The organism is Rhodococcus sp. JS3073 (genome assembly GCF_026810085.1).
Classification (GTDB): domain Bacteria; phylum Actinomycetota; class Actinomycetes; order Mycobacteriales; family Mycobacteriaceae; genus Rhodococcus_F; species Rhodococcus_F wratislaviensis.
In genome coordinates this window covers 4,785,069-4,842,739 of record NZ_CP113951.1, presented here as the reverse complement: position 1 = coordinate 4,842,739, position 57,671 = coordinate 4,785,069, and the positions used below count along the sequence as shown (strand labels likewise).

Genomic DNA, 57,671 nt, shown 5'->3' with positions numbered 1-57,671 from the left:
GACCGTGGGAGCACGGCTGACCGAGCATCCCGACATCGACATGATCGCCCTGACCGGATCCGTCGGCAGCGGCAAAGCCGTCGCACGTGGGGCCGCAGACACGCTCAAGCGCGTCCATCTCGAACTGGGCGGCAAAGCACCCGTGGTGATCTTCGCCGACGCCGACCTCGACGACGCCGCGGTTTCGCTGCGTGCGGCGAGCTACTGGAACTCGGGCCAGGAATGCGGTGCAGCATGCCGGATCCTCGTGCACGAGTCGGTCGCCGAGGCGTTTACCCGGAAGCTGGTCGAACAGGTGAGCACGTTCGTGGTCGGCGAGCCAGGAGCAGGTGACACCGTGGAAATCGGCCCTCTGGTGTCGAAGGCGCACTTCGAGCGGGTCACCGCGTATCTGGAACGTGCGGCGCAGCAGGGAATCACCGCCGCAATCGGTGGAGCTGCACTGGACGGACCGGGGTACTTCGTCGCACCGACCGTGCTCGTCGGCGTACCCGACGGCGCCGAATGCGCTCGCGAGGAGATCTTCGGACCGGTGGTCACCGTCGAGACCTTCACCGACGAGGACGAGGCGATCCGCCGCGCGAACGACGTCCCGTTCGGCCTCTCGGCGTCGGTCTGGACCGAGAACGCCCGGCGCAGTCACGAAGTCGCCGCGCGGATCGACGCCGGAACGGTGTGGGTCAACTCCCATCTCGTGCTGGCCAACGAAGTTCCGTGGGGTGGGTTCAAAGGATCCGGTTACGGACGCGACCTGTCGATCTACGCCCTCGACGACTACTCCCGCACCAAACACGTCATGCACAACCACGGTCGATAAATTCACACTGCGGCTCGTCCGTGCCCCCGCAGAAGGACTCGACTCTGTTCTCTGCGGGGGCCGGTAGCTGCAATCGCGTGTCCGGCATCGTCCACCGGGAGAACGCCGACGGCATTGCCCGCTCAGACAATCCGGACAAGATCGGAGTCGTCATGAAGACAACCGCTCTGACCACATACCTCTACGCACCCTCGGCCGATCTGTGGGATTGGCAGTTGAGCGCCAACTGCCGGAGCATGGGAACCGATCTGTTCTTCTCCCCCGAGGGCGAGACGCGGGAGGCCCGCAGATACCGGGAAAACTTCGCCACCCGGATCTGCCAGACCTGCCCGGTCCTCGAGCAATGCCGCACTCACGCGCAAACGGTGCGCGAGCCGTTCGGGATATGGGGTGGCACCACGGAGTCCGAGCGCCGGTGCGGGAGCGACGCCAGGCCTGGATCGGTGGCGGCGGACGCCGCAACGGGTGGGCGCACAACCCGCCCCGCCGCACGGCGCCTGACGGTATCGGGCAGCCACCCGGGGCCGGGAAGACGTCCCCGGCAAGCGTCGTCACCGTCGACGGTCCGATGACGTCCCTGCGCGAACAGAACTGCACTCCCTGACTCGGGGGCATCACACCCATCCGCTCGATCGCCGCGCTCTGATACGCCGTGGTGACGGCACAGCGCTGGACGACGACGCTGCCGTCGCGCTCACCCAGGCGCATTCCCCCAGCCCACAAGGGTCCGGACGCCGGTCGGCAGTTACGCGGCCGGCGGCCTGAATTCGCCGACGCCGGGCCGTCGAGACTTGCGTCCTTGTAACTTGACAACCTCTTGCGTGATCTGTGATCACAAATTAGGCTGAGACGTGGCTCACAGCAGAGGGCCAGGTACATCAGCCGCGAGCCGCCACCTTCGGGTTCGCCGCACTGGTTCGGCTATACGAACATCCCGATTCGCTTCGCGACGCTGCGGGGAACGCCCCGGCTCCGAACGGTCGAGTTCGACACCCTCCTGCCGCACCGACCTCCGTATCACCGTCAACTAGGAGCGCGATATGACAACAAACCCGTTGGACGACGCACCGCTGTCCAGATTCCACAAAAAGCTCGCGGTGTTCTCATCGGGAGGGCCGTTCCTCGACGGTTTCGTCCTGTCCATCATCGGGGTTGCCATGGCGCAGTTCGCCGATCAGTGGGGTTTGTCATCGATCGAGCAGGGACTTGTCGGGGCATCGTCGCTGGTAGGAATCCTGCTTGGTGCCTACGCCGGAGGATGGCTCACCGACAAGTTCGGGCGTGAAATTCTGTTCACGATCGACTTGATCGCCATCATCGTGTTCTCGGTGGCGCAGTTCTTCGTTCAGGACGTGGTCTGGTTGATCATCCTGCGTCTGCTGATCGGGATGGCTGTCGGCGCGGACTACCCGATCGCAACTTCGCTCCTGACCGAGTTCACGCCACGCAAATACCGCGGCCCGTTCCTCGGCGCATTCGTTGCCATGTGGTTCGTCGGAGCGGCAGCTGCATACGTGGTCGGCGAGGTCCTCGCTCGAACCGGACATGAGGATGCTTGGCGCTGGATGCTCGCCAGCGCGGCGGTACCGGCAATTCTGATCGTCGTCGCTCGAGTCGGCACGCCCGAGTCCCCCCGCTGGCTCATCAGCAAGGGAAGGAACGACGAGGCGAACGAGGTGCTGCGCAAGGTCTTCGGACCAGGAGTCAGCATCGCCGACTTGCCCCAGGAAGAGGACTCGAACGTCAGCGTCAAGGATCTGCTGCGATCGGGCTACGGAAAGCGGATGGCCTTCATTACCCTGTTCTGGACATGCTCGATCGTCCCGTTGTTCGCCGTCTATGCATTCGCCCCGACCATTCTTGCTGCACTCGAACTCGAAGGCGATGCCGCGCATTTCGGGTCAGCGGTGATCACGATCCTGTTCCTGGTCGGCTGCGTCGTCGCACTGCTGCTGGTGAACCGAATGGGCAGGCGGCCGCTTCTCATCCACAGCTTCCTGTGGTCCGGTATCGCGCTGCTCATCCTCGGACTCTTCCCCGGGGCGCCGAGCATGATCATCATGGCCCTGTTCGCCGTGTACGCAGTGGTCATCGGCGGCAGCCAGATCTTGCAGTGGGTGTACCCGAACGAGCTGTTCCCCACCGAGATTCGCGGTTCCGCGGTCGGTATGGCATCGTCGCTCAGCCGTATCGGCGCAGCAATCGGCACCTTCCTGGTGCCCCTGTCGCTCACCGGTATCGGGATCGGACCCACCATGCTGATCGCTGCGGCCATCACCCTGATCGGCGCAGTCCTGTCGCAGTTCATGGCACCCGAGACCAGGGGAATGTCCCTCACCGAGTGCGCCGCCCTGACCACCACACGCTCAGCCCTGCCTACCCCTTCCGCGGTCTAGACCGCGGAACACCCTGAGCAGCACCGCAGTGGTGTGGACCGCACGACACATGTGCAGCCCACACCACTGCGGTGCTTCTCGTTCATCGAGGTGTCCCACGGAGATCACAGAGCGGTCGTCTGCGCTGCCAGGAGCGCTTTGATACGGTCCGTCGCGTCGACGAGGGAAGCGTCGTTCACCGCTGCGGCGGCCGCAACGTCGTTCTTGCTCGCGGCGGCGACGAGGTCCCGCTGATACCTCCACAGCGAGTCGTCCACGGCCGTGTCCAGAGTTCCATTTGCGCCGACAATCTTGTAAGCGCGGCAGTGGACCCATAGGGTGCGAATCGTCTGCAAAAGAACAGGATTCGCCGCGGCGGCATACAGAATCGTCAGCATGGCCTCGTCGTGGTCGAGGTAGGCGACGACACGTCCTTCGTCGATGGCCGCGCGCATCAAGTCGTATTCGGCCTGCATCTTCTCGCAGTCATCGGGAGTGATCCGCTGCGCGCCCAGCTGCGCTGCCTCGATTTCGAGGAGACGGCGGACGTCGTAGACGTGGATCAGCTCCGCGAGTGTCAGGCCCTTCACGACTGCCCCTTTGTGCGGGACGCGTTCCGCCAGCCCGGCCTCCTCGAGACGTCTGATCGCCTCTCGTACCGGCAGGACACTGGTTCCCACTTGCTCGGCGATGTCCCGCACACGCAGGCGGTACCCGGCCGGCAACTCGCCGTTGACGACCGCTTCGCGGAGCGTGAAGTAGACCTGATCGCTCAGCAGCGTCGGCTCGGCGAGTTTGGATGTGACCACAGATCACATCTTAGCTGGCGAGGTGACGACGACGGCCCCCAGAGGGGCGAGGCAGTCGTCTCGTCACGGCAGCGTCGATCCCGGGGTTCCCGCCACCGCGGAGGTCGCGATCGAGGCCCACGTGTCCACCACCCACATGCGCAAAACGGATAGCCCTCCGTGCGAACAGCGGGCTGACCAGGCCAGATAGCGACAGAATCCGCGGCTACTCCCGGCGCATAGCGGATTGCTCCTTCCAGTGACGCCCCTCACACTTGTAACCAAGGAACCCTGATATTCAGCGATCAGCTGTCGCAGGTCTTGCGTACTTCCCGGCCGCAGTGAGGTGGCCGCCTGAACGAGGAGCAATCAAGAATGACGCGAACCCTTCCCCCTGGCGTTTCCGACGAGCGATTCGACGCAGCGCTCCGGCGCTTCCGCGACGTCGTGGGTGACAAGTGGGTCCTGTCGACCGCCGACGAACTCGAAGCGTTCCGCGACCCGTACCCGGTCGGCGCTGCCGAGGCCAATATGCCGTCGGCCGTCGTCTCACCGGAGTCGACCGAGCAGGTACAGGACATCGTCCGGATCGCCAACGAGTACGGCATCCCCCTCTCCCCGGTCTCGACCGGAAAGAACAACGGTTACGGCGGCGCCGCCCCGAGGCTGTCGGGTTCGGTGATCGTCAAGACCGGCGAGCGGATGAACAGAATCCTCGAGGTGAACGAGAAGTACGGTTACGCACTGCTCGAACCCGGGGTCACCTACTTCGACCTGTACGAGTACCTCCAGAGCCACGATTCCGGCCTGATGCTCGACTGTCCCGACCTGGGATGGGGCAGCGTCGTCGGGAACGCCTTGGACCGCGGCGTCGGGTACACCCCGTACGGCGATCACTTCATGTGGCAGACGGGTCTGGAAGTGGTTCTGCCGCAGGGCGATGTAATGCGCACCGGCATGGGCGCACTCCCCGGCAGCGACGCGTGGCAACTGTTCCCCTACGGGTTCGGCCCCTTCCCGGACGGCATGTTCACCCAGTCCAATCTCGGGATCGTCACCAAGATGGGGATCGCCCTGATGCAGCGGCCGCCCGCGTCGCAGTCGTTCCTGATCACGTTCGACAAGGAGGAGGATCTGGAGCAGATCGTCGACATCATGCTTCCGCTACGCATCAATATGGCTCCGCTGCAGAATGTTCCGGTGCTGCGCAACATCTTCATGGACGCGGCCGCGGTGTCGAAGCGCACCGAGTGGTTCGACGGCGAGGGGCCGATGCCGGCCGAGGCGGTCGAGAGGATGAAGAAGGATCTCGATCTCGGATTCTGGAACTTCTACGGCACCCTGTACGGACCTCCGCCGCTGATCGAGATGTACTACGGGATGATCAAGGAGGCGTTCGGCAAGATTCCCGGCGCCCGTTTCTTCACACACGAGGAACGCGACGATCGCGGTGGGCATGTGTTGCAGGACAGGCACAAGATCAACAACGGCATCCCCAGCCTGGACGAACTGCGGCTGCTCGACTGGGTGCCCAACGGCGGGCACATCGGGTTTTCCCCGGTGTCGGCGCCGGACGGCCGTGAGGCGATGAAACAGTTCGAGATGGTCCGCGCTCGCGCCGACGAATACGCCAAGGACTACGCGGCGCAATTCATCATCGGACTCCGCGAGATGCACCACGTGTGCCTGTTCATCTACGACACGGCGATCCCCGACGCTCGTGAGGACATCCTGCAGATGACGAAGGTCCTCGTCCGGGAGGCCGCCGAGGCCGGTTACGGCGAATACCGCACCCACAACGCCCTGATGGACGACGTAATGGCGACGTTCGACTGGGGTGACGGTGCGCTGCTGAATTTCCACGAGAAGATCAAGGATGCCCTCGACCCCAACGGCATCATCGCGCCCGGCAAGTCCGGTGTGTGGCCGCAGCGGTTCCGTGGCCAGAACCTCTGACGCCCCATACGACTCAGTGCGCGGGCGTCTCGGCCAGGGCGATCCGGCAGCGGCTGAGGTAGCCGCGGAACGCTTCGCGCTGACGAACACTCATGTCGGCGAGCATCTGTTCCTCCAGCCCGCAGATGCTCGTGTCGTACTCGGCGAGAAGGTCCAGAGCCTCCGCGGTGAGGCTGGTGAGCATGCGGCGGCGATTGGCGGGGTCGACGCGCCGGGTCACCAGTCCGCGGCGCTCGAGCGCGGAGAGCATCTCGCCCATCGTCTGCGCGGTGACGAAGGAATTTCGTGCCAGCTCGGCGGACGACAACCCGTCACGCCGGCGCAGGACGGTCAGCGCCGTGTACTGCAGTGCGGTGATGCCCATCGGCCGCAGCAGGGCATCCATGTGGGATCGGATCGCCAGTTCGACCTGCTTGATCGCGTACAGCAGGGTCGGCGAGGCGTCGTGCGGGTACTCCCCGTCGAGCGGTGTCTCGTCGATCTCGTCCGGAAGGTCCGCCGTCATCGTCCACTTCTCCCCGCGCCTCGGGCTGGAGGCCCACGAGCTCGGACCTCAGGTTTCCTGACTATCTTAGGTCGCCCGAGCCGGGTTCGACCGCAACGACAAACACAAGGAACCCTGCCGAATACTGCCGGCAGGTCACACGAATCGAAGGCAGCGACATGACCGTCACCGACGACACCGTCCTCATTACCCGACCGCAGATCGGGCCACGTCAGCTGTTCATCGACGGGCAGTGGCGCGAGGCCGGCGCCGGGGAACGATTCGAGATCGTCGACCCCTCCACCGGGAAACCCGTCACCACCGTCGCCGAGGCGGACGCGGACGATGTCGACTCCGCCGTCCGCGCCGCACGTGCCGCGTTCGACGACGGCCGCTGGTCGGGACTGCCCGGCCGCGAACGTGCCCGGATCCTGCTCCGCGTCGCTGCGCTCGTCCGGGAACGGGCCGACGAGATCGTCGCCGTCGAGAGCGTCGACGTCGGCAAGCCCGTCTCGCTGTGCCGTCCGGTCGACGTGGTGACCACCGCCGAACAGTACGAGTACTGCGCCGCGCTCGCGCAGACCGCGGGCGGATCGAACCGGGAGACGCCACTCGCCGCCCACGCCTACACTCGCCGCGAACCACTCGGTGTCGTCGGCGCGATCACCCCGTTCAACTTCCCGCTCATTCTCAGTACGTCGAAGATCGCACCCGCCCTGGCAGCCGGGAACACCGTGGTCCACAAGCCCGCCGAGGACACCCCGCTCAGCGCCCTGCTGATGGCCGAGATCCTCACCGAGGCAGGGGTTCCCGCGGGTGTGGTCAACGTGGTCACCGGCAAGGGGTCGACCGTCGGCGATGCCCTTCTGCAGCACAAGGGGATCGACAAGATCGCGTTCACCGGATCGACGGCCGTCGGCAGGCACGCCGCGGCCGTCGCGGGCGAGAACCTCATACCCGTCACCATGGAACTCGGCGGCAACGCCGCGCACATCGTCTTCGAGGACGCCGACGTCGAGAAGGCGATCGGCGCGATCATCAAGGGCTTCGTGTTCAACACCGGACAGTTCTGCATGGGCGGGCCGCGGCTGCTCGTCGCCCGGCCGCTCTACGAGACGGTGCTCGGCATCCTCGGCCAGGCCGTTCCCGGTGTGCCCGTGGGCGACCCGTTCGACCCGGCCACCGTCGTCGGACCGATGGCCGGGGACAAGCACGTCCGGAAGGTCGAGGAGTACGTGCAGATCGCCCGCGCCGACGGTGGCCGCATCGTCGCCGGTGGCGAACGCCTGGACCTGAACGGCGGCTACTACTACACGCCGACCGTCATCGCAGACCTGCCCAACACCTCCCGCGTCGTGCAGGAGGAAATCTTCGGGCCGGTACTCACCGTCCAACCGTTCGACACCGAGGACGAGGCGATCGCGCTGGCCAACAGCACCGAATACGGGCTCGCATCGGGCCTGCAGACGGTCGATGTCGCACGGGCGCACCGCGTCGCGGCCCGCCTGCAGGCCGGCATCGTGTGGGTCAACGACTGGGCGATGCTCGACCCCGCCGTCCCGTTCGGCGGCGTCAAGAACTCCGGATTCGGCCGCGAATACGGCCCGGAAGCCCTCGACTCGTACTCCAAGGTCAAGTCCGTCGTCATCTCCCTCGCCTAGCGCGCACCCCCCTTTCAGGAGCATCCATGACCACCAGCACCACAGCCGCCGTCGTCGAAACCGGCGGAGCGAAGTTCACCGTGTCCACCGTCGACCTCGACGAACCACGCCCCGACGAGATCCTCGTTCGCCTCGTCGCTGCGGGCCTGTGCCACACCGACCTCGGAGTGGCCTCGGGCGCGTTGCCGTTTCCACTGCCCGGCGTGCTCGGGCACGAGGGAGCCGGCATCGTCGAAAAGGTCGGCGCCGGCGTGACGACGGTCGACGTCGGAGATCACGTCCTCCTGTCGTTCAGCTCGTGCGGCTCGTGCGGCAACTGCCGCGACGGGCACCCCGCGTACTGCGCAACGTGGTTGCCGCTCAACCTGATCGGGGGCGGGCGTGCCGACGGCACCAGCCCCATCTGTCGCGGCGGAGAGCCGATCGGCGGGCACTTCTTCGGGCAGTCGTCGTTCGCCCGGCACGCCGTCGTCGACGCACGCAGTGCGATCAAGGTCGACCCGGACGCCCCACTCGACGTGCTGGCGCCGCTCGGGTGCGGTGTGCAGACCGGAGTCGGGGCGGTGTGGAACGTGCTGAAGCCCCGCCCGGGGCAGACCGTACTCGTCACTGGAGCGGGCGCCGTCGGGTTGTCGGCGGTCATGGCCGCGGCTCTGACCCCGGCGTCGAAGGTGATCGTCGTCGACCGTGTTCCGGCGCGGCTCGATCTCGCTCGCGAACTCGGCGCGACACACGTGATCAACGCTGCCGAGGTCGACACCGCCGAGGAACTCGCGAAGATCATTCCCGGTGGCGTCGACGGTGCGGTCGAGACCACCGGCAACGTCGGGGTGCTGCGAACCGCGATCGACGCGCTCGCACCTCGCGGCACGGCCGTCATCGTCGGTGCACCGGCCTTCGGGACCGAGGTGCCGGTCGACGTGAACGCCATGATCCCGGGTCGCACCATCGTGGGTCTCACGCTCGGCGACAGCGAAACCCAGACCCTCATCCCCGTGCTCGTCGACCTCGTCAAGTCGGGCAGGCTGCCGATCGACCGCCTCGTCACGCACTACAGTTTCGACGACATCAACACCGCTGTCGCGGACATGACCAGCGGTGCGTCGATCAAACCGGTCCTCCGGTTCTGATCAGCGCGAAGTAATAGAACGCAGAGCCGCAGAGGGGCTTTCGCCGAACATCTCGCGGTACTGCCCCGCGAAGCGGCCCAGGTGGTTGAAACCCCACCGGTACGCGATTTCGGCGACGCCTGCCGTCTCGGGGTCGGCCGCCAGCAGGTCGCCCCGGACCTTCCGCAGGCGGAGGTCACGCAGATAGCGCATCGGGGTGGTGTGCAACGACGTCTGGAAGCCGTGCTGCAGCGCCCGCAGACTCACTCCGACCGCGCCGGCGATCTCGAGGGCGGTCAACGGCTCGTCCGCGTGCGCCTCGATGTACTGCTTGGCGTGCTCGACCACCGCCGGGCAGGCGGGGGCGACGGTCGCCGCCAACTGCTCGCTGTAGTCGTGCCGCGATGCCAGGAGCAGCGACACGATCACGCTCTGCGTCAGCGGCGCCAGCAGTAGCGGGTGACGGAAGAGGGCGTCGGTGTCGCGCAGTTGCACCGACAGGGCCTGCATCACGGACCACCACTGCTGCCCGTGCCCGGTGGTGATGTCCAGCGCAAGGTCGAAGGCGATCGGATTGCGGATCGGACGTCCGAGGAGCAGTGCGAGTTGCTCCTCGACGGCGCGGCGTTCGATCTTCATCCCCAGGATCCGCCGGGTCTCCTGTCCCCAGCCCTGGAGCACCGATCCGCGGTCCGCGCGGTACACGGCGGCGCACGATGGGGTCGCGATGATCCGGTCGGCGCCCGAACTCGTCTTCAACCGGCCGCTCACCGGCACATTGACCTGATACCAGTCCTGGAGTTCGCCGGTCTCGATCTCGACCTCGGTGTCGTAGGACAGCCAGCCCATCGTGACGGGGCCCAACTCGGCGGCGTCGAGGTGTATGCCGAAGCGCTGCTGATCACCGAGAACTTCCACGGAGTGCGGGTAGAACAGTCGCCCACCCACGTGGCGCGCCTCTTCGACGTCTCGGCTTACGAGAGAGACAGACGCTGGGCCGCCGACAGAGGTGGACATCCCACAATGAGACCAGAGTCACATCACGATTGCAAGGTTTCCTTATCTTGAAAGCTGTCAAGGACAGTTCTGAAACTGCCCGGTCGGGCAGTACCCGCAACAGCCGGTCCAGGGGCATACTTGGCCGGCTCGGGGGTTTCCGCAGACGATACGGAGAAACTGATGCTCGACCGGCTGTACGCCGCTGTCCTCGCCGTTGCCGGCCTCGGCTACGGGGGATACATCCTCCTCGACGAGCTGACCGGAGGCTCGGACACACCCGGCGAGGACGACCATCACCTCCGCCGAGAATCCTCCGAGCACGTGTCCACGACATAACGTCTCCGTGGAGCGTCGTCAGGGGAACAGTCCCCGCGCCTCGTGCGCCTCCGCTACCTGCCCCACATCGATGACGTGGGCAGCGCGCCGCAGCGTCAGGGATTTCGAGGTACGACACGACCACCCCGCCTGCGTACGCCAGGATGTCGGGCAAAACGGTGACGCCGTTGCTCTGCAGGATGGCGTCGGCCTCGGGTGACGTCGGCCCGTTGGCGCCTTCGACGATCATGCGGGCGCGGACATCGGCGGGATTGTCCGCGGTCAGGACGCCGCCCATCGCGGCGGGAACGAGAACGTCCACGTCGAGGCCGAGTAGTTCCCGGTTGCAGAGAGCGACCGGCTCACTGGTCGACGGTGAGGCCCTTCGCCTCGAGCACCTGAGCGAGATTGCTGACCTGGATCGGGGTCTCACCCTTCTTGTACCGCTCGATGTAGGTGGCCTCGGCGGCGTCGCGCTCGCGGGAAGCGTCGATGGCGAACTGGACCTCGTCACGTCGCACGACGACGACTCCGTCGCAGTCACCCTTGATCACGTCGCCGGGATAGATGATCTGACCGCCGAACACCAACGGCTGATTGACGGGGCCGAGGGATTCCTTCACCGTTCCCTCGATGCACACGTGCTTGGAGAAGACGGGAAAACCGAGTTCGCGGATCTCCCGGCTGTCCCGCACCCCGCCGTCCGTGACCAGTGCGCTGATGCCCCGGGCCACGCACGCATTGGCCAGCACGTCGCCGAACTGGCCCGCAGGCTGGTCGCCGGAGGACACGACGAGCACGTCACCGGGTTGCGCGTAGCTGATGGCAACCTGAAGCATGATGTTGTCGCGCGGATGACAGACGACCGTGAAGGCCGTTCCACAGAACGACATGTCGCGATCGATGGGCTTGATCCCCGAATCCAGTGCGCCCTTGCGGCCCTGGGCTTCGTGGATGGTGGCGGCCGAGTAGGCGCCGAGTCGGTCGATCGCGGCCTTGTCGGCGCGATCGATCTTGGTAGTGACGTGAACCATGGTGTCTCCGTGGGTCGTGTGATGGGCGGGTGGGTCAGCTGAGCGACGCGACGGCCTTCTCGACGGCGGCGGCCGCGTTCCGCAGAACGTCCTCGGACGTGGCGAACGAGACCCGAAAATACGACTGGGCGCCGTATGCGGAACCCTGGATGGTGGCCACCGAGGCGTGGTCGAGGAGGAAGAGCACCACGTCCTGGTCGTTCTCGAGCAGGGTGCCGTCGGGAGTCCGCTTGCCGACGAGACCCGAGCATCCGACGAACAGGTAGAACGCCCCCTGCGGCAGTACGGGCTCCAGTCCGTCTATACGGGAGAACAATTCGAAGATGACGTCCCGCCGTGCGCGATAGCTCGCGACGGACGTGGTGACGAAACTCTGATCGCCGGTGAGCGCCTCGGCCGCGGCGGCCTGACTGATCGATGACGGGCAGGAGGAACTCTGCGACTGCAGCTTGTTGATCGCGGCGATCAGGCCCTTGTTCCCGACGCCGTACCCCAGACGCCAGCCGGTCATCGCGTAGGCCTTCGACACACCGTTGGTCACCAGGATCCGATCGCGGAGATGCGGCGCGGTCGACAACAGGTTCGGCACGGGTGCGTCGGTGAAGACGATCTCGTCGTAGATCTCGTCGCACAGCACGTTCACGTGCGGGTTCCGGTCGAGGACCGTTGCCAGCTCCGCCAGTTCCCGCTCGCTGTACACCGCACCCGTCGGATTCGACGGCGCATTGAGGATCACCCATTTCGTCGCGGGAGTGATGGCGGCGGCGAGCTTCTCCGCCGTGAGCAGGAACCGGTCGGACTCCGGGCAGTCGACGACGACGGGTGTCCCGCCGTGGACGGTCACCATGTCGGGGTACGACACCCAGTACGGCGCGGGCACGATCACCTCCGTGCCCTCCTCCACCGTCGCCATCAGTGCCAGGAAGATGACCTGCTTGGCGCCTCCGCCGACGGTGATCTCGTTGTCCGCGAATTCGACACCGGTCCGGTCGAGCATCCGCTTCGAGATCGCCTCCCGCAGTGCAGGAATTCCGTTGACGGGCGTGTACTTGGTGAGACCGGAGTCCATCGCGACGACGGCCGCCGCCTTGATGTGATCCGGCGTGTCGAAATCGGGCTCTCCGACGGTCAGGTCGAGGATCTCACGCCCCGACGCCCGGAGCTCGCGAACCCGTTGCGCAGCTGCCACACTCGGTGACTCACGCATCTGGTCGACTCGTGCTGCTGGGACGAAGGTGGACATTGTTCCTCCTGGTAGAGGGCATGGGAACGAAAGGAAGCCGGGAAGTCGGGTGGTACCTTCCCACCCAGGCTAGCGGGGGTGCATCACGCCTGTACAAGACCGATTTCTTGTCGGGTGATAGCCGTTCGGCATGGCTGTATTCAGAACGCCAGCAACACCTTCGCGGACGTGGACGCGTCCTTCGCGACGGCGAACGCCTCGAGGCCGTCTGCGATGCCGAACTCGTGACTGATCACCGGTTCGACGTTCAGGCTGCCGTCCGCCAGAGCGGCAAGGACCGAGTCGATCTCGTCGTTGAATCGGAAGGAACCGACGAGTTCGAGCTCCCGCGTGATGACGAGGGAGAGCGGTGCGGGCTGAAGACCCGCGGGGAGCAATCCGAGCATGACGACTCGGCCGCCGCGCGTCGCGCCCCGAATGGCCGACTCGAGCCCGAAGCGGTTACCGGAGCACTCGACGACGATGTCGGCGTCGACGGCCGCGATGCTCTCGGAGTCGGCGGCGTCCAGGGTCCGGTCGGCGCCGAGCGCCCGTGCGACCGTCCGGGGATATTCGTGCACGTCGACAGCGGTGATCTCCCGCGCGCCGGCCCGGCGCAGGACGGCCACCACGAGGGCACCGATGGGTCCGCATCCCACGACGAGAGCGCTCTTCCCCGACACGTCACCGGCGCGGGCCACGGCATGCCACGCGACGGCGGCGGGCTCCGCGACGGCAGCGGTGCGCAGCGGCAGGTCCGGCGGCAGCGGCCGCAGCATTCGGGACGGCAGAACCGCATACTTCGCGAATGCCCCTTCGGTGTGCGGGAATTGCGCTGCACTGCCGAGGTACGTACATCCGGGCGAGAGGTTCGGACGATCCTCGGGGAACCTGGCGCCGCGACCTCCGGGGGTGGCGGGATGCACGGCTACGTGTTCACCCGCCGCGGGCCCGCTGCCATCCGCCGCGGCCTGCACCACCGTTCCCACCACTTCGTGGCCGAGCAGCATGGGCGCCTTCAGAATCGACTCACCCGCCGCCCCGTGCGTCCAGTAGTGCAGGTCGGATCCGCAGATCCCGCCGTATGCGATCTCGACGACCGTCTCGGACGATTCGGGCCGGCGCAGCGGCACCGATTCGATGCGCAGGTCTCCCGCGGCGTGCGCCACCACCCCGAGGGTTTCGGCGGGCAGCGGAGCGCCGGACTCGCGCTGTGCAGTGTTCACCGCGGGTCTCGATCGTTGCGCCGGACGAAGTCGAGTCCACCCGGCACCTGAAATGTGGGCATGATTTCGATCAGGCCGAGATTGACGTGGCGCGGGGCGTCGATCGCGAACTCGATCGTGTCGGCGATGTCCTTGGTCGTGATGGATTCGAAGCCTTCGTAGTACGTCTCCCACGCCTCCTTCATCGCCTCCGGCGACCCGCCCAGGTTGCGCCCGAAGATCTCGGTTTCGACTCTGCCCGGGCAGATCTCGGTCACACGGATGCGCTTGCCGATGGTGTCGTTGCGCAGTTGTCGCGAGATCTGGTGCACCGCGGCCTTCGTGGCGTGGTAGGCGGTGTGGCCGTAGAAGTTGTACAGACCGGCGATGGAGCTGATGTTGACGATGTGGCCGAGGTCCCGCTCCACCATTCCCGGCATCAGCAGCCGGCACAGGTGCAGCACCGCACGGAGATTGACGTCCACCATGGCGTCGACCGAGTCCGCCGAGGCGTCCAGGATGTTGCCGGTGGCCGATACTCCCGCGTTGTTGATCAGCACGTCGATCTCGAGCCCCTCGACGGCGGCGCTCAGTGCGTCGATGTCTGTGATGTCGACGGCGAGCGGGATCATTCCCGTCGTGGCCGCGACCTCGTCGAGCCGTTCCTTGTTGCGGGCCACACCGTAGACGGTCAGTCCGCGCTTGGTCAGGATCTCGGTGACCGCGGCGCCCATTCCGGTGTTGGCGCCGGTGACGAGTGCCGTCCGGTAGTCGTTGAATGGCATAACGCTCCCTTGCCTTGCTGGTGGTGAAAGTTGGTACAGCCCGGTGGTCTTCGAGTGGTCAGGAGACCACCGGGCCGAGTCTGGGTCCGTCAGAGCGTGTCGCGGAGAGGCACGTGCGCCCGGTCGGTGATGGTGCTGACGGCGATGAGGGTTCCCACCGCGGTGACGACGGCATAGACCGCGGGAACGTAGATTCCGAACTGAGGAATCAGCCACGTCATGAGCAGGGGTGCCGTGCCGCCGAAGACCGCCGAGGAGATGTTGTAGCCAAGCCCGTACGCCGAGTACCGGACCCGGGTGGGGAAGAGTTCCACGATAAGGATGTGAATGACGGCGGTGTGACCGGCGAAGATCACCGCCATGATGCATGCGCCGAGCACCGCGAGCACGAAATTGCCGGTCGCGATCAGCGCGTAACAGGGGATGGCGCCGATGGCCATGGCGATCGCGGCGCCGGCGATGACCTTCTTGCGGCCGACGCGGTCCGAGAGAGCACCCATGAACGGAATGGCGACGCAGATCGCCACGAGACTCGCCGCGGTCACGAGCAGGGCGGTGCCGGTCGAGAAGCCGATGTTGTCGCCCTTGAGGAACGTCGGCATGTAGGAGAAGAGCACGTAGTAGCCGGAGCCGTTCATCAGCGGGATGAACAGCGCGAGCAGCATCGCCTTGCGATGCTCGGGGGTCGCGAACGCTTCCTTCAACGGGTTGCGGGACAGTCCGCCTTCCGCCTTGAGCTTCTCGAAGTTCGGGGTGTCGCTGATCGCCCGCCGGATGTACCAGCCGATGATGCCCATCGGGATCGCGACGAGGAACGGCACACGCCAGGCCCAGCTGGCCGGACCGCCGCCGTTGATGGCGGCCTCGTTGAGCCACGGTGACATCGCGAACGCCACCAGCGTGCCCGTGAGCAGCGCCAGGAAGGACGCGATCTGGGCGTAGCTGGTGATGAGTCCGCGCTTGCCCTCCGGTGAGTGCTCGGCGAGGAAGGTCATGGCTCCCGCCGCCTCGCCGCCCACGGAGAATCCCTGCAGGATGCGCAGGAGGATCAGCAACGCGGGTGCGGCGACGCCGATCGCGGCGTAGGTCGGGAGAATGCCGATTCCCGCGGTGGCGACGCTGATCAGCATGATGACGAAGACGAGCATCTTCTGCCTGCCGATCCTGTCGCCCAGGATGCCGCAGACGACCGCGCCGAGAGGTCGCACGAAGAACGAGATCGCGTAACCGGCGAAGACGAGCATCAGCGCGTCACTCGACTTGGAGACGTCGAAGAAGACGATGGCCAGGGCGGTCGCCATGAAGGCGAAGATGCCGTTGTCGTAGAGCTCGACGAAGATGCCCACGCAGCCTGCGAGAACGACTTTGCGTAGCTGGCGGGGTTGCACCTCGTGTTCGGCCGTGTGCCCGGCCGTGTCGGGTGAGATCGCGTTGGTCATGCTGACTCCATCTGGGGTACCGAGCTGTGCTGGGCAAATGTCGTTTCTGTGTGAAGGGGGATCCGAAGGCTGGCGAACGCGTTCGCCACGCGGGAGCGGAGAAGATCGATCGAGCGTCGTTGTGTCCGGTACGCGTCCACGGCTTCGGGGACGGTCACCTTCCGGAATCGGACCTCCTGGCCGGGGCGTGCCTGGCCGAGCTGGGACAGAGCGGTGGCGGTCACGACCGCGAGCACCGGGTATCCGGCGGTCACCCCTCGTCCACGATGCAGAACGAGGATCTCGTCGCCGGCCGGAACCTCGACCGCACCGATCGGAACCCCGCGGGAGAGCACCTCAGTCGACCGATCCCGCCGGGGAACGGGGCTGCCCGGATCGGTCGGCGTGAGGCGGAGACCGATGTGATTCGAGTTGTCGCCGATGACGAAGGGGGTCTCGAACAATCGGGCGGAGGTCGAGCCGAATTCGTGGACGTCCGGACCATCCGTCACGTCGATGGTCCAGCATCCGGTGAAGGCCGCGGGCAGGGCGCCGAGCCGGAACAGCGGCATCCGGAAATGCGGGTGGTCGATCGGCGGTCCGTCGACGTCGATGGCGACGGACTCGCCGACCGTCAGTTGCCGGCCGAAACCGAGAACCGAGTCGGGGGCGCAGCTACCGAGCAGGTAGGGCGCGTCGATCGTTCCGTGCACGGCGAGGTAGACCCTGAGTCCGTCGCGGATTCCGCGGACGGTGAGTTCTTCGCCCGCGGTCCACACGAACGGCTCCCACTGGGGGCGGGTGACACCCCCGACCCGTACCTCCGCCGGGGCACCGGTCACCGCGACGAGCAGGTCGATGCTCGCGACGGCGCCGAAGTCCATGGCGACCACCTCGAGCAGGGGTGCCGTGCGCGGGCTCCCGACCAGTGCGTTCGCCACGTCGGTGCTGTACTGGTCCGAGGCTCCGCCGGTCATCTGGCCGAACCGGGATGCCCGGAGCCGGCCGAGGTCCTGGATCGAGGTCAGGCCGGGGGTCGTGACGGTGATCGATTCAGCCATGACGAACCCCCTCGTACGTCGACCACTCGGCCGCGGTGATCGGAACGAAGAGGAACGTGTCGCCGGGCCGGAAGTCGGACAGTGGGTCGGTCGCCGGATCGACGATGGTCAGCGGTGTCCGACCGATCACCGGCCAGCCTCCCGGCGCGGGACGCGCGGAGACGACCGCCTGCCTGCCCGCGACTGCGACCGCGCCTGCCGGTACGTGCGGCCGCGGAATCGTGCGGCGTGGGACGGGTCGCGGGAAGGCGGGACCGTCCAGCATCGGGGCGCCGCCCGGGGAACCGAAGCAGCGCATGGTCAGTGGGCCTGCGCCGTGCAGCCGGATCACCTCGGCGGGTGAGAGTTGGAGGTGTGCTGCCACGTCGTCGAGGTCGGGACCGAATTCTCCCCCGTAGACGACCGGGATCTCGAACTGCCGCGGGCCACGCGTCGCGGCATCCGCCGGGAGCTCGATCAGTCGTTCGACGTGCGCACGAATGGCGTCGTGGGTGGTTGCGCCACAATCGAATTCGACCAGCAACGCGTCGTACGTGGGAATGATGCCGGTGACCGCGACGTCGTCGCCGCGTGCGTCCAGAGCGGCGGCAACCGTGTGGACCACCTGCCAGCGCTCCTCGGCATCCGGGGACAGCGATGTCAGACGTACCGCGGAGTCTCCGCAATCCGAGAGGACGAACTCCCGGCGCGGCCGGATGCACGTCACGCCGGACACGACGCGGACTCCTTCTCTTCCTTGGCTGCTTCCTTGGCCGCGAGGACCTCCGTCACCGGGGCGATGACGACGCCCGCACACAGGAGCGCCTCCCGGATCGCTCGCGCGTTGCGTACGGCGTCGGCGCCGTCACCGTGCAGCAGCACCGTGTCGGCCTCGATCGGGATGCATGTGCCGTCGACGGCCTCGACCACGCCCTCGGTCACCATCTGCACCGTGCGCGCCACCAGCGCATCCTGGTCGTGAATCACGGCACCGGGCTCGGACCGCGGCACCAGGGTGCCGTCCGAGCGGTACGCGCGGTCCACGATGGCGACGATGGCGACGCGAATCCCACGCTCACGGGCATGGTCGGCGAGTTCACCGTCCTGGGCGAGCACGATCAGCCGCGGGTCGAACGCCTCCACCGCGTCGACGACGGCGCGTGCGTAATCCTCCCGCGTGGCGACGAGGTTTCCCAACCGGCCGTGCGGTGCGATGTGCGCGAGCGTCGTGCCGTGCGCTGTCGCGAAGGCGTGCAGCGCACCGATTTGGTACAGAACGTCCGTGCGGACCTCCTCCGCGGTGAGGTCCATCGCGCGCCGGCCGAACCCTGCCAGATCGGGGAAGCTGGGGTGCGCGCCGATACCGATTCCACGGGCGACGCATCCTCGGACCGTCGCGTCCATGGTCCTGGGGTCACCGGCATGGAATCCGCACGCGACGTTGGCGGACGTCAGCACGTCGAGCAGCGCGTCGTCGTCGCCCATCGTCCATGCGCCGAAACTCTCGCCGAGGTCGGCGACGAGATCGATCTTGACAGTCACGGTGCCTCCCATGGGGACCTGCAGTGGAACCGCTGGTGCAGTTCCTGTGAACTTTCGATGTAAACGGACGCTACGCAGGATCCGGTTCGGGCGGTTAATACCTGTTTTACGTGAGGCGATAACGAACGTCTATGGTGTTTGAACAGCGGCGATGCAAAAAGGGAAGAACAGCGCCTCGCACTTGGCTACAGCGGTGTTTCCGCCCGGCAACCTTGTCGAAACCGCGGCGTGCTTGCGTCGCCGCATCGTCAGAAAGGCAGATCGCTCGTGGATACCCGACGCTTGTTCTCATTCGTCCGCATCGTCGACGCCGGAAGCATCACGCGGGCGGCGGACATTCTGCACATCGCCCAGCCGGCCCTCAGCCAGCAGATGACGGCGCTGGAGACCCACTTCGGTCAGCAACTGCTGATCCGCAGCAAGCAGGGAGTCGAACCCACCGACGCGGGCCGCGCGCTGTACCGGCACGCGCAGGTGATCCTGCGGCAGGTGGAGAGCGCTCAAGCGGAGGTGAGCGTCGTCGGGCGTGAACTGGCGGGCGGTGTCTCCGTCGGCCTCGCGCCGTACAGCACCGTGAGTTCCATCGCGCTGCCGCTGCTCACCGCGGTGCGGTCGCGGTACCCCAGCATCCTGCTGCACATCAACGAGAACTTCGGCGGCGTGCTGAGCGAGGCCATGATGACGGGGCGCATGGACATGGCGCTGCTCTACGACGCCGGGCCGATCAAGGGCGTCAACTTCGAGCGACTTCTCACCGAGGAGCTGATGGTCGTCGCGCCGACAGGCACCGGCCTGCCCGGTGACACCGGAACGGCCGTCGCCATCAAAGACCTCGTCGACCTGCCGCTGCTGCTGCCGGGCCCGATGCACACGATCCGCAAGGTGGTGGAGCAGGCCTACGAACACGCCTTCGAGCACGCGCGGGTGGTCGGCGAAGTGGAATCGGTGACCCTGATGGCGCAGGCGGTCCGAAACGGCCTGGGCGCGACAGTATTACCGTATTCGGTGGCACGCCGCATCATGAATGTGGAGAACCTGGAACTTCGGCGGATCGAACCGTCGATCGAAGTCCAGGTCTCCCTCGGAACACCCGCCAATCAGCCACTCTCGGGACCGGCCGAGGCGGTACGCGAGGTGCTGCGCAGTGTCGTCGCCAACTACATCAGGACCAGTTCGGAAGCCGAACGCGGACCTCAGTAGCCCCGGGTCGGATCGATCGGAGCGAGCAAAGGCGTTCCGGCAGCGAAACGTTCGACGTTGGACGCGACGTGGTCGGCAAGCAGCCTTGTCAGCCCGGTCGCGGGATTCGCGACGTGCGGCGTGATGACGGCGTTCGGCAGCGTCCAGAGCGGGTGCCCGTCGGGAAGGGGTTCGGGATCGGTGACGTCGAGTGCGGCCCCGCCGATCGATCCGGCCTTCAGCGCGTCGACGAGGCCCGCGGTGTCGATGAGGGAGCCGCGCGCCACGTTGACGATCCACGCCGTCGATGTCATCTGTGCGAGCGCGTCCTTGTCGACGATCTGCGCGGTCGCCGCCGTCGCCGGTGCGGCGATCACGAAATGATCTGCTCTGGACCAGATTTCCGATGTCCGATCGGACGGCAGCGTCTCGACGGCACCCGGGACGGGGGTTCCCGAGCGAGTCACGGCGAGCACGTGCGCCCCGAACGCGGTGAGCAGCGGGATCATCGCGCGACCGATGCCGCCGCACCCGACGATGGCGACCGTCGCCCCGCGCAGGGTGCCCACCTGCGGGTCGAATTCGGCCTTCCGCCACGACGTCGCACGCACCTGCTCGGTGAGGGCACGGACTCCGGCCAGGAGCAGCAGCACTCCGTGCTCCGCGACGTTGGCGGCGTAGGCGCCGGCCGCGGACGTCCAGGTCCGATCGGAGTCGACGATCCCCGCGGAGATCCACGGCTCCACACCCGCCGAGGGGAGCTGCACCCAGCGCACGGAGTCCGGCAACCGCGCCGGGAACGTGTCGGGACCCTGCGCCCACACCACGGCCTCTGCGTTCTCGAGCGGAGCGAGTACGCCTCCGCCCCGCTCGATCCCGCGCATCAGGGCGGCGTCCGGATTCGGTCCGAGGTGGATACGAGGCGTTGCGGTATTCGGCATCATGGTCTTTCGAGTTGGTCGGGAGGGGATCAGACTACGGCGGTCAGGCCGCCGTCGACGTACAGGATCTGGCCGTTGACGAAGTCCGACGCCGGCGAGGAGAGGAAGAGCAGCGCGCCCACGAGTTCCTCGGTGCGCCCCCACCGCCCGGCGGGCGTGCGTTTGGTCAGCCACGCACTGAAGTCGGCATCGTTCACGAGCGCCTCGGTGAGCTGGGTGTCGAAGTAGCCGGGTGCGATCGCGTTGGCCTGCAGTCCCAATGGTGCCCAGTCGGCGCACATTCCGCGTGTGAGCATCTTCAGTCCGCCCTTGCTCGCGGCGTACGGGGCGATGCCCGCCCGGCCCAGTTCACTCTGGACGGAACAGATGTTCACGATCTTCCCGTGCCCGCGCCGGACCATCGCCCGAGCGAACTCGCGGCCGACGAAGAAGGCGCTGCTCAGGTTGGTGTCGAGTACGCGACGGAAGTCGTCGTCGCCGAACTCGAGCAGTGGGCTGCGGTGCTGGACGCCGGTGTTGTTCACGACGATCTCGACGGGACCGATCTCGTCCTCGACCCGCTGCGCGGCCGCGGCGACCTCCTCGGGAGCGGTGACGTCGAAGGCGCAGGTGTGGACTGTCGCACCGGTGGCGCGGACGATCTCGTCGCGGCTGCGTGCGAGGGCCTCGGCGTCGCGGCCGTTGAGCACGACCTCCGCACCCGCCTCGGCGAGTCCGTTGGCGAGTGCGAAACCGATTCCCCGACTCGACCCTGTGACGAGCGCGATCTTGCCCTCGACATCGAAATTCCCGTGCGAACTCACTGTGTGGCGACCTTTCGTTCTTCGTGCAGGTACTCGACGGCGGCCCGTGCGATCATCTCGGGTGCCGGAGCGACGTCCAGGACCACTCCGAACTCGTCGGCGCCGAGCGGCTCGAGGGCCGCGAACTGGGAATCGAGCAGGGCAGGCGGCATGAAGTGCCCGCTGCGCGCCTGCATCCGGCCGTGGATGACCTCCCGATCTCCCGTGAGGTGGACGAACAGCACCGGGGCGGAGACGTCGCGGAGGATGTCCCGATAGCTCCGCCGTAGCGCCGAGCACGCCACCACGCCGCGGCGCCCCTGATCGGACAGCTCCTGCAGCCGATCACGGACGACTGCGAGCCACGGCGCCCGGTCGTCGTCGGTCAGCGGGATACCGGCGGCCATCTTCTCGACGTTCGACGGCGGATGCAGATCGTCGGCGTCGAGGAATCGCTGGCCGGTCAGTTCGGAAAGTTGCTGCGCGACTGTCGTCTTCCCGCAGCCGGTCACCCCCATCACCACGATGTGGGGTCGCTGATCGCCACTCATGAATTGTTCCTGTCCGCCGGTGGGGAGAGATGCAGTTCGAACATGCCCGACCGGACGACAGCTTGGCAATGGCGGAGGGGATACCGGTTGACGTTGCCGTCATAGCGAAGCGCGAGGGATGCCGGTGTTACCGGCTCACGAGTTTGACCGCCGCGGCCTCGATGGTCTCCTCGGAGAGCAGGACCTCGAGTGCGGCGTCGCCGAGGGGGATGAAGCTGTCGTCGCTCGTCACGCGTGCGAGCGCCCCGGTGAAGCCGTCGTCGACCAGCGCGGCGACCACACCTTCGGACACACCCCCCGACTGGCGGGTCTCGTCGACGACGAGGACCCGGCCGGTAGCGTTCGCTTCCCGGACGATGTCGTGCACGGGCAGCGGTGCGAGCCAGCGCATATCCACTACGCGCGCGGTGATGTGCGCCTGTTCGAGCCGGCGTGCGACGCGCAGGCTCATGCGCACCCCGTTGCCGAACGTGACGATGGTCAGGTCGGTGCCGTCACCGTACGTGCGGGCGGAGCCGATCGGCACGTGGTTCTCGGTCCGCTTCGCCGGATCCGGATACGGTGCCAGCCACTGCTCGTCACCGTCCTCGTAGAGATCTCGGGTGTGGTACAGCGCAATCGGTTCCAGATACACACACAGTGCCCCCGCGGTGCGGGCGGCCGCGGCGCACGTGTGCATCATGGCGGCGGCGTCGTCGGGGCGTGCCGGGGAGGCCACGACGATGCCGGGGATGTCGCGCAGCGCGGCGACGGCGTTGTCGTTGTGGAAATGCCCGCCGAATCCCTTCTGATACCCGTATCCCGCGACCCGGACCACCATCGGGTTGCGGTACTGACGGTCGGAGAAGAACTGCAACGTCGCGCCCTCCCCGCGGATCTGGTCGGCGGCATTGTGCAGGTAGGCCAGGTACTGGATTTCCGGGATGGGCACCAGTCCGGAGACCCCCGCGCCCAGCGCGAGCCCGAGGATCGCCTGCTCGTCGAGGAGGGTGTCGAAGACGCGCGCCGACCCCGCCTTCTTCATCAGGCCGCGGGTCACCCCGTAGACACCGCCCTTGCGGGCGACGTCCTCACCGAACACCAGCGCCTCCGGGTATCGGGCCAGCACGTCGAGCAGGGCGCGGTTGATCGCGAGACCGGTGGTGAGCGGACCTTCCTCCTCGGGAAGGGGGGATCCGACGAGCTGCGCGCGACGGTCCGGGTCGACGTGCTCCGGTACGGCCGCGGCGGCCTGGTCGGCACTGTCGGTGATGGGCCTCATCACCGCGGCGGGGCTGTCCAGTTGGGGTAACTCGCCGACCTGCTCGGCCAATCGGAGAACCTCGGCGCGCTTGGTCTCGTAGAGGTCGAGGATGTCGGTGGGGCTCAGGTGCCCTCGCTCGACCAGCAGTTTCGCCGTGCACAGCATCGGGTCGCGATCGAAGTCGGCGGCGATCTCCGCGGATGTCCGGTAAGCGGCCTCCACATCGGAGCCGGCGTGACCCATCAACCGGACGGTGCGCAGGCGCAGGAACGCCGGCTTCCGGTGCCTGCGAACCCAGTCGGCAGCATGCTTCGCCGTTGCGTACGCCGCCGGCAGGTCGGAGCCGTCCGCCTCGAAGTACTCGAGTCCTGCCCGGTCACCGAAGTTCGCGGCGATCCAGCCCTTCGGGGTCTTGGTGCTGATCCCGATCCCGTTGTCCTCGCACACCAGCAGCAGCGGCAACGGCAACCCCTGGTAGGAGGCGTGCACCGCGGTGTTGATGGCACCGACGGCGGTGGAGTGGTTCGCGGACGCGTCCCCGAAGCTGCACACGGCGACGGCGTCGGCCGGCCACGGCGAATCGACGCGCAACTTCTCCGACCGGGCGATGGAGAAGGCGACACCGACAGCTCGTGGGAGATGCGAAGCGATGGTGGAGGTTTGGGGAATGATGTTGAGGTCGTGCCGGCCGAACACCTTGTGCCTGCCACCCGATATCGGTTCCTCCGTCGCGGCCACGAGCCCGAGGAGGATGTCGCGCAGTGGATCACTGCCATCCACCTGCTGCGCCCGCGCCAGGAAGAAACCACCGGAACGGTAGTGCAGCAGAGCGGGATCGGTGGGTCGCAGCGCGGCCGCGACGGCGGCGTTGCTCTCGTGCCCGGAAGAGCCGATCGTGTAGAAACCCTGGCCTCGCGACCGCAGCCAGCGGGCCGCCAGATCGAGATGCCTGCTGCCGACCTGGGCGTCGAAGAGGTCCAGAGCGCCCTGCACCGACAACGGGGACGGCCGCTGGATCGGATCCTCCGGACCGACGCCGGGGCGGCTCTCCCCGGGGACCAGCCCCGACACGACAGAGGTGAAGTAATCGTCGATCTGTTCGGCCATCCCTAGATCATCCTGTGGCGCCGATCAGCGGGCAAGAGTCGCAGGATCAGAGTCTCGATGCCTCACCGTAAGGTCGACTGTTCCTCGCGCCGGGCCGTGACCGTCACCACGAAGAATACTGCGGCCGCGGCTGCCCAGGCGGGCCCCGAAGGCGGCAGGCAATCCCCGGACCTGCTCTTTTACATCATTAAGCAGAACTTGCCCTGAGGGTCACCAGGTCGGTCGCTCCAGCGCTGTCAGTCGCCCGCCCGGTCGTGCATGGTTGATGCATCGGTGACCACGCGCAAGTTACGGGAAGGGATCACGGTGGATAATTCGAGACGGTCAGAGCGCCGCCACGGTGACGTACCGACCCCAATCGTGCGTGGTCACCGTTTCCACGAACCTCAATTCTCGCTCCGGATATCAATCCCACGTTTATTTCTTATGAATACTGCCCCTCTGGCCAATTACTCAGCAACCAGTAACAACGTGCTCACCAAAGATCGAAGGTTCGTCACGAGCCCAGCACGGGGAAAGGGGGCCGAGACGCCTCGTTCGAACACAGCAGCCGAAACCATCCGGGTGCAATAGTCCGACACACTAACGGCACCGATGTATTGGATCCCGGACCCGCCTGGAACCCGCTCTCGGTCGCGGCGGATCAGATCACTGCGTTGATCAAGTGCCCCAACCAATCACGGCGATTCGCGTGCTTTCAGTGCATGGGCGCTCAGGCCTGGCCGCTACAACTCCGTCACGTAGCTTCGTTCGAGAACTTCCCCTAGTTGGGACGCGGTTCCCGAGACCTTGTCTCTTTCCACGTTGTGCATCGAGAAGACATTGCTTCCCAGCGTCACATGCGGTGCGATCAACTGCGCATCTGGGTCCCAGAGCCTCGATCGGATAAGCGACTTCCCGCAATGGAAGTACACCTCCGTAACCGAAACGACGAGCGCCAATTTCGGGATCCGCCCGTCGACTTCGAACCGACGAAGGAGATCTCGATCGTCCGTCACGAACCCGTTTCCATTCACTCGGAGGGTCTCCCGCATCCCGGGGACGATGAAGAGCATCCCAACGGAGGGGTTTTCGATGACGTTCCGAAAAGAATCACAGAGGTTGTTGCCCGTTCGATCGGGTAGCGCCACCGTTGTCGAGTCGAGCACACGGACGAATCCGGGATTGTCGCCGCGCGGACTCGCGTCCGCTCCATCCTTACTGGCAGTGCCCAAACAGACGAACGGGGAATGAGCAATGAATCGCTGAGCACTCACATCGAGCGTACGTACGATCTTCTGTCGAACAGGCGCATCGGGCTCTCCCAGCGCCGCTCGAATGTCTTCCACGGTCAATCTTCTGTATCCACCATCACTCACACGCTGCTCCTGTTCACACGTCGAGAACCAATTCGTCGCTGAAAGCGCGGGAGACACAGACCAGCATGCTGTCGCCTCGAGACTGCTGATCGGCGGTCAGAACATCGTCTCGGTGTTCTGGAATCCCGCCTCGCACCCCCACCTCGCAGGTTCCACAGACCCCGGACCTGCAGCTTGCATTGACGCTCACACCTGCCCGAAGTAACCCGTCGAGGATCGACGTCGACGCGTCGACCTCCACGGTCACGCCGGAACGTTGCGCAGACACCGTGATAGGCCGATTCGGGGTCTGGGGCTTGACCCGGGGTTTGAACCGCTCGACGTGCACGTCGCTTTCCGCGTATCCGACTGCGGCAGCTGTGTCGACGACGGATTTGATCAGCGGTTCAGGACCGCAGGTATAGACCGCCGAGCGTAGCTCGTCCCGTTCCATGATTTCCCGAAGTGGGATACGCCCAACGCTGTCCTCCGGCCACAGCACGCTGGACGACCCCCACGACTCGACCCGTCCGACGTACGCCATCGATGAGCGCGTGCGCCCACCATAGTGAAGCGTGTGCGCAATTCCCCTGCTCCTTGCGTACGCAACCATCGGCAGGATCGGCGTGATACCAATTCCCCCCGCGATGAAGAGGTAGGAGGAGGCCGGCTCGAGCGGGAAGTGGTTCCGAGGTCCGCCGATCATCACGCGCTGCCCAGGACGGAGAAAGAGATGCACGTATTCCGACCCACCACGACTATTGGGATCGCGAAGTACTGCCACTCGGAACCACGCGCAATCTGGACCGGACTCGATGATCGAGTACTGCCGGGTCGTCCCCGGGGGTAATCGGAGATCGAGATGCGCCCCTGGGGACCAGTCTGGGAATCGTTCCGCCCCTGTAGGGACGAGCTTGAGGGAATAGACAGAGTCCGATTCCAGGATCAGCTCTGAGACAACTGCTTCCATGGGTTCACCATCCTGTTCATCGGGTACGGACGCTAGGAAACATGCCCCAGAGGGCCTGCCGCACGCACACGCAGGCGAGTTGCCGGCTGAGGCAGGTACCCCACAGGTGTCTCGGTGATCTCGATGATGTCGACACGGCTCGGATCGGCACCTGCCTGAATCGCTCGCGAGGTTGCAATGTCCGACGCTTCACTGATTGCCTGCCGCCGGTCGTGTCCGCTAGGAATGACAGTGTCCCAACGACTACTGACCGGTGCGATCGCGACACCGACGGCATTGGCCACCGACCCGTACTTCGGCCGAATGATCCGAGGAAGTCGCTCATGAGTCTCCGGAACGACGAACCCCGCACCGCCAACCACCACCATGGTGTTCGAATCGCGAGACGCATTCATGCTCTCCACCGCGTCGGCGAGTTCCTCGTCCGCGATCGCGAGCGCTTCTCGCAGCACACGTCCATACTTCGAACTCGGGCGAACCGACCCGACCTCACCACGACCGGCTAGCACGGCAGCGTCCGTGAGCGTCGGCGTGTCACCGCCGAAACACAGCCCCTCGGTGGCCAGACCGAATCCGACCGACTCCGGTCCGACCGTGACCTCCCCCGACCGGTTCCTCACGACGGTGCCACCACCAACACTGATGCTGAGAACATCAGGCATACGGAAATTCGTCTTGACGCCGGCAAGCTCGGCGCCCAGTGAGGCCTCGCGGGGATAACCTCCCACGAGCACGCCGAAATCGGTAGAGGTACCGCCCACGTCCGCAATCAATGCGTCGGTCAACCCAGTCAAGTATGCGGCGCCGCGGATGGAGTTGGCGGGGCCGGAACCGATCGTCAGTACGGGGAATTTCGTGGCCTGGTCTACGCCCATCAGAGTTCCGTCGTTCTGAGCAAAGTAGGTCGGCGCGTCGATCCCTCGCTTATCCAGAATCTCGCGCAGCGCAGTTGCAACTTCACGCGCGACATGCCGAAGACTCGCATTCAGCACTGCCGCGTTCTCTCGGGCCAATAATCCCAGCGAGCCGATCTCGTGGCTCAACGAAATTCCGACATCCGGGCCCAACACATCCCGCACGATCTCCGCCGCCTGCAGCTCCTGGTCCCGGTAGGCCGGGCTGAACACACCTGTGATGGCGACGGATTCCGTCTCCTCACCTGCGCGTTCGAGGAATTCCCGAATCGCTTGCCGGTCCACATCTTGGATCGATCCGCCCGACACGTAGTTTCCGCCGGGGAGCGTTGCCGACGCGATCACTGCGCACTGCCGCAGATCAGCGGGCCAGGAGATCAGGGGTGGAACACTCGTGGTTGCGGGCGCACCCAACCGGATCGCCGCCACCTTCGCAAGCCCACGGCGCTCGAGGATCGCGTTGATCCCGTGTGTCGTCCCCAGCATCACCTGGCCGACCCTCTGAGAACGGTCGCCCAACTGGTCCAGCACGTCGCCCAGCGCAACCTCGATGCCCGAACTGACGTCCGCGCTCGTGTGGCGCTTGGTCCAAGCGACAACGTGGTCGGCCGAGTCGAGGACTACAGCATCTGTGTGGGTTCCGCCGACATCGATGCCGATTCGCAAATCTCGAGTCACAATCGTCCTATCCTTCAAAGTCGTCAGGTACTTGTGTCACCGGCGCTGATCCGGTGGCTACACCTGTCAAGGTGAGATAATTTCGTCCCAGCTGATCGAGGAGATCTCGTGAGTCGGTACGCCTGGTGCGGCTGACCTCCGCGACGATCTCTCGGTAATCGGATGGCTCGATTGGTCGGTCGTGCCAGGCGAAGTACGGGCCGTCCGTCTCGATGAGCATGCGATCGATTGGAAGCCAGTTAACGATCGACCGGCCCTCGCTGGTGGACACCATCGCGGGATGAATGGAGAAGTAGAACCCTCGCTCCACGGCACGTCGGGCTTCTCCCAATGTCCCCGAAAAGCTGTGCAATACAACGTGATCAATAGAGAACTCGTCGAGTACGTCCATAGTCAACGACGCTGCTCCGCGGGAATGGATCGAGTAGACCTTGCCGGACCCAGCCCTGTCGAGCACTGCGCGAAACAACGCCACCTGTTCGTCAAGTGTAGGGATGTTCCCGAAGTGCGAGGATGTCGAGTCGGCGATCAACCCGTCCAAACCAATCTCCGAGATCCACCGCGCCCGGCCGACATACTCGTTGAAGATCTCGATCTCAGTAGGTACATAGACACTGCCAGCGCATTCGGGGTGGAAACCGAGACCGATGTCCAGGTCGGCGTTCATGCCGAAGAGTTCGATGAGGTCCCTGAACTCCGACGGTCGTGAGGTGGCGACGATCGGACGAATCCCCGCCGCCCGTGCACGTTTCACGGTGCCGTCCCGATCCGGGTACTTTCCGATATGGCAGTGCGCATCCACGAGGACGTTCATCATCCGTCCGCTCGGTCATGCCTCGTGCGTGAGCACGACTGACAACACTTCGTCGGGATGTTCGTCGACCAGAGCGAAAGCGCGTTCCGCCTCGTCGAAGGGAATCCGGTGACTGATCAAATCTCCAGCATGGAGCTCGTTCAACAAGCTCACGTCGAGATTCAGCCGGCGTTCGTTCGTCCAACGGGCGGACAAGCGGCCGTCAGGCGCATTCACCGACGAGCTGACCATCCGGAGCCGTCGCATGTGGAACTCCGGTGAGAGAATGAGTTCGACAGGCTTGCGCCCGTAATAGGCCGGAACCACGATCGTCCCCTCAGCCCCGGTTGCCTCGATCGCGGACTGTAACGCAGCAGGCGCGCCGCTTGCCTCGATCGACACATCCGCTCCGCGGCCGCCGCTGAGGTCGCGCACCGCTTCGAGCGCAGCCTCGGGTCCGACTGCAAGGTCGGCGCCAAACCGCAATGCCAAATCCCGCCGGTGTGCGATCGGATCGACCGCGATCACGGTCGACGCAGTTCTCCTGGCCAGCTGCAGAGTGAAGAGCCCTACAAGGCCGAGACCGAATACTACGACAACGTCACCAACGAGAACTGGATGGTCGAGCAGCGCATTGACCGCCACATCCAGAAGACCGATGGTCGTCGCCGCATCCACCGGAGACAGATCGTCCGGCAACTTCGTGGTCAGCGAACGGTCAACGACAAAGTGGCTCTGATGGGGGACGCGTGCGAAGATCAGGTCACCCCGGCGCAACCCGCTGTCGGCACCAGCCTCGAGAACTCGACCGACGTTCGCGTAGGCGTACTTGATCGGAAACCTTTGCTCGAAGGATCCGCCCATCGTCGCCTGCGGCTGGATCAGATCCTGCGGAAGGTCGAGGAAAGTCCGGACATCCGGAGCCTGACCCCGGAAGATCGTCATCTCGGTTCCGTGGCTGATACCCGATGCGATCGATTCCGCGAGCACTTCGGTCGATCCGATCTCCGGAAGTTGCTCGCGACGAATCTCCACCTTTCGTTCCGCCGGGAACCATACAGACTGCGCTTCCATGGTGCTTCCTCTGTGTCGATTGCTAATTCTGATTGGGTTATTGGGCATTGGAAGCCCATCTGGATTGCTCATCTCCGACGTAGTCGTCGCCAGCTATCCGCTCCCACGGCGATGATGATGAGCGCGCCCGCGGCGATCTGCTGGTACACGCTGTCCAGGCTGAGGAGCACGAACCCGTTCGTGATCAAAGCCAGAAACATGATGCCGACGCAGGTCTTCCAAATCGCGCCTTCGCCGCCGAGCAAGCTTGTGCCGCCAATGACGATGCCGGCCAAGACAATGAAGACCAAAGAATTCTGTGCTCCTTGATCTGCTTGACCTGAGCCAACGCGCGAGACAACGAGCACTCCGGCGAATGCGGCTCCGGCACCGCTGATCGCGTACGCTGCGACCTTCACCATGGTTACTCGAATCCCGGACAGGCGTGCCGCCTCCTCGTTCCCGCCCACCGCGAAGAGCCAGCGACCGTACGTTGCCGCGCTGAGAAGGATCCATGTGGCCGCGATGACCAGCAGCGCAAGGATGGACGTGACCTTCAGCTGACCGAATGCTGCGTTGCCCAGCTGCATGAAGCGCTCGTCGTCGACGATGAGTACCGTTCCACCGGCCACAATCGTCGCGATGCCGGAAACTACGTACGCCGTCGCCAGGGTGGTGATGAGGGGATTGATGTGAATAACCGTGACGAAGAGCCCGTTCACGATACCAATCACTAGGCCGAACACCACTGCCACTGCCACGCTGAGGTAGGGATCCCACCCGGACGAGGTCAACTTCGCTGCCACCAGACCACTCAGTGCGTAGACCGCCCCGGCGGACAGATCCACTCCCCCTGCGATCAGGACAAGCGTGCTTGTGACCGCAACGATCAAGATCGTGGACTGCTGATCGAACAAGTTGAGCAGGTTGGTTGTCGTGAGAAACGAGCTGCTGGAGAAGCTCAGGAGAATGAACAGCGCCAAGAAGGGGATGAGGATCCCCGCCTGTCGTGCATAGTTGACGGCCCTGTCGGTCAGTGAGGGCTGGTGCCGGTCGCCAGCCGGTTCCGGTGGGTCGGCGATCTTGCCGAGTAAGTTGGCCGATGTCATTTGATAGTAGCCTTTCCGTCTTCGACGCCACCGAAGGCGGCTCGTACGATCGCGTCTTCCGAGATCTCGTCTCCTACGAGTTCGCGAGACGTTGATCCTTTGTGCATCACAATGATTCGATGGCTCAGCCCGATGACTTCGGTAGCTTCCGACGACACGACGATGACCGCAGTGCCTTGCCGAGCGACCTCGACGAGAATTTCATAGATGATCCGTTTGCCCTTGACGTCGACACCACGTGTGGGCTCGTCTACCAGCAACACATCTGGCCGATCGACGAGCCACTTGGCGAAGAGGACTCGTTGTTGATTTCCGCCGGAGAGTGTTCGAACCGCGGCACCGGAAGATGTCATCTTCACACGCGTGGCGAGGGTTGACCTGTGTGTGGCCTGCCGTACCTGGCTTCTATTGACAAATCCCCATCGACTGAGGCTTGGTAGGTGGGGAAGCACGATGTTTCGGCTGATCGAGTGATCGAGATGCAGGCCCTGCGTCTTTCGATTCTCGGGAATCAGAGCTATTCCAGCACGCTGAGCGGTTTGGAGGCTCTTGATGTCGATCCGCTTTCCGTGGAGCTCGAGGATGCCTGAGTCGACCTTGTCAGCGCCGACGATTGCGCGCAGCAACTCGGTCCGTCCACTCCCGACCAGGCCCGCGATTCCGAGGATCTCCCCGGGGCGCACCGACAGCGAAATGTCGTTCAAGATTCCAGTTCGCGATAGTCCGCGGGCTTCGAGGGCCGGGGCGATCGAGTTGTCGCACAGAACCTTTTGCGGAAATAGTTCACTGAGCTTACGGCCGATCATGAGCGTAATCAGAGCGTCCTTGGTGACGTCCTTCGCGGCAATTGTCTTGACGAGGTTGCCGTCTCGCAGTACTGATACGGTGTCGACTACTCGCAGAAGGTCGTCGAGATCGTGGGAAATGAGGACGACAGCAACGCCGGCCGCAGCAAGGTCCCGCATCAATTGATAGATCTGATCGGCCTGATCCTGCGTCGTCGCTGTGGTCGGCTCGTCGAGGATGATGAGCCTGGCGCCTCCTGCAACGGCACGCAGGATCTCGACGAATTCCTGTTCCACCGAGTTCAGTTCTTCGACCAGTGTGTCCGCAGGTAGCTGTAGATTCGTGCGGCCGAGGAGTTCTTTGAACTGCCGAAGCATCTGGGGGCGCGACACAATTCCCGGAAATGCGGTGGGAAGTATCCCCGCGAAGACGTTTTCGATCACCGACCGTTTGGGAACGAGTGACAGTTCTTGTGAGACGAAGGTTATCCCGTGTTGGCGGGCAGATCTGGGTGAGGTGATATCGACCTGTTTACCGTCGATGTGGATGCTTCCAGAGTCGGGTCGGTTCGCCCCGGCGATGATGCTTGCAAGCGTCGATTTTCCGGCGCCGTTCTCCCCGACGAGGGCGTGGATCGTCCCGGCCGCTATCGAGAGGCTCACGCCGTTCAGTACTGTCTGTCCGGCGTACGATTTTCGAACAGCTCTCGCTTCGAATGAACTCTGCGACATGAGACCTCTTCCTTCCATGGTCATACGTGAGTTCGGTGTCGGTAGCTCAACCGTTGAAGTCGAAGGAGCATTGCTCGACGTTGGACTGAAGGACGCCGGAAAGGCACGGAGAATTCAGGTACTCGCCGGGATTGATGCCTGAAATAAATGGCTTACCTTCCATGGCGTTGACCAACTGCTCGAATGCCAGTCGGCCCTCCTCCCCCGCCATTGCTTGCGTACCGCCATACAGGTCGCCACTTCGGACGCCCTCGGCTCCCTGTCTTGTGAGTGCCTGACCGATCAGGAACACTTTCTCAGCGGAGTTCGCCACCGCGGGTACCGCACCGGTCACTGCCTGTGACGTGCCGACCATGACGTCGGTGTCGGGAGTGCCGGTGAGGATTGTCTGCGCGCCAGCGAGGCCACCCTGCCGGGTCGCCTCGGTGTCAGCGCCGGCGACGACCTGGATGGACGGCGAGTCGGCAATTGCCGCGTCGAACCCTTCCATCACGGCCGTGTCGTACGTGGAGCCCTTCTTGTAGTAGAGAATCGCTACCTTGCACGGATCGGACTTCGCGTCCGCGCATGCTTTCTTCGTCAATTCACCTGAGATTCGCCCACTTTCGGTCAGCGGAAGCATGGCTTGGTTTGTGACACCGTCGACGGTCGGTTCCGGTGTCGTGTAGTCGGATCCGATCGGCTGATTCCACGAAGCTACCTCGATGCCGGCCGACTTTGCCTGCTTGACCAGGGAGACAATTCCCGCTCCATCGACCGGATCGATGATGACACCGCCGTATTTGCCCGATGTCAGCGCGGTCTGGAGCTGCGAGTACTGCTTGCTCGCTTCGTACGCGGCATCGAAGACGTCGACGCTGATTCCCGCGTCTGCGGCACTGGCCTTGATGGCTTCGACGCCAGCGGCCTGGTACGCGTTCGATCCGCCACCGACGAGTACGGCGACGCTATCGGTCTTGCTCGAAGCCTCTCCGCCTGCCGATCCGCACGCGGCTCCCCCGAAGGCGACCGCGAGGCCGATACCGAGACAGCTCACTGTAATTCGTTTGACGCGGCGAACTTCGAACATGGTGACGTTCCTTTACGTTGTTCGAGGGTTTCCGGATCGCTCGGTTCTCGTGAACGAGCGGTCACGTTTGCTACTGGGAGAGGGAGACGGCCGGAATCGGCCGGAAGGGGATCTCGTACCCGAATGCGGAAGGTCCGGTCTTCTGTACGCCGGCGTCGCTGCGCCAGATCGGATGGCACGGCCACGCGATTACTGTCACTCGCTGCCCGTACTGCAGGGTGTCCGTTCCCAGGGCGTGTGCCGATTCCGCGTCCAGCACAACGATCGGGTCGGGCGTTGTCGCAACCGCGACCCCATCCTCGAGTGCGAGGAGGTTTTCGTTTTGGATCTCGAGTCGGACGAGCCGTCCACGGTCGTTGCCGGTTCCGGAGATAACCGCACTGCCTCGTGCGAACCCTCCCACATCCGCACGATCGAGTTCGACGATCTTCCCGGTGATGAGTTGCGTGGCGTCGAGGGTCTCGCACAAAGCTGCGACTCCTGTGCCGGGACGTTGAAGTAGCTGCCCCACCTCGATTGCCCTGGATACACTTCGCTCGATGACAGCACCTCTCGCCTGGGCGGCGGTCATCACGTAGCTCGTCATCAAGGCGGTCGAACCGCTTGCAACGCACACGGCTCGCGCCAGCCTTTCCGCCCATGGCCCGTCGAGCGGCCGGCAGGTTGTCACATTGCCCTGGACGTCGGCGAGAACGATGACGTCTGGTTTGAGACCGGCGAGTTGCATCGAAACCATGTCGATCTCGGGAAATGCTCGCCCCATACCGTCGGCGTCGAGAAGGGGCACTCCGAGCGAGGAGGCCCAGCCCGCAGCCCGTACTCCGTTCGCCCCGCCGATCTCGCCGGCCATCAGTGCCCGTACCGGTTTGCCGAAGATTCGCTCGACCTCCGTTCGGATCAGCCCGGGCTCGTTTCCGCTCGGCAGCATCTCCTGCGACACGGTCGGCGCTCCAATGGCGTGAAGTGGGAGAATCAGATCGTCGTCGTCGAGTGCCTCCAGGGCCACGACCTCGACGGGTCCGTGCACGGAGATCGCGTGTCGCGCGGCCCACGCACCGGTCTCGACGTTTCCACCGCCACCGGCGCCGAACACCGCGCAACCGAGCGCGAGCGCCTCGATGGCACCTTCGTCGACAAGTTGGGTGTAGGAGTCCCGGGGGGCGGTCACTGCTGTGATCGGGTTCATAGCCGAAACTATCCATCAGACATTTCTGCGCAACAATGTCGTCGATAAACAAAGTTGACTGCGGATTTGTTGGTCTTCTACAGTCGATGACGTGCAAGTTGCCGAGTTGTCAGGCATTGAAGGCCAAGACCCGCTCACGTTGCTCGCCGGGCCGACCGAGTTCCTCAGTCAGCCGGTAGCCCTGACCGCTGTCTCCAAACTGGCAGAGATCCTCGAAGTTCAAGGTCGGCTCGTGACACAGCTGAAGTCGTCCATCCTGATCGTCCCGCGGGAGGCGTTGGAGAACGCGGCCAACTATGAATTGGACGTTGCCGCCCGTGTCGCAGCCGAGTCCGGAGTCGCCGGCCTCGTCCTGGTCGGGCTGAAGCGAGTGCCATCCACCGTGCGCCAACTCGCAGAAAGAACCGGCATCCGGATCTTCGGATGCGATGGGGACGTCTCAATCGTGTTGCTCGTACGAGTGCTCGACCAAATGATCGACGTCGAGCACTACCCCTCCATCGAACGCGCCCAGCGAGCGGTCGATGCCCTCAAGCGGGCAGCCCCCGAGGCATCGCCGGACGACATTCTCCGCAGCGTTTCAGCCCACCTCCCCTCTCCGATCTCTATCCGATGGTTCGGCGGCGAGCGCGAACCCGACAACGCCGAGCCGGTCACCCTCCAAGGCATCACCATGGGGTGGTTGACGAGCAAACCCGATCCGAGTTCATCCATCGTGCTGCCGTCGGTCGCGGCTGTGGTTTCAGACCGCCTGGGCAGAGGTGTCCGCACAACGGAGCGAAGAGGCGAAGTTGTCGCCGCAGTGCTACACGCAGCCGGCGGCGCGCGACGATTTGCCGAACAACACGCGCGAACATCCGGGGTCTCCCTCGATGCCCGCCACGCCTTCGCATGCATAACGGCGGTCGATACAAAAGGATCACCCCGGGGGTGGTCGGTCGACGGACGACAGCAGCAAGCGGTGGCGACCGTCGCACTTCGCGAAGTACTTCACCTTCCCACCGACGAGTGGCTCACGACCCATATCAACAACGACCTCGGGATCGTATGGTCACACCGCGACGACTCCGTCACCGATATCGAACCCCTCCGCGACGTCGCACGCGCGGTCGTCGATACCCTTACCAGCCGCTTTCCGGGATTTCGATTCTTCGCAGGAATCAGCTCGGACGAATCGGGAGCTGCAGGGCTTCGAACAGCAGCGGCGGAGGCACAGGCGGCTGCCCGCGCCGCTCAAGCGCGAAACCTCAGCGGCCAAGTGTTGAGCCTCGAGACATCACCGCTCGAGAGAATCCTGGCCGACCTCTCGACATCTCCCGTCGCCCACCGGACGCTGTATGACGCATTGTCAGAGGTCGACGACATTCCCACCCGCTCGAAGTACACGCTCATACAGACCCTGAGCACCTACCTCGACTGTCAAGGTTCGAAAGCCAAAGCCGCCGCGGTCCTCTACCTCCACCCCAATGCGATCAAGTACCGCCTCGAGAAGGCACTAGACGTTCTCGAGGAGACTCTGAACGACCGGGACAGGCGACTCGTATTGCAACTCGCGTGCCGCCTATGGCTAGCCGAACATGACGAATCCCAGTCGTCTGATCAGTCCGCTCAACCGAATATGTAGCCGAACGACAAGAGATCGCAGTTCTCTGTCGCTTTGCGACATGGCATCGAGTACACGCAAGGTTCACAGTAATTCCACGCTGGCGGGGCAGTTTCGGCCCGAGCGAGGAACGAGGAATCATGCAGATTGAAAACCTGCGCACACAGGTAAGCGCCTTGATGCCGGAAATGCTGGACCAGTTGTGCGCCGCCGTAGCGATACCGTCGGTTTCCCTGCCCGGCTACCCTCGCGAACCGATACGGGATATGGCCAACCACGCCGCTCAACTGCTGACGATCAGCGGAGCACCACGAACAGAGCTGATCGAGATTCCGCACGGAAATCCGGTCGTCTATGCCGACGTCCCCGGACCGGTTGGCTCCCCCACCGTTGTCCTGTATGCGCACTATGACGTACAACCGGCATCGCCGGCGCAAGGGTGGGCGACAGACCCCTGGACCGCCACTTGGGGGCAGGACAAACGACTCTATGGTCGCGGCGTCGCCGACGACAAATCCGGCCTCATTATGCATGCGGCGACGCTCCGCATCTTCGGCGGACACCCTCCAGTGAACCTGAAGATAATCATCGAGGGCGAAGAGGAAACGAAGAGCAACCTTGCCCAAGCGTTGCACAACGAGATGGGCTTGGAGAACGCGGCTGCCGTCGTCATCGCGGACATGGGCAACCTGAGCGTCGGAAAGCCGGCGATAACATGCTCCCTCCGCGGAGTCGCATCCTGCCTCGCAAGAGTCAAAACTCTTACTTTCGATACACATTCAGGACTTTTCGGTGGTCCAACTCCGGACGCGCTGACGGCGCTACTTCAGACGCTGTCTTCCCTTCATGATCAAACGGGGTCAATCGTGGTTGACAAGCTGACCACAGGCAATTGGCAGGACCCGAACGTCGACGAGAACTGGCTTCGCGCGAGTGCCGGCATCGAGGACAGCTCGTCGTTGAACGGAGTCGGACCGATCGCATCTCGGTTATGGACCAATCCCGCGATCTCGGTACTAGGCATCGATGTACCCAGCGTCGACGAGTCGTCGAACGTACTCCACGCAACAGCGACGGCAAAAATCTCAATTCGGACCGCACCAACCGCCGACTCCGACGAAGAGCTCACCGCCGTCATAGACCACCTCCGCAATCACAGGCCCCACTGGGCCGAGATCGAATTCGAACGTCTCGGCGCCGCTCGGGGACTTGCGCCTCAGGCACTCGACAGTGCGGTCTACTCGGTTGCACGCGAGGCGATGTCCGCATCGTTCGACGGCCATCCAACCGAAATGATCGGTTCGGGTGGGGCCGTACCCGCCGCGAACTTGCTCCGCGATATAGCTCCATCAGCGGCGACGATTCTGTGGGGTGCGGAAGATGTTGCCCAATCGCAAATTCACGGACCGAACGAAAGCATCGATCCCTTCGAGCTCGAGCGCATGATTCTGGCGCAATGCATATTCCTCGCTGACATGGGCAGCCGCTTCACCCGTAACGGCGTAACCAACGGTGTGAACCACACCTGACGAACTCACCACATTCGGCCAGATTGGCGGCCCAGAACCCGAAACCGATACCGATACCCCCAGGGGAGTGTCGCGCGCCGCTGGCCGTACCCAAACGAGAAAGGACCGCATCGTGCCGTACGCCATTCATCTCGAGGATGTCCTCGATCTCGCGATCTTGTGGGCACCCATCGGGGGGCCACCCCCTGAGCGGATCCGATCCGAATTTGGGATCGATGTCGCCGAATATCGACGACATCTGGCGACAGCCATACGCATTCAACAGCAACGATCGGCCGACCACTCCGACATATCTATTGAACAACTGTACGCCCCATCAGTCCTCACGACACTCGCGGAAGAGCTTCGGCGCGATTAAACTTCGCGGAAGAGTTGGAGCAAATCCAACTCGATAGCACGATGCGGCACGACCGATTCCCCAATTGATACAAGATTTCCCTCGAATTGAGAACGCGATGTCTGCAAGCAAACCCGAAGGATGCCAACCCGTAGACCGGACCGGCGGATCCATGCCCTCTGCGAAGGAGCCCTCGTCTGCGGAATTGGACGTCCACCGCTACCGTCGGCGGCGCGATCGACGACGACTGGCAGAACACCGCCGTGCGCAATTACGAAGCAGAATAACAGAAGTCGAGGATATTCTCACCTTTGCACGCAGGTGGGCTCACTTCGGTGGACCACCCGAGGAAGAAGTATTCATCAATTTTGGCATGCACACAGGTCGATTCACACAGCGACTTTGGCAAATCATCCGCGAGTCCGACGGCAATGACAGCGACGAATACTTACAACTGAGAAAAGCCTATCCGCCACCATATATTTCGACACGGCACCTTTAGACCCTTCATACCGCGCTCGCGAATGCGGCCGGCAATTGTTGGTGACGGTCGCCGCTTCTTCGCGTGAATCTATGCCCACCGCAGAATGATTTGGCTACCACCCGACATTCTCGGACCCCGACATGGTATCGAGACGGCCGCTACGGGATGGTGCTCATGCGTGCGAGTGTTGCTGATGCCAAGTCGGGCCATTCCGGTCGCCATCGCCCCGTGTCGAGATCTGAGCGGAGCGAGGACAGAATGGCGTCCACTTCCTCACCGGCATCGAGGACCACGCGCCACAGACCGTGTCGGGCGCACCGATCGAGCACCGACACCAGAGTCGATTTGGCTTCGCGCACATCCCCTGTAGCGAACTGGCACGCCGCCAGAAGCACCTCGGCGTGCAGTTCTGCTCTGGGCCGCTGCCAGACTCTGATGGATTGGACCAGGCTGTCCGCGCGCTCGTGTGCGGTACCGACGGTTGCTGGGTGTCTCATCATGCGTCTGATAAGGGCTGATTCGTTGATTTCCTCGGTAACCGTCGCTACTGTCGCCGGACGTGAAGTCCACGATCGTCGTGATCGTGATATCTGAGGGATCGGTCCACCAGGCAGTTGCGAGCGCGCCCGCTCGTTGTCGACGCAGGCGGCGAGCCTCGGCAACGATAGCGTTTGCGCCGCCTCCGCACCGAGGCGGAGCAAGTTCGACGCCCCTTCGAGATCACCGCGGACCATTTTCAGACGTGCGCCCGTCACATAAGTCGCAATCAACACGTCCGCGGCACCGACCTCGAATCCGAGCTGGTAGCTCTCTTTGAGCAACGTGTCGGCCTCGTCGAGCTGGTCCTTTTCATACAGGAGGGCGCCGAGCAGAGCACCAGCTAGTTGTGAGGCGTGCGAGTGAGGACCGGTCCCGCTCTCGGCGAGGACAAGCGCGTCTCGAAAGCTTCGTTCGGCAGCCGTGATGTCAAGTTGCTCGGAAGCGGCGATGCCTGAGTAACAATGTCCATAGATAGCACCGAACGACCCCTGGGCTCGAAGGTGATACGGCTCGGCCCAGCGCTGCCTTTGTCGGGCCTCGTCGAGATTGAACGTGTAGATGTCGACGAACGACGCCGCATTCGCTGCAACAGCAACCACCCAGGGCGGAAGTGTGTCGGGAGTTTCCAGACATGGGGTGACGAGTTCGGTGACGCCCTCGATGTGGTCGGCGTTGATTCTCGCTATTGCACGTATGGCACCCGCTTCGATGCGCAGAATTCTGGTGTCCTCTGCAGGCAGCGGGTCGCGGGCAACAATGTCATCGACCTTCCTCAGGGTTTCCTCTGCCTCATGAAGACGATGGAGGGAAACGTTCGCGCGTGCGACCGCGATCTGTAGGTGTGGATGGCGTGCTGTGACCGGTGCAGGGATTTTCGCCGCCAAACTCAACAGTGTTGCCATTCGTGAATGGCCGATCAGGTTGTGCGTTTCGGCTTCGATCAGGTCGGCAGCGAAGTCCTCGTTGCCAGACGCCAGTGCGTGATGTACTGCTTCGCCGAGCATTTGGCGATCGGCGTACCACTGCGACGCTGTGTAATGCAGGGTGCGGAGACGATCGGGTTCGTGCTGTTCGAGACGACGACGCAGGTAGTCGGCAAGCAGCGGGTTGCACCGATACCACGTGGTATCACCGTCGACCCGGGTGACGAACATGTCCTGGCGTTCTGCTTCCTCGAGCAGCGATTCGGCGCGGACGTCGCCGGTCAGCGCTGAGGCGAGCGCGCCGCTGACTCGGCCGGTGATCGACATCGCCTCGAGGAGCGAGAGTTGCGGCGCCGGCAGAGTTGAGACCACGGTGTCGGTGAGGTACTCGCTTATTGCGGGATGCCCGCCAGATATTCCCCGGAGCAGGGTAGCGGGATCGCGGTCCTGATGTATTGATAACGCCGCGAGGTGCAATGCTGCGGGCCAGCCCTCGACCGCGTGACTGAGTTGCATCGCCTCGCCTTCGGAAATGTCAACGCGGGCCCTTTCGAGAAGAAAGGAACGGGCCTCGGCATCTGTGAACCGGAGGCGGGTGTGGTCGATTTCCTCCAGTTCGTCGCGCAGTCGCATGGTGTTGAGGGGAAGCCCTTCTCTATTGCGGCTCGTGACTACTAAAGACAGCTGCTCGGGGCCATTCTCCAGCAGGTATTTGAGTGCTGATGCTGTGTGGGTGTTCCCGATGTAGTGCCAGTCCTCGAGAACGAGGACGAGCGGCGACCCGCCGGCGTGCACGTCGTTGATGAGGCTGGTGAGAACGTAGCGCTCCGCGCGTTCGGCATGTTCTTCGAGGACTTGTCGCGCCGATCGGGCGATGGTCGGCCGAACATGGCGGATGGCTTCGATCACATGCGCGAGGAACCATATGGTGTCGTTGTCATCCGCATCCACGCTGAGCCATGCGACGTCAGTTCGGTCCTTTTGCAGGGTTTTCGCCCATTGTGCGACGAGCGTGGTCTTGCCGTATCCGGCAGGCGCGTGGATGAGAGTTAACCGCCGACGGGGTGTGTCACGCAGTAGTTCGAGGAGCTGTCGGCGTTCGATGGCGGTGCGTGTAGGCCGGGGAGCAAGGAATTTTGTGATCGCCGACGGCGGTAGCGTCAGCGCGGGGTTGGGTGTCGTGACCGTTCTCGAGGGAACCTGGACGGAACGGACCGTCCGCGAGGTTTCGGTCGTCGTGAATGGCAGCGCCATGTCGTCGACTTGCAGTCCTGCCCGTTCCTCGACCTCACGGAGAGTCTCGCCGAGTTCGACCGCGCTCGAGAACCGATCGGCCGGCTCTGGTGCCATCGCAATCTCGACGCACGCCGAGATATCCTCGGGGATACCAATTTGACGCAGGTCGGGAATTGGTTCGGTGGTGATTCGGACGAACTGCGCGATCATGCGCTCGCCACTGCGCCGGGCGAATGCGGCATGCCCGGTGAGCAGGCAGAACATTGTTGCTCCGAGGCTGTAGATGTCGGCGGCTACGCTGGGATCCTCACCGCGGAATATCTCTGGCGCAGTGAAGCCGGGTGATCCGTTGATGGAGCTTCGGGTGGTCTGGAAGCCTCCGACCATTCTGGCGATACCGAAATCGCACAGTTGCGGTTCGTTGTAGTCGGTGCGCAGTATGTTCGCGGGTTTGACATCACGATGAAGGATCTCGAGGTGATGTGCTGCTGCCAGCGCACCAGCGGTCTTCACCCCGATTCGCAGGACCTCCGCCGGAGGTAGTGGACCGTTTAGTTTGACCATTTGCTCGTAGGAGCCCCCGGCATAGAAGGGCATGACGATGTACGGATGCCCGGCCGCTGTCGTGCCGACGTGGAAAACGTTGACGATGTTCGGGTGGCCGGAGAGCGTGCCCATGGCGTGCTCTTCACGGAGAAACCGTGCGAGGTTCCCTCCATTGATGTCGGTGGAGAGCACTTTGATGGCGACCGAGCGGTTGAGAACCCGCTCGTGACAGCGGTAAACAACACCGAACCCACCGCGCCCAACCTCTTGGGCGTCATCAAAACCCTCATGCTCGAGTTCCGCCGCGAGCCCGGACTGTCGTTCGCCCTCGGAAAAGCGGAAATCGGAGTCGGCGCCCATATCCTCACCTCGTCATCAGAGGTCACGATACTCCCGAGCCGACTGCCGCAAGATGCCTCTGATACCGGTCGTGGTGGGCGCAGACGTGCGGGGCTGCGGCGGTTGCAGTCATTGCCCGCCCGCCGTGAGCGCTGGCGAAGACTGGTTCTGCAGCGTTCGGCCGTGCGAGTACTGGTCCGCATGACCTGATGCATCGCCGCGCAAACTAGCAACATCCGGGGAGGACTCGGCGGTGGAAAACAAAAAGACCAGTCCCCTCCTTCATGCTGTGAAGTTCGATCCGTCGACGAGCACGTGTGTTCGAACTCCGTATCCCCTCACCGGCCGACGATTCCAGCGAAACGCCAAGACTTCATGAGCCGATCGGGGATCGGCGCGCCAAAACTATCCGGCGCTCGCCTCGAGCATCCGACGCAACCAACTTCCCCGCTTTCCTTGGCTGCTGTGGTGTTGTTTAGCAGCTCTTACGCTCAGGACCACAAGGTCGGTCGCTCCAGCACTTTCAGTCGTCCGCCCGGTCGTGCAAGGTTGATTCAGCAGTTACCCACGAGTCCGGAAGGGTTGGAGAATACGGTGACATCACTAGACACTCAAGACGCCGCCACGGTGACGTACCGACCCCAATCGTGCGTGGTCACCGTTTCCACGAAGGAGTCGACGACCACCGGTATCAGCGGGTTGCTGGGGTTCCGACGGTGAACCAACGCGACCGTGCGACGCGCCCAGGGCGAGTGCAGCGGCACGATGGACACAGTCGGGTGATCGAGGATTCCCAGTGCGGGGACGATTGCCACTCCGAGTCCGGCACCGACGAATTCCGTGACGAGGTCGTAGTATTCGGTTCTGAGATTCAGCTCGGGGACGAATCCCATATCCGCACAGATGCGGTACATCGTCAGCTCACCGGCAGTGCCGGCGCCGCTCGAGATCCACTGCAACGTGCTGGCACGCTCGATGTCCGTCGCCTCATGAATCCCCTCGTCGGAGGGGCTCAGGAATACCAGATCCTCTACGATCAACGGCTTTTCGACTACCGCATCGGACCATCGCTGCTGCAGCGCCGCGTACTCGTAGGTGAACGCGATGTCGAGTTCGCCGGATTCGATCATGGGCACGGTGTCCTTCGGCTCCCCGATCCGAAGGGACACCTCCACTGCCGGATGAGTCTCACGCAAGTTCGACAACGCCGACGGCAAAATGCGTGCACCCGCGGTCGGGAAGCATCCGACGCGGAGACGACCGGTACGGCCGGTGGCGATCCCCCGCACGTCGGCGTCGAGTTCGTACAGCTCGGCCAGAACTCCCCGAGCGCGCTCGGTCAGCATTCTCGCCATCTCGGTGATCTTGACGCCACGCGCCTCACGATCGAAAAGGCGCATACCGGATGCTCTTTCGAGCGCCTCCATTTGCTGCGACACCGCCGAGGCCGTGTATCCGAGCTCGCGAGCCGCCGCCGCGAACGATCCGGTCTCGGTCACCACTTCGAGTGTCCGCAGATGAACTGGGTTGAGCATGTCGCGTCATCCTTCGAGTCGAGAACAGACGTCCACGATATCGCCGACGGCCGGAACCGGTCGACGGTCAAACACTACGCAGCACAGGAGCACACCGATCATGACCGACCTACTCTCGCAGATCGACGACTGGGGTCCCGAGAAGGTGGTGGTCGTTTCCGACCGCCGCTCGGGCATGAGGGGCGTGCTCGTCATCGACAACACGGCCCGGGGAATCGGTAAGGGCGGAACGCGGATGAGCCCTACCGTCACCGTCGGCGAGATCGCACGCCTCGCACGGGTGATGACGTGGAAATGGGCAGGCGTCGACATGTTCCACGGCGGTGCGAAGGCGGGAATCGCCGGCGATCCGCACGCAGCGAACAAGGAAGAGATCCTCCGGGCCTTTGCCCGCAAGCTTTCCAACGAAGTACCACGCGAGTACGTCCTCGGGCTCGACATGGGACTCACCGAGAACGACGCGGCCATTTTTCAGGACGAACTCGGCGACCGCGGCGCGGCGGTCGGCAGTCCGCACGAACTCGGCGGTGTTCCCTACGATCAGCTCGGTGTGACCGGCTTCGGTGTCGCCGAGTCCGCTCAGGTCGCCGCGGAACGCCGGGGCGTCGACCTCGGGAACGCACGGATCTCCATCCAAGGCTTCGGCGCGGTAGGTTCCGCCGCGGCCGAACGCTTCGCCGCGTTCGGATCCACGATCGTGGCCGTGTCGACGTCGGTGGGCGCCCTTCACGACCCGAATGGCCTCGACGTCGCTCTGCTGCTGAAACTGAAAGCTGATTTCGGTGATCACCTGGCCGAGCACTACCCGGGCGCGACCGTCCTGCCCGCAGGGCGTGAGATCTTCGTCGACTGCGACGTCCTGGTCCCTGCCGCGTTGCAGGACGTCATCGACGAACAGTCGGCCCGCGAGGTCAAGGCCACGCTGGTCGTCGAAGGCGCCAACCTGCCTGCCAGCCCGCAGGCACTGAAGGTGTTTGCGCGCAACGACGTACTGGTCGTTCCGGACTTCGTCGCCAACGCCGGAGGAATCGTGGCGGCCGGTGTCGCCATGGAGGCCCGTTACTCCCCGTTCCGCCCGGAGGGGAAGGCCGTACTCGACCTCGTCTCCCAGCGCCTCCGGGCCAACACCAGCGAAGTCCTCGACGAGGTCGCGGCGCACGGCGCCCTGCCACACGACGCCGCTCGTCGCATCGCCCAGTCGCGGGTGCGTGCCGCAATGGTGGCGCGAGGTCAGATCCGCGCGAACGCATGACAGGGACACCGATCGGAGCATGAGAAGTATGACCGTAATCCCCACCTGGCAGCTGAGGGCGCGATTCGCGGCTGCTCTGTCCTCGATGTACGGCCGTGAGGTACCGGCCTACGCCACACTCGTCGACGTGTGCGAGGACATCAACACCGCCGTCGTCGCCGGCCGCGACGACGCGGAGCGGCTCGGCGACATCGGCCGGGTGACGGCCGAGAGACACGGCGCGATCCGCGTGGGCACTCCCCGGGAACTCCGTGAGGTCGGCACGATCTTCGCCGGTTTCGGTATGCACCCCGTCGGGTTCTACGACCTGCGCGACGCAGCGCGGAGCGCAGTTCCGGTCGTGTCGACGGCCTTCCGGCCGATCGACGCCGACGAACTCGCACGCAACCCGTTTCGGGTGTTCACGTCGATGCTCGCGGTCGACGATCGCCGCTTCTTCTCCGAAGACCTGCAGAGCCGGCTCGAGACGTTCCTCGGCCGACGCACACTGTTCGGCGAGGAACTACTCACGCTGGCCGAGCGTGCCATCGCCGAACGCGGTCTTCCCTCCGCCGAGGCCGATACGTTCGTCCACTTGGCGACCTCCGCATTCGAGTTGTCGTCCGAGCCGACCGATCGTGCGTGGTACGCCGAACTGGAGCAGGTCTCGGCCGTCGCCGCCGACATCGGCGGAGTCACCCGAACCCACATCAATCACCTGACCCCGCGCGTCCTGGACATCGACGAGCTCTACACCCGGATGCAGCGACGGGGCCTGAAAATGATCGACCAGATCCAGGGCCCGCCGAGATGGACCGGCCCCGACGTTCTGCTCCGGCAAACCTCGTTCCGGGCCCTCGCGGAGCCCCGCAAGTTCCGTGAATCGAACGGGGAAGTCGTCGACGGCACGCTGCGGGTGCGCTTCGGTGAGGTCGAGTCGCGCGGAATCGCGCTCACTCCCCGCGGCCGGGAACGGTACGACGCGCTCATGGCGGAGACGGATGCCGCCGCACGCAACGGTTCGTCGTGGCAGGACGCCGGCCGGTCGGTGTGGGACGCCTCCGACTTCCCCACCACGGAAACAGGTCTCGAGGAGGAGGCGCTCGCGTATTTCACGTACCGCGTGGGCGACGTGCACTCCCCCTCCGGGGTGGCGGATCGCGATCCGGCCGCACTGGTTCGGTCGGGAACGCTGGTGGCCACTCCGATCGTGTACGAGGACTTCCTTCCGCGCAGCGCGGCCGGGATCTTCCAGTCGAACCTGTCCGGCAACGGCACGAAAGACAGCACGAACACCGGCGCCGACTACACCATCGACTGGTTCGCAGGCGCTCTCGGACGGGAAGTGCACACCCCCGAGGCGCTGTATCGCGCGCAGCAGGACGCCTCGCTGCGAGAAAGTCTGACGCAGCTCGGAATTGAACAGGGTGTCAACTCCCGCTAGTGGCGAGGCGACTCCTTCACGTCTGACCGAATGTTCGAACACATGCCGTTCGGCGTCACACGTGCGGAGTCACGGGATGGCAACATATCTGGTCGGCAGGTAGTGGATGCGCTCGACGGCACCACTACCTGCCGGGACAGACGCACTGCACATTCGAGAGGGCTTGTGATCATGACCAATTCCCCCGCCGGCGAATACCCGCTGGTGCGTGCTCGATGAGCACGACGAGGACCGGTGTCGCCGTGATAGGTACCGGCACCATGGGCTCCGCAATCATGTGGAGACTGTCGGAGCGCGGTGTTCCTGTCGTGGGTCTCGAGCAGTTCACTCCCGGGCACGATCGTGGCTCCGGGCACGGCGAGTCGCGCATCTTCCGGACTGCATATCATGAAGATCCCGCGTATGTCCCTATGCTCCGAGCCGCACTCCGTGGGTGGAGGGAACTCGGTGAGCAGATCGGCGAACCCGTCCTGACGATGACCGGGGGCCTCAGCATCGGCCCCTCGACCGGCGTGATCGTGGGTGGCTCCCTCGAAGCAGCCAAGGTGCATGCCCTCACCCAGGAGATTCTCGACCCGGCCGAGTTCGGTACCCGGTTTCCTGCTCAGCGTTTACGGGAGGGAGATACGGCCCTGTGGGAGAAGGACGCCGGCGTGATAAGGCCGGAGTTGGCGATCACCGGTGCCGTGCGCCGTGCGTGCGAACTGGGGGCCTCTGTGCGTACCGGGAGCCGCGTCCAGGGTATCGAGGACGGTCCCGGTGACACGGTGCTCGTGCGGCTCGAGGACGAGGTCATTCGAGCCGACCACGTCGTGGTCGCGGCCGGCGCCTGGATTCCGGGCCTTCTCCCTGCCGCCCAGTTCCCCTTGACCGTGGAGCGCAAGATCCTCGCATGGTTCCCGGCCGACGATCCGACGCAGTTCGGGCCGGACCGGTTCCCGGTATTTCTGAGGGACAGTCCGGAAGGGAGGTGGTACGGCTTCCCCAGCATGGACGGCGAGACGGTCAAGATCGCGCTCCATCTCGGCGGGCGCGAGACCGACCCTGACGAGTTGGATCGTGTGGTCCACGACGAGGACACCGCTCCGTTGCGGGACCTCGTTCGTCGCTATCTGCCTGGATTGCGTTCGCGCCCGGTGCGGGCGGCGGTGTGTATGTACACGAACACACCCGACGGGCATTTCGTCATCGGAAATCCACCCGCATACAGGAACGTGACGGTCGTTTCCGCGTGCTCTGGTCACGGTTTCAAATTTGCACCGGTGATCGGGGAGATCGCCGCCGATCTCAGTTGCGGATCGACCCCTGAATTCCCCTTGGAGTTGTTCGACGTCAACCGATTCGCGGAGTGACACACCGGTACGGTGTTCGCGCGGTTCCGAATCGAGGGGGAGGGCCGTCGGCCCTCCCCCTCGCCGGTTAGGCGGAGAAGTACTCCGGGGGTGCCGTCGAATCGAGTGCCAGTGCCACAGCCGCACGCGCGGCGACGGGACCGACCAGGTTTCCCGTCCCGTTGTACGCACCGATGGCGATGACGCCGGGAAGAACCTCGGAGCAGAGGGGACGGCCGTCGGTGGTGTAACTCACGGACGCACCCCATCTCCGAACGACGTCGACGGGCTTGCCCGCCATACGTTCCGCTACTCGTTCGATGTAGCCCTGGACGTCCGGAGTTGGTGAAGTGTCGAATGTCCACTCGGTGTCGACGAAACGGTCTCGCCCGCCGCCGACGAACAGGCGCCCATCCTTCGCTTGCTGGGCGTAGTCGTATCCCCAGCGTCCGTACACAGGACACGGCAGGCGCTCGGGCAGCCCCGGCGCCGTCCCGAGCATTTGCAGGCGTGCCGTCCGGACCCGCCCCTGCAAGTCCGGGAGGACTTGTTCGAGTTTGCCGTCCACCGCGACAATGACGACAGGTGCACTGACCGAACCGTGTTCTGTTGTCACCCTTCCACTCTTCACGGAGGTGACTGCCGAGTGTTCGTACAGGCCGGCCCGGCCCCGAAGGAGTGACGCCAGCCCCAGAGCTCGGCGAGAGGGGTTCATGGCCGCGTCGTCGGGCAGAAACAGGCCGCGCCCGAGCTCGCCGTCGTATTCTTCGACAGCGATGTCGTTGTCACGCAGCACCTTTGCCAGTGCTGCGCAATCCGCGAGTTCCGCGACACGGTCGGCGGCCTCGGCGTCGTCGGCAGGTTCGCCGGGCAATCCCGCGAGGCGAATGGAGCCCGTCCGCGCGATGACCTCCGGACCCAGCATCTCGGCAAGCCGGTCCAACTCGAGAAGAGTTGCACGATAGAGATCGACCGACGACGTCCCGCAGGTCGAGAGGGACGAGTGGAGGAACGTCGCCGGGCCGCCCAGGAGGAAGCCGCCGTTGCGCCCCGCCGCGCCGGCCGCGACCCGCCCGGCGTCGACGCCGACAACCTGCAGCCCACGTTCGACCAGGGCGCCGATCGCCGCGAGACCCGACCCGCCGAGGCCGACGACACACACGTCGGCCGTGACGTTCTTTTCCAACACCGGAAGACCGTTCCACGACGCGACCACCGGGTCGTCGTCCCACGCGCTCACCGAGTCCCACTGGGTGCCGGATCGAAGATTCGTCATCGCATTTCCCTATCGTTCAGCTCGTACGTTCCGGTGTCAGAGGAAGTTGACGCCTTGGGCGAGTGGGAGTTCGGTGGAGTAGTTGACGGTGTTGGTGGATCGTCTCATGTAGGTCTTCCAGGCGTCGGAGCCGGATTCGCGTCCGCCGCCGGTTTCCTTCTCGCCGCCGAATGCCCCGCCGATCTCGGCGCCGGAGGTGCCGAGGTTGACGTTGGCGATGCCGCAGTCGGAGCCGTCGGCGGACAGGAACCGTTCCGCTTCGCGTTGGTTAGTGGTGAAGATCGCCGACGACAGTCCTTGGGGTACTTCGTTGTGCAACGCGATCGCCTCGTCGAAGTCGTCGTAGGTCAGGACGTAGAGGATGGGGGCAAACGTTTCCTCGTGCACGACCGAGGTTTGTGCGGGCATCCGGACGAGGGCCGGTTCGACGTAGTAGGCGTCGTCGAGCTGGTCGGCGAAGCGGGTTCCGCCGCCGGTGACGATCTCGCCGCCGTCGGCTTTCGCTTTCGCGAGGGCGTCTTCGAAGGCGGTGAACGCCGCCCGGTGGACGAGGGGTCCGACGAGGGTGGTCTCGTCGAGGGGGCTGCCGATGGGAAGCTGCTCGTAGGCTTTGCCGATGCGGTCGACGAGTTCGTCGGCGACGGAGGAGTGCACGATGAGCCGGCGAAGGCTGGTGCACCGCTGCCCGGCGGTGCCGGCGGCGGAGAACACGATGCCGCGGACCGCGAGGTCGAGGTCGGCGTGTTCGGTGACGACGGCCCCGTTGTTGCCGCCGAGTTCGAGCAGGCTCCGCCCGAAACGGGCGGCGACGCGGGGGCCGATCTCGCGGCCCATCCGCACCGATCCGGTGGCGCTGAGCAGGGCGACGCGGGGATCGTCGACGAGTCGTTCCCCGACCTCGCGCGGGCCCTGGATCAGGTGATGGATGCCGGCGGGGGCGCCGACGTCGGCGGCGGCCCGGCGCAGCAGTGCGTCGCAGGCGAGCGCGGTGAGCGGGGTGATCTCCGAGGGCTTCCACACGACGGTGTCGCCGGCGACGAGGGCGATCGCGGTGTTCCACGACCACACCGCGACAGGGAAGTTGAATGCCGAGATCACCCCGACCACCCCGAGCGGGTGCCAGGTCTCCGACAGTCGGTGTCCCGGCCGTTCGGAGGCCATCGTCTTGCCGTACAACTGGCGTGAGAGTCCGACCGCGAATTGGCAGATGTCGATCATTTCCTGCACTTCACCGAGCGCCTCGGAGGTGACCTTGCCGGCCTCGACGGTCACCAGGTATGCGAGGTCGTCCTTGTGTTCGGTCAGCAGCTGTCCGAGGCGGGCGACGACCGCCCCGCGTTGCGGTGCCGGCACCAGCCGCCAGTCGGTGAACGTGCGCGCCGCCGAGGAGATCGCGTCGTCGACCTCGCGTGCGGTACTGGCCTCCAGCCGGCCGATCACCTCACCAGTGATCGGACTCCGCGACACCACAGGACCATCGGGACTGGACGGGGCGTCGGCCCCGAGCCGCGCCAGGACCTCGGCAGCGCGAACAGCGAGCTCACCGGAAACAGGAAAAGAAGACATCAAACACTCCAACGGGAAGGGGTAATCGATCGGGACGGTCGAGAGTTGTCGGCTGGGATCACGCGAGGTCCCGGCGGACGGTGTGGTGCCAATGCTTCTGCGCGAACGGTTCTCCGTCGTCGAAGGCCTCGACCGTAACGTCGAGGTCGAAATGGGTGGGCGACGTCGTCACGGTCATCGTCGACTGTGTCGCCGTCCGGCCCTCGGGATAGTCGACCTCGAACCGGGCGAACGCCTCGATGCGCTGATCGAACGTGCGGAGATCGAGCGTGACCTCTCCGCTGTACTCCTCGCTGCAGGCGAAGCCCTTGGTGCTCGTCCACCGCGAACCGTGTGCCGTGCGGCAGGTGGTCGTGCGCGCCAGCACGTCACGCTCCACTCTCCAGGTCACGCCGTCGCCGGTCTGCAACGACTCGGGATGCACATGGGGCAGGGTCGACTCGGGAAGGTCGTCGATCGACTCCATCACCGACAACAGCAGGTTCGACGCCTCGCGGTCGATCTCGAGAGTCACGGGCCGCGGCGGCGCCGTCACGTTCGGCCAGTCGTTTCCGGTGACGGCGAGACGGAGTTGCCTGCCTTCGTCGAGACTCCATGCGGTGGCTTCGAGTTCGATCTCGACATCCACCCATTCGCCGGGCTCCAGCGCCACGGGGTCGCTGTCGTACCCGCCGCGGTGGGTGAGGTTGAGCAAGCCGCGCGTGATCAGTGACGCCGTGCCGTCCGGGGCCACGTCACACAGCTTGGCGGAGACGAACGCAACCGGCTGGTCGGCGCGCACTCGCAGCTGCAGTCGTGGGTGACCGTAGAGATGAAGGTCGTCCGCGGGCCAATCCCACGTCATCGACGCGGCATTGTCGTACCTCTGGTCCGTCGGCTGGCCCCAGGGAAGCGATCCCGCGCAGCTGTTCCACGCAGCGGTTCCGACGTCACCGATCACCGCATGGGTGACGCAACCGGTGCCGAGGTCGAAGTCGAGTGTCTTCGTGTCCGCGAGCGGTAGTCCGATGTGATCCCGCCACGTCCCGTTGAGCTCACGAAGATCCGGTTCCGGCGCAGTCGAGCGCCGGTGGAAGATCGTGACCTGGGGTTCGGCGTCGATCCCGTTCTGCTCGTCACGAAGCCAACGATCGAACCACCTGGCCATCTCTGCGGTCAGATCGATCCAGGGACCCGGGAGGGACAGCTCCGCGCCCATGTGACTCCACGGGCCGATCAGCAGCTTCCACGGGGTCCCCGCATTCTCCAGGGCCTCTACCGTGCGAAACGTATTGTTGCGGTACCCGTCCGCCCATCCGGCCACGATCATCGTGGGGCACGTGACGCGGGCGTAGTCGGGTCGAACCGATCCGTCCTGCCAGTACGGCTGCCTGCGCTGCTCGCTTCGCCACGTGAAGACCCACGGCTCGTTGGACTCGATGCGGTGTCGCCACTCCTCGCGCCAGTCACCGTCCCACAGGGACGGGACCGGTGGCATCGCGTTCATCGCGATCATGAACGACGGATAGTCGACGAGGTCGAGGGCACGCATCGCGCCACCCATGTAGTGCACGTCGTCGTTGAAGCGGTCGTCGGAGGAGTAGATCGGCACGATCGCCTTCAGCGCTGCCGGACGTGCGGCCGCCACTTGCAGGGAATTGAACCCACTGTACGACCAGCCGAACATACCGACGGATCCGTTCGACCACTCCTGTCCGGCGAGCCACTCGATCAGGGACGCCATGTCGTCGAGTTCGCTGAGCGGGTACTCGTCGGTGGCCAGTCCGCCGGACGAACCGGTACCGCGCACATCCACCCGGCAGACGGCGAATCCGAACTCCGTGCAGAATCGCTCGTAGTGCACCCGTTCGAGCAGATCGTCCTTGCGGTAGGGCAACGCCTCGAGCAGTACCGGAACCGGCCCGCCGGTGACCGGCAGGTACAACGTGAACGCAAGCGGGACCCCGTCGCTCATCGCGAGCGAGGAATCGATTGCGGTGAATTCGAACATGTCCGTCCTAGGAGGTGTGTGACGAGTACGGGTACGAGAGTTTCCGTGTGTGCGGTGAGGAACCCAGGACCGCGGAGAGTAGTCGCTGGGTGTAGGCGTCCTGCGGATTCTGCGTGACGTCGTGCGCGGATCCGCTCTCGACGATCCTGCCTCGGTGCATCACCGCGACACGGTCGCTGATCCGCCGGACCACGTCGATGTCGTGCGTGATGAAGAGGTAGGCGAGCCCCCGTTCGCGCTGCAACCGCAGAAGCAGATTCAGGATCTGGGCTTGTACGGACACATCGAGGGCCGACGTCGGTTCGTCGCACACGATGAAGTCGGGATCTGTCGCCAGCGCACGGGCGATGCAGATTCGCTGTCGCTGTCCGCCGGACAGCCGATGAACGTGAGCATCCGTTCCGACCTCCGACATTCCGCATTGGTCGAGTAGTTCGCGGACCCGTTCTTTTCCGCCTGCGCGGTAACGCTTCTGAGCGCGTAGCGGCTCTGCGACGACCTCACCGACCGTGAATCTCGGATCGATCGAGTCGTACGGGTCCTGGAGGACGACCCCCACGGTGCGCCGGAACTCGCGTGCCGCCTTCCCCCGGCGTGGCCGGGGTGCGCCACTGAACAGCAGCTCTCCCGAATCGAACGTCTCCAGACCGGTGACGATCCGCGCCAAGGTGGATTTTCCCGAACCGGATTCGCCGACCAGGCTGGTGGTCTTGCCACGCTCGACGAGCAAGGACACCCCGTCGAGCACCTTGGCCGAGCCGAAACTCTTGGACACCGAACGGACTTCGACCAGGGGCGTATCGACGTTACTCACGATTGTCCACCTCTGCTAGCGGCGAGTGCCGGCGTCTTGACGTCGTCGTCGGTACCGACGTCGAGTGGGTGGTGACAGGCCACCCAGTGGTCGGGGGCGAGTTCCACCGACCGGGGCGTCTCCGAGACGCAGACGTCGTCTGCTCGGTCGCACCGTGATGCGAACGGGCAGCCGGTCGTGGTCGAATGCGCGGAGGGGCTTCCGGGAATCGCGCTGAACGCTTCTTTCGGTTTCGCGGAACGCCCACTGGCGAAACAGTCGAGCAGTTTGCGCGTGTAGGGCTGCCGCGGAGTGTCGAACATCGAGTACACGTCGCTCGATTCGAGCATCCGGCCGCCGTAGAGCACGGTGACCGAGTCCGCCATCTCGGCGACCACCGACATGTCATGGGTGATCCAGAGGCACGTCAGACCATTTCGCGCCTGGAGATCGACGATCAGTTGGAGGATCTCGGCCTGCACCGTGACATCGAGCGCCGTGGTCGGTTCGTCGGCGATCAGCAGTGCCGGCTCGAATGCCAGCGCCATGGCGATCATGACCCGCTGGCGCATACCCCCGGACAGTTGGTGCGGATACATCCGCACCACTCTCTCCGGATCGTTGATGTTGACCTGGGCAAGGGCAGCGATCGCCTTCGCTTCCGCGACGGTCTTCCTGTCACCCCCGCGAACGCTGTAGATCTCGCTCACCTGCCGCCCGATGCGAACCACGGGATTGAGGGCCGCCAGCGCGTCCTGGGCGAGATAGGCCACCGTGTCACCGCGCATCTCGCGCAGTTCGTTCCCCTGCATCCGCACGACGTCCTTGCCGTTCACGCAGATCGAGCCGGAATCGATCGTCGTCCCGCGCGGCAGGAGCCTGCTCGCGGCGAGCGCAATCGTCGACTTACCGGAGCCCGACTCGCCGACGAGGGCCATCGTGGTGCCCGCTTTGATCTCGAAACCGACGTCGCGGACCGCGCAGTAGCTGCCGTAGGAGATCGACAGATCGCTGACGATGACATCGCTGCCGATGACACGCGGTGTGGCCGCCGCGGGGCCGCCCGCGGTTGCGCTCGGAGCGCTCGACGCTGCATTCACAGTGCGCCCACTTTCGCTCGGGGATCGATAAATGCTCGGATGACGTCGGCAGCCAGATTTCCGAGAACGACGAGGACAGCGGCCACGATCACCGTGCCGGTCAGCACCGGACGGTCGACGTCGGCGAATGCCTCGGTCTGCAGGGCGCCGATTCCCGGCCAGCCGAAGATGGCCTCGACGAAGACGACGCCGGAGAACATGATCGCGACGTCCATCCCCAGCATCGTGATCGACGGCGGCAGTGCATTACGGACGACATGACGGGACACGATGTAGCGCCGCGACAGTCCCTTGGCGACAGCCGTTCGCGTGAACGACGAGGCGAGCGCATCCTTCATGCCGTCTCGGACGACGTTCGCGTAGTAGGGGGCGCCGAGCACCCCGAGCGTGAGCGCCGGAAGTACCAGGTGGGAGAAGCCGGTGCCGCCGTCCACGGGGAAGATCGGTACGAGGTAGCCGAAAGCGAGCAGAAGCAGGAATCCCAGCGCGAACGGCGGAATCGACAGCAGGGCAACATTGGTGGCTGCCAGGGCCCAGCTCCGGGTGGGGCGCAGCGCCTCCCAGAGCCCGAGGGATGCGCCGAGAATCATCTCCACTGCCAGTGCCGTGACCGCGAGTAGTGCGGTGGCCGGCAGTCTCTCCAGGATCAGGTCGAGCACCGGGCGGTGTCGTGTGTAGGATTCGCCCAGGTCGCCGGTGAACACCGACGAGTAGTAGTGCCAGAGTTGCAGGACGAGTGGATCGTTGAGATGCAGCCGGTCCCGGACAGCCGCGAGAACCTCGTCGCTGGCCCGCGGCCCGGCAATCGTGCGGGCGGGGTCGCCGGGAAGCATGTACTGGATCATGAAGGTCAGGAGAATCACCAGCGCTATGGTCAGCACACCATAGAGCACCCGTGTGATCAGATATCGAGCCATGATTGCCGCTCCGAGAGAGAGTTGCGACGGTTGATGCCCTCGGCGATGAGCACGAACGACAGAACCGTGGCGATGGTCAGGACAAGCGGTACCAGCAGCAGATGCGGCGCGTAGTCGATGGCGGTGGACCCACTGGCCAGAAGGTTGCCCAGTTCCGGCTGCGGCGGCTGGATGCCGGCGCCGAGGTAGGACAGTCCGGCGCCGATCACCACGACAGCCGCGCCGTTGAGTGCCGCGATGTTGAGGAGAACTGTGGAGATGTGCGGGAGGATGTGCCGGCGCAGGATCGTCAGCTTGCCGACGCCGTGGACCGCGGCGGCTTCGACGAATCCTCTACCGCGCAAACGCAGTACCTCGCCGTAGACGAGCCTGGCGGTCCACGCCCAGTAGAGGGCAGTCACCACGACGACGATGCCCCACATTCCGCGGCCGACGATGCTGGCCAGTGCCAGTCCGGACAGCACGATGGGAATCGAGAGGAACACGTCGACGATCCGCATGAGTCCCTGTTGCACAACAGGTCCGAACGAGCCTGCGATCAGACCCACCACCGTGCCGACGAGCATCGACGTGACGTTGGCCGCGATGGCGATCACGAGGGTTGCCCGCAGTCCCGAGGCGCTCCGGGCGAGCAGGTCCCTACCGAGCGAGTCCGTGCCCGCGAGGTGGCCGGGTGACAGGATGCCCAGGGGGCTTCCCAGATCCGTCAGGCCGTCTCGGTGGAGTACGTAGGGAGACCCGAACAGCGGCGAGACCACTGCGAAGAGAATGAGAAGGCCGAGGAGGGAAAGGCCGATGTAGAGCAACTTGCTTCGCCGAACCGTCTTGGTCGGTTTGGCCGGCACTTCGACGTGTTCGTCCCGGACGGCTGCCGCAACAATGGTACTCACATCACACCCAGATTCGGTCGTAGTAGGTGCCGGTCTCGGCTCTCATTTGGTAGTTCTGGACCCGCGGTGACCGCATCGCGTAGAACTGCAGACTGCCGATGAATACACCCGGCGCGTCTTCGGCCACTATCGCTTCGGCGCGGGCAAGATGCGCGTTGCTCTCCTCGCGTGTCAGGCTCGCCAGTGAACGGCCCGCCAGGTCGTCGACTCGGGGGTTGGAATATCCCTGAAAATTCGACGACGCCCCTGTCACGAAATTGCTCGCGAGAATATCCAGTCCGGTCGGCTGAACCTGGTAGAACAGCCTCCCGAAAACATCCGCCTCGCCGTTGTCCAAGGCCGTCCAGAAAGCGGCGTTACTGAGTGTCGTGATGTTGAGGTCGACATTGATCTCCGCCCATTGCTGCTGCAATACGAGGCTGGCGGATTTCCAATAGTCGTCGTCGTTACAGAAAAATTCGAGTTCGAGGGAATCGACACCGGCATCTTTCATGAGCGCCTTCGCTCGCGTGAGATCGTACGAGTACGGCGGAACAATTCGTTGGTAATCGGGTTCCTCTTCGGGGATTATCGCCCCCCAGGATTTCTGCAGTCCGCGCGAGTACTTGGCCAATTGGTCTTTGTCGGTGGCCCAATTCAATGCCTGCCGAACGCGTGGATCCGCGAGCTTGTCGGTCGCGACGTTGAGAGCCGCCCAGCTCGCCCCCAGCACGGGAATGAACTTCGTGTACGTCTCGCGCAGTTCCGGATTACCCTGCACCCGCTCGGCAATGGTCGGCGTGAGCCCCTCGCCGAGAATGTCGACATCACCGTTCTGCAGTTGCAGGAACTGCATCGAGGGATCGATACCCCATCGATAGACGACCTCGTCCAGAAACGGCA

Annotated in this window: 47 protein-coding genes and 1 pseudogene (2 of these 48 cut by a window edge); 13 read left to right on the top strand and 35 right to left on the bottom strand. The window is 64.6% G+C overall.

What is annotated here, in order from left to right:
* From OYT95_RS21910 to OYT95_RS21900, 3 genes are all read left to right on the top strand, one after another.
* Window positions 1-817: the 3' portion of an aminobutyraldehyde dehydrogenase gene (locus OYT95_RS21910; protein ID WP_268789041.1), read on the top strand. The gene continues 692 nt to the left of window position 1, outside the view; only the last 817 of its 1,509 coding nucleotides appear in the window; its start codon lies off the left edge, out of view; the stop codon is at window positions 815-817.
* A gap of 77 nt (window positions 818-894) precedes the next feature.
* Window positions 895-1,389, top strand: coding sequence for a WhiB family transcriptional regulator (locus tag OYT95_RS21905; protein ID WP_328286505.1), 495 nt, complete (start codon window positions 895-897; stop codon window positions 1,387-1,389).
* 468 nt (window positions 1,390-1,857) lie between these two features.
* Window positions 1,858-3,213 carry an MFS transporter gene (locus OYT95_RS21900; protein ID WP_268789040.1) on the top strand — a complete coding sequence of 452 codons (1,356 nt, stop codon included), beginning with the start codon at window positions 1,858-1,860 and terminating at the stop codon, window positions 3,211-3,213.
* Window positions 3,214-3,317: 104 nt separating this feature from the next.
* On the opposite strand, the gene OYT95_RS21895 is transcribed toward OYT95_RS21900, so the two are convergent.
* Window positions 3,318-4,001, bottom strand: a complete 684-nt coding sequence (locus OYT95_RS21895) for a GntR family transcriptional regulator (protein WP_268789039.1) — start codon at window positions 3,999-4,001, stop codon at window positions 3,318-3,320.
* Between the two features lie 354 nt (window positions 4,002-4,355).
* Here OYT95_RS21895 and OYT95_RS21890 point away from each other — a divergent pair, with 354 nt between their 5' ends.
* Window positions 4,356-5,936, top strand: coding sequence for an FAD-binding oxidoreductase (locus OYT95_RS21890; protein ID WP_268789038.1), 1,581 nt, complete (start codon window positions 4,356-4,358; stop codon window positions 5,934-5,936).
* A gap of 13 nt (window positions 5,937-5,949) precedes the next feature.
* On the opposite strand, the gene OYT95_RS21885 is transcribed toward OYT95_RS21890, so the two are convergent.
* On the bottom strand, window positions 5,950-6,441 hold the full coding sequence (locus OYT95_RS21885) for a MarR family winged helix-turn-helix transcriptional regulator (protein WP_128640778.1): 492 nt from the start codon (window positions 6,439-6,441) through the stop codon (window positions 5,950-5,952).
* 158 nt (window positions 6,442-6,599) lie between these two features.
* Here OYT95_RS21885 and OYT95_RS21880 point away from each other — a divergent pair, with 158 nt between their 5' ends.
* Together OYT95_RS21880 and OYT95_RS21875 are read left to right on the top strand one after the other, a co-directional pair.
* Window positions 6,600-8,081 carry an aldehyde dehydrogenase family protein gene (locus OYT95_RS21880; protein WP_268789037.1) on the top strand — a complete coding sequence of 494 codons (1,482 nt, stop codon included), beginning with the start codon at window positions 6,600-6,602 and terminating at the stop codon, window positions 8,079-8,081.
* Between the two features lie 26 nt (window positions 8,082-8,107).
* Window positions 8,108-9,211 (top strand): NAD(P)-dependent alcohol dehydrogenase, encoded by a 1,104-nt coding sequence (locus tag OYT95_RS21875; protein ID WP_128640777.1) that lies wholly within the window; start codon window positions 8,108-8,110, stop codon window positions 9,209-9,211.
* On the opposite strand, the gene OYT95_RS21870 is transcribed toward OYT95_RS21875, so the two are convergent.
* Window positions 9,212-10,138: an AraC family transcriptional regulator gene (locus OYT95_RS21870; protein ID WP_268789036.1), complete on the bottom strand. Its 927-nt coding sequence runs from the start codon at window positions 10,136-10,138 to the stop codon at window positions 9,212-9,214.
* Window positions 10,139-10,369: 231 nt separating this feature from the next.
* On the opposite strand from OYT95_RS21870, the gene OYT95_RS21865 reads away from it, so the two are divergent.
* The gene (locus OYT95_RS21865) at window positions 10,370-10,525 is read left to right on the top strand and encodes a hypothetical protein (RefSeq protein ID WP_268789035.1); all 156 of its coding nucleotides are present in this window, start codon (window positions 10,370-10,372) and stop codon (window positions 10,523-10,525) included.
* A gap of 145 nt (window positions 10,526-10,670) precedes the next feature.
* Here the strand turns inward: OYT95_RS21865 and OYT95_RS44460 are convergent.
* The 9 genes and pseudogenes from OYT95_RS44460 to OYT95_RS21820 all read right to left on the bottom strand — a co-directional run.
* A pseudogene (locus OYT95_RS44460) lies at window positions 10,671-10,802 on the bottom strand (glutamate dehydrogenase); the annotation flags it as partial.
* Window positions 10,803-10,866: 64 nt separating this feature from the next.
* On the bottom strand, window positions 10,867-11,538 hold the full coding sequence (locus OYT95_RS21855; protein WP_037242687.1) for a 4-carboxy-4-hydroxy-2-oxoadipate aldolase/oxaloacetate decarboxylase: 672 nt from the start codon (window positions 11,536-11,538) through the stop codon (window positions 10,867-10,869).
* 34 nt (window positions 11,539-11,572) lie between these two features.
* Window positions 11,573-12,781, bottom strand: coding sequence for an aspartate transaminase (locus OYT95_RS21850; RefSeq protein ID WP_037242690.1), 1,209 nt, complete (start codon window positions 12,779-12,781; stop codon window positions 11,573-11,575).
* 140 nt (window positions 12,782-12,921) lie between these two features.
* A complete protein-coding gene (locus OYT95_RS21845; protein WP_037242692.1) occupies window positions 12,922-13,986 on the bottom strand; it encodes a zinc-binding dehydrogenase in 1,065 nt (354 codons plus the stop codon).
* A complete protein-coding gene (locus OYT95_RS21840; protein WP_037242694.1) occupies window positions 13,983-14,750 on the bottom strand; it encodes an SDR family oxidoreductase in 768 nt (255 codons plus the stop codon). The genes OYT95_RS21845 and OYT95_RS21840 overlap by 4 nt, the downstream gene beginning before the upstream one ends.
* An 89-nt stretch (window positions 14,751-14,839) precedes the next feature.
* Window positions 14,840-16,189 carry an MFS transporter gene (locus OYT95_RS21835; protein ID WP_128640774.1) on the bottom strand — a complete coding sequence of 450 codons (1,350 nt, stop codon included), beginning with the start codon at window positions 16,187-16,189 and terminating at the stop codon, window positions 14,840-14,842.
* A complete protein-coding gene (locus OYT95_RS21830) occupies window positions 16,186-17,229 on the bottom strand; it encodes a biotin-dependent carboxyltransferase family protein (protein ID WP_268789034.1) in 1,044 nt (347 codons plus the stop codon). The genes OYT95_RS21835 and OYT95_RS21830 overlap by 4 nt, the downstream gene beginning before the upstream one ends.
* Window positions 17,222-17,944 (bottom strand): 5-oxoprolinase subunit B family protein, encoded by a 723-nt coding sequence (locus tag OYT95_RS21825; RefSeq protein WP_268789033.1) that lies wholly within the window; start codon window positions 17,942-17,944, stop codon window positions 17,222-17,224. Before OYT95_RS21825 ends, OYT95_RS21830 begins: the two co-directional genes overlap by 8 nt.
* Window positions 17,932-18,762, bottom strand: coding sequence for a LamB/YcsF family protein (locus tag OYT95_RS21820; protein ID WP_268789032.1), 831 nt, complete (start codon window positions 18,760-18,762; stop codon window positions 17,932-17,934). Before OYT95_RS21820 ends, OYT95_RS21825 begins: the two co-directional genes overlap by 13 nt.
* A gap of 270 nt (window positions 18,763-19,032) precedes the next feature.
* Between OYT95_RS21820 and nac the strand changes: the two genes are divergently transcribed.
* The gene (gene nac, locus OYT95_RS21815) at window positions 19,033-19,950 is read left to right on the top strand and encodes a nitrogen assimilation transcriptional regulator NAC (RefSeq protein ID WP_328286563.1); all 918 of its coding nucleotides are present in this window, start codon (window positions 19,033-19,035) and stop codon (window positions 19,948-19,950) included.
* Here the strand turns inward: nac and OYT95_RS21810 are convergent.
* The 13 genes from OYT95_RS21810 to OYT95_RS21750 all read right to left on the bottom strand — a co-directional run bounded on the left by OYT95_RS21810 (window position 19,944) and on the right by OYT95_RS21750 (window position 35,179).
* Window positions 19,944-20,873 (bottom strand): D-isomer specific 2-hydroxyacid dehydrogenase family protein, encoded by a 930-nt coding sequence (locus tag OYT95_RS21810; protein ID WP_268789030.1) that lies wholly within the window; start codon window positions 20,871-20,873, stop codon window positions 19,944-19,946. The two genes, nac and OYT95_RS21810, sit on opposite strands and share 7 nt — an antisense overlap.
* A gap of 26 nt (window positions 20,874-20,899) precedes the next feature.
* On the bottom strand, window positions 20,900-21,673 hold the full coding sequence (locus OYT95_RS21805; protein ID WP_037242707.1) for an SDR family oxidoreductase: 774 nt from the start codon (window positions 21,671-21,673) through the stop codon (window positions 20,900-20,902).
* Window positions 21,670-22,203, bottom strand: a complete 534-nt coding sequence (locus tag OYT95_RS21800) for a gluconokinase (RefSeq protein ID WP_268789029.1) — start codon at window positions 22,201-22,203, stop codon at window positions 21,670-21,672. The genes OYT95_RS21805 and OYT95_RS21800 overlap by 4 nt, the downstream gene beginning before the upstream one ends.
* Window positions 22,204-22,330: 127 nt before the next feature.
* On the bottom strand, window positions 22,331-24,553 hold the full coding sequence (locus OYT95_RS21795; protein WP_268789028.1) for a thiamine pyrophosphate-dependent enzyme: 2,223 nt from the start codon (window positions 24,551-24,553) through the stop codon (window positions 22,331-22,333).
* Between the two features lie 725 nt (window positions 24,554-25,278).
* Window positions 25,279-25,911 carry an MSMEG_1061 family FMN-dependent PPOX-type flavoprotein gene (locus OYT95_RS21790; RefSeq protein ID WP_268789027.1) on the bottom strand — a complete coding sequence of 211 codons (633 nt, stop codon included), beginning with the start codon at window positions 25,909-25,911 and terminating at the stop codon, window positions 25,279-25,281.
* Between the two features lie 13 nt (window positions 25,912-25,924).
* On the bottom strand, window positions 25,925-26,860 hold the full coding sequence (locus tag OYT95_RS21785; RefSeq protein WP_268789026.1) for a PDR/VanB family oxidoreductase: 936 nt from the start codon (window positions 26,858-26,860) through the stop codon (window positions 25,925-25,927).
* A 32-nt stretch (window positions 26,861-26,892) separates the two neighbouring features.
* Window positions 26,893-28,452, bottom strand: a complete 1,560-nt coding sequence (locus tag OYT95_RS21780) for a hydantoinase/oxoprolinase family protein (RefSeq protein WP_268789025.1) — start codon at window positions 28,450-28,452, stop codon at window positions 26,893-26,895.
* 7 nt (window positions 28,453-28,459) lie between these two features.
* Window positions 28,460-29,269 carry a TatD family hydrolase gene (locus OYT95_RS21775; protein WP_268789024.1) on the bottom strand — a complete coding sequence of 270 codons (810 nt, stop codon included), beginning with the start codon at window positions 29,267-29,269 and terminating at the stop codon, window positions 28,460-28,462.
* Between the two features lie 12 nt (window positions 29,270-29,281).
* The gene (locus OYT95_RS21770) at window positions 29,282-30,319 is read right to left on the bottom strand and encodes a zinc-dependent alcohol dehydrogenase (RefSeq protein ID WP_268789023.1); all 1,038 of its coding nucleotides are present in this window, start codon (window positions 30,317-30,319) and stop codon (window positions 29,282-29,284) included.
* Between the two features lie 68 nt (window positions 30,320-30,387).
* Complete coding sequence (locus OYT95_RS21765; protein WP_268789022.1) at window positions 30,388-31,407, bottom strand: ABC transporter permease; 1,020 nt, start codon at window positions 31,405-31,407, stop codon at window positions 30,388-30,390.
* Window positions 31,404-32,924, bottom strand: a complete 1,521-nt coding sequence (locus OYT95_RS21760; protein WP_268789021.1) for a sugar ABC transporter ATP-binding protein — start codon at window positions 32,922-32,924, stop codon at window positions 31,404-31,406. The genes OYT95_RS21765 and OYT95_RS21760 overlap by 4 nt, the downstream gene beginning before the upstream one ends.
* A 46-nt stretch (window positions 32,925-32,970) precedes the next feature.
* The gene (locus OYT95_RS21755; RefSeq protein WP_268789020.1) at window positions 32,971-33,993 is read right to left on the bottom strand and encodes a sugar ABC transporter substrate-binding protein; all 1,023 of its coding nucleotides are present in this window, start codon (window positions 33,991-33,993) and stop codon (window positions 32,971-32,973) included.
* 70 nt (window positions 33,994-34,063) lie between these two features.
* Window positions 34,064-35,179 carry a DUF917 domain-containing protein gene (locus OYT95_RS21750; protein WP_268789019.1) on the bottom strand — a complete coding sequence of 372 codons (1,116 nt, stop codon included), beginning with the start codon at window positions 35,177-35,179 and terminating at the stop codon, window positions 34,064-34,066.
* A gap of 91 nt (window positions 35,180-35,270) precedes the next feature.
* Here OYT95_RS21750 and OYT95_RS21745 point away from each other — a divergent pair, with 91 nt between their 5' ends.
* Together OYT95_RS21745 and OYT95_RS21740 are read left to right on the top strand one after the other, a co-directional pair.
* Window positions 35,271-36,803 carry a PucR family transcriptional regulator gene (locus OYT95_RS21745; RefSeq protein ID WP_268789018.1) on the top strand — a complete coding sequence of 511 codons (1,533 nt, stop codon included), beginning with the start codon at window positions 35,271-35,273 and terminating at the stop codon, window positions 36,801-36,803.
* A 119-nt stretch (window positions 36,804-36,922) separates the two neighbouring features.
* On the top strand, window positions 36,923-38,311 hold the full coding sequence (locus tag OYT95_RS21740; protein WP_268789017.1) for a M20/M25/M40 family metallo-hydrolase: 1,389 nt from the start codon (window positions 36,923-36,925) through the stop codon (window positions 38,309-38,311).
* A gap of 979 nt (window positions 38,312-39,290) precedes the next feature.
* Here the strand turns inward: OYT95_RS21740 and OYT95_RS21735 are convergent.
* Together OYT95_RS21735 and OYT95_RS21730 are read right to left on the bottom strand one after the other, a co-directional pair.
* The gene (locus tag OYT95_RS21735) at window positions 39,291-42,737 is read right to left on the bottom strand and encodes a serine/threonine-protein kinase (protein ID WP_268789016.1); all 3,447 of its coding nucleotides are present in this window, start codon (window positions 42,735-42,737) and stop codon (window positions 39,291-39,293) included.
* Window positions 42,738-43,327: 590 nt separating this feature from the next.
* Window positions 43,328-44,251: a LysR family transcriptional regulator gene (locus tag OYT95_RS21730; RefSeq protein ID WP_268789015.1), complete on the bottom strand. Its 924-nt coding sequence runs from the start codon at window positions 44,249-44,251 to the stop codon at window positions 43,328-43,330.
* Between the two features lie 100 nt (window positions 44,252-44,351).
* On the opposite strand from OYT95_RS21730, the gene OYT95_RS21725 reads away from it, so the two are divergent.
* The 3 genes from OYT95_RS21725 to solA all read left to right on the top strand — a co-directional run bounded on the left by OYT95_RS21725 (window position 44,352) and on the right by solA (window position 48,278).
* A complete protein-coding gene (locus tag OYT95_RS21725; protein ID WP_268789014.1) occupies window positions 44,352-45,503 on the top strand; it encodes a Glu/Leu/Phe/Val family dehydrogenase in 1,152 nt (383 codons plus the stop codon).
* 28 nt (window positions 45,504-45,531) lie between these two features.
* On the top strand, window positions 45,532-46,926 hold the full coding sequence (gene hglS, locus OYT95_RS21720; RefSeq protein WP_037242716.1) for a 2-oxoadipate dioxygenase/decarboxylase: 1,395 nt from the start codon (window positions 45,532-45,534) through the stop codon (window positions 46,924-46,926).
* A gap of 215 nt (window positions 46,927-47,141) precedes the next feature.
* On the top strand, window positions 47,142-48,278 hold the full coding sequence (gene solA / locus OYT95_RS21715; RefSeq protein WP_268789013.1) for an N-methyl-L-tryptophan oxidase: 1,137 nt from the start codon (window positions 47,142-47,144) through the stop codon (window positions 48,276-48,278).
* A 67-nt stretch (window positions 48,279-48,345) separates the two neighbouring features.
* On the opposite strand, the gene OYT95_RS21710 is transcribed toward solA, so the two are convergent.
* The 8 genes in view from OYT95_RS21710 to OYT95_RS21675 are tightly spaced (at most 58 nt apart) and all read right to left on the bottom strand, a layout consistent with a single transcriptional unit that may run on beyond the window.
* Window positions 48,346-49,533, bottom strand: coding sequence for an NAD(P)/FAD-dependent oxidoreductase (locus tag OYT95_RS21710; protein WP_268789012.1), 1,188 nt, complete (start codon window positions 49,531-49,533; stop codon window positions 48,346-48,348).
* Between the two features lie 36 nt (window positions 49,534-49,569).
* Entirely contained in the window at window positions 49,570-51,099 is a 1,530-nt protein-coding gene (gene amaB, locus OYT95_RS21705; protein ID WP_268789011.1) for an L-piperidine-6-carboxylate dehydrogenase, read from the bottom strand.
* Between the two features lie 58 nt (window positions 51,100-51,157).
* A complete protein-coding gene (locus OYT95_RS21700; RefSeq protein WP_268789010.1) occupies window positions 51,158-53,089 on the bottom strand; it encodes a CocE/NonD family hydrolase in 1,932 nt (643 codons plus the stop codon).
* 7 nt (window positions 53,090-53,096) lie between these two features.
* A complete protein-coding gene (locus OYT95_RS21695) occupies window positions 53,097-53,903 on the bottom strand; it encodes an ABC transporter ATP-binding protein (protein ID WP_012690054.1) in 807 nt (268 codons plus the stop codon).
* A complete protein-coding gene (locus OYT95_RS21690; protein ID WP_268789009.1) occupies window positions 53,900-54,982 on the bottom strand; it encodes an ABC transporter ATP-binding protein in 1,083 nt (360 codons plus the stop codon). Before OYT95_RS21690 ends, OYT95_RS21695 begins: the two co-directional genes overlap by 4 nt.
* On the bottom strand, window positions 54,979-55,899 hold the full coding sequence (locus OYT95_RS21685) for an ABC transporter permease (RefSeq protein WP_037242726.1): 921 nt from the start codon (window positions 55,897-55,899) through the stop codon (window positions 54,979-54,981). The genes OYT95_RS21690 and OYT95_RS21685 overlap by 4 nt, the downstream gene beginning before the upstream one ends.
* Window positions 55,884-56,789 (bottom strand): ABC transporter permease, encoded by a 906-nt coding sequence (locus tag OYT95_RS21680; RefSeq protein ID WP_037242728.1) that lies wholly within the window; start codon window positions 56,787-56,789, stop codon window positions 55,884-55,886. Before OYT95_RS21680 ends, OYT95_RS21685 begins: the two co-directional genes overlap by 16 nt.
* A 1-nt stretch (window position 56,790) precedes the next feature.
* Window positions 56,791-57,671, bottom strand: partial view of an ABC transporter substrate-binding protein gene (locus tag OYT95_RS21675; protein ID WP_268789008.1) — the 3' portion only. Its footprint extends 787 nt past the window's final position; only the last 881 of its 1,668 coding nucleotides appear in the window; its start codon lies beyond the right edge, outside the window — the gene reads right to left on this strand; the stop codon is at window positions 56,791-56,793.

Bases quoted from the DNA above. Each gene is read 5' to 3' on its own strand.
- OYT95_RS21900 (WP_268789040.1), top strand. From the start codon at position 1,858: ATGACAACAAACCCGTTGGACGACGCACCGCTGTCCAGATTCCACAAA.
- OYT95_RS21890 (WP_268789038.1), top strand. From the start codon at position 4,356: ATGACGCGAACCCTTCCCCCTGGCGTTTCCGACGAGCGATTCGACGCA.
- OYT95_RS21885 (WP_128640778.1), bottom strand. From the start codon at position 6,441: ATGACGGCGGACCTTCCGGACGAGATCGACGAGACACCGCTCGACGGG.
- OYT95_RS21880 (WP_268789037.1), top strand. From the start codon at position 6,600: ATGACCGTCACCGACGACACCGTCCTCATTACCCGACCGCAGATCGGG.
- OYT95_RS21875 (WP_128640777.1), top strand. From the start codon at position 8,108: ATGACCACCAGCACCACAGCCGCCGTCGTCGAAACCGGCGGAGCGAAG.
- OYT95_RS21865 (WP_268789035.1), top strand. From the start codon at position 10,370: ATGCTCGACCGGCTGTACGCCGCTGTCCTCGCCGTTGCCGGCCTCGGC.
- OYT95_RS21855 (WP_037242687.1), bottom strand. From the start codon at position 11,538: ATGGTTCACGTCACTACCAAGATCGATCGCGCCGACAAGGCCGCGATC.
- OYT95_RS21850 (WP_037242690.1), bottom strand. From the start codon at position 12,781: ATGTCCACCTTCGTCCCAGCAGCACGAGTCGACCAGATGCGTGAGTCA.
- OYT95_RS21840 (WP_037242694.1), bottom strand. From the start codon at position 14,750: ATGCCATTCAACGACTACCGGACGGCACTCGTCACCGGCGCCAACACC.
- OYT95_RS21835 (WP_128640774.1), bottom strand. From the start codon at position 16,189: ATGACCAACGCGATCTCACCCGACACGGCCGGGCACACGGCCGAACAC.
- OYT95_RS21830 (WP_268789034.1), bottom strand. From the start codon at position 17,229: ATGGCTGAATCGATCACCGTCACGACCCCCGGCCTGACCTCGATCCAG.
- OYT95_RS21820 (WP_268789032.1), bottom strand. From the start codon at position 18,762: ATGGGAGGCACCGTGACTGTCAAGATCGATCTCGTCGCCGACCTCGGC.
- OYT95_RS21810 (WP_268789030.1), bottom strand. From the start codon at position 20,873: ATGATGCCGAATACCGCAACGCCTCGTATCCACCTCGGACCGAATCCG.
- OYT95_RS21800 (WP_268789029.1), bottom strand. From the start codon at position 22,203: ATGAGTGGCGATCAGCGACCCCACATCGTGGTGATGGGGGTGACCGGC.
- OYT95_RS21795 (WP_268789028.1), bottom strand. From the start codon at position 24,553: ATGGCCGAACAGATCGACGATTACTTCACCTCTGTCGTGTCGGGGCTG.
- OYT95_RS21785 (WP_268789026.1), bottom strand. From the start codon at position 26,860: ATGGAAGCAGTTGTCTCAGAGCTGATCCTGGAATCGGACTCTGTCTAT.
- OYT95_RS21775 (WP_268789024.1), bottom strand. From the start codon at position 29,269: ATGATGAACGTCCTCGTGGATGCGCACTGCCATATCGGAAAGTACCCG.
- OYT95_RS21770 (WP_268789023.1), bottom strand. From the start codon at position 30,319: ATGGAAGCGCAGTCTGTATGGTTCCCGGCGGAACGAAAGGTGGAGATT.
- OYT95_RS21765 (WP_268789022.1), bottom strand. From the start codon at position 31,407: ATGACATCGGCCAACTTACTCGGCAAGATCGCCGACCCACCGGAACCG.
- OYT95_RS21760 (WP_268789021.1), bottom strand. From the start codon at position 32,924: ATGTCGCAGAGTTCATTCGAAGCGAGAGCTGTTCGAAAATCGTACGCC.
- OYT95_RS21755 (WP_268789020.1), bottom strand. From the start codon at position 33,993: ATGTTCGAAGTTCGCCGCGTCAAACGAATTACAGTGAGCTGTCTCGGT.
- OYT95_RS21750 (WP_268789019.1), bottom strand. From the start codon at position 35,179: ATGAACCCGATCACAGCAGTGACCGCCCCCCGGGACTCCTACACCCAA.
- OYT95_RS21740 (WP_268789017.1), top strand. From the start codon at position 36,923: ATGCAGATTGAAAACCTGCGCACACAGGTAAGCGCCTTGATGCCGGAA.
- OYT95_RS21735 (WP_268789016.1), bottom strand. From the start codon at position 42,737: ATGGGCGCCGACTCCGATTTCCGCTTTTCCGAGGGCGAACGACAGTCC.
- OYT95_RS21730 (WP_268789015.1), bottom strand. From the start codon at position 44,251: ATGCTCAACCCAGTTCATCTGCGGACACTCGAAGTGGTGACCGAGACC.
- OYT95_RS21725 (WP_268789014.1), top strand. From the start codon at position 44,352: ATGACCGACCTACTCTCGCAGATCGACGACTGGGGTCCCGAGAAGGTG.
- hglS (WP_037242716.1), top strand. From the start codon at position 45,532: ATGACCGTAATCCCCACCTGGCAGCTGAGGGCGCGATTCGCGGCTGCT.
- solA (WP_268789013.1), top strand. From the start codon at position 47,142: ATGAGCACGACGAGGACCGGTGTCGCCGTGATAGGTACCGGCACCATG.
- OYT95_RS21710 (WP_268789012.1), bottom strand. From the start codon at position 49,533: ATGACGAATCTTCGATCCGGCACCCAGTGGGACTCGGTGAGCGCGTGG.
- amaB (WP_268789011.1), bottom strand. From the start codon at position 51,099: ATGTCTTCTTTTCCTGTTTCCGGTGAGCTCGCTGTTCGCGCTGCCGAG.
- OYT95_RS21700 (WP_268789010.1), bottom strand. From the start codon at position 53,089: ATGTTCGAATTCACCGCAATCGATTCCTCGCTCGCGATGAGCGACGGG.
- OYT95_RS21685 (WP_037242726.1), bottom strand. From the start codon at position 55,899: ATGGCTCGATATCTGATCACACGGGTGCTCTATGGTGTGCTGACCATA.